This window comes from Collimonas sp. OK307, from assembly GCF_900113705.1.
Lineage (GTDB): Bacteria > Pseudomonadota > Gammaproteobacteria > Burkholderiales > Burkholderiaceae_D > Collimonas.
This window is the reverse complement of the sequence record NZ_FOQI01000011.1, coordinates 55,976-113,067: the sequence shown is the minus strand read 5'-3', so window position 1 is coordinate 113,067 and position 57,092 is coordinate 55,976. Positions and strand designations below refer to the sequence as shown.

56 protein-coding genes and 1 tRNA gene (2 of these 57 running past the window's edge) are annotated in these 57,092 nt (G+C 56.9%); 26 read left to right on the top strand and 31 right to left on the bottom strand.

All coding sequences use genetic code 11. The features are described from left to right. Both BM205_RS15455 and BM205_RS15450 read right to left on the bottom strand, forming a co-directional pair. Window positions 1-434, bottom strand: the start of a protein-coding gene (locus BM205_RS15455) for an ATP-dependent DNA helicase (protein ID WP_254783915.1). Its footprint begins 1,831 nt before the window's first position; the window shows 434 of its 2,265 coding nt (coding positions 1-434); it begins with the start codon at window positions 432-434; the stop codon falls past the left edge of the window. Beyond that, window positions 434-2,107 (bottom strand): VRR-NUC domain-containing protein, encoded by a 1,674-nt coding sequence (locus BM205_RS15450; RefSeq protein WP_092415762.1) that lies wholly within the window; start codon window positions 2,105-2,107, stop codon window positions 434-436. Before BM205_RS15450 ends, BM205_RS15455 begins: the two co-directional genes overlap by 1 nt. A gap of 166 nt (window positions 2,108-2,273) precedes the next feature. Between BM205_RS15450 and BM205_RS15445 the strand changes: the two genes are divergently transcribed. After that, window positions 2,274-2,843, top strand: coding sequence for a YfbU family protein (locus BM205_RS15445; protein ID WP_092415761.1), 570 nt, complete (start codon window positions 2,274-2,276; stop codon window positions 2,841-2,843). A gap of 5 nt (window positions 2,844-2,848) precedes the next feature. On the opposite strand, the gene BM205_RS15440 is transcribed toward BM205_RS15445, so the two are convergent. The 3 genes from BM205_RS15440 to BM205_RS15430 all read right to left on the bottom strand — a co-directional run bounded on the left by BM205_RS15440 (window position 2,849) and on the right by BM205_RS15430 (window position 8,547). Beyond that, window positions 2,849-4,174, bottom strand: a complete 1,326-nt coding sequence (locus tag BM205_RS15440; RefSeq protein WP_092415760.1) for an alpha-amylase family protein — start codon at window positions 4,172-4,174, stop codon at window positions 2,849-2,851. Between the two features lie 299 nt (window positions 4,175-4,473). Then, entirely contained in the window at window positions 4,474-6,783 is a 2,310-nt protein-coding gene (locus BM205_RS15435; protein WP_092415759.1) for an NADP-dependent malic enzyme, read from the bottom strand. Window positions 6,784-7,155: 372 nt separating this feature from the next. Continuing rightward, window positions 7,156-8,547: an L-serine ammonia-lyase gene (locus tag BM205_RS15430; protein ID WP_092415758.1), complete on the bottom strand. Its 1,392-nt coding sequence runs from the start codon at window positions 8,545-8,547 to the stop codon at window positions 7,156-7,158. Between the two features lie 265 nt (window positions 8,548-8,812). Between BM205_RS15430 and BM205_RS15425 the strand changes: the two genes are divergently transcribed. Continuing rightward, window positions 8,813-9,901: a threonine aldolase family protein gene (locus tag BM205_RS15425; protein ID WP_092415757.1), complete on the top strand. Its 1,089-nt coding sequence runs from the start codon at window positions 8,813-8,815 to the stop codon at window positions 9,899-9,901. A 51-nt stretch (window positions 9,902-9,952) separates the two neighbouring features. On the opposite strand, the gene mgrA is transcribed toward BM205_RS15425, so the two are convergent. From mgrA to BM205_RS15395, 6 genes are all read right to left on the bottom strand, one after another. Next, on the bottom strand, window positions 9,953-10,987 hold the full coding sequence (gene mgrA, locus BM205_RS15420) for an L-glyceraldehyde 3-phosphate reductase (protein WP_092415756.1): 1,035 nt from the start codon (window positions 10,985-10,987) through the stop codon (window positions 9,953-9,955). A gap of 63 nt (window positions 10,988-11,050) precedes the next feature. Continuing rightward, window positions 11,051-11,542 (bottom strand): DUF4405 domain-containing protein, encoded by a 492-nt coding sequence (locus BM205_RS15415; protein ID WP_254783909.1) that lies wholly within the window; start codon window positions 11,540-11,542, stop codon window positions 11,051-11,053. 3 nt (window positions 11,543-11,545) lie between these two features. Further along, complete coding sequence (locus BM205_RS15410) at window positions 11,546-12,385, bottom strand: FAD:protein FMN transferase (protein WP_092415755.1); 840 nt, start codon at window positions 12,383-12,385, stop codon at window positions 11,546-11,548. Then, window positions 12,382-12,930 carry an FMN-binding protein gene (locus tag BM205_RS15405; RefSeq protein ID WP_092415754.1) on the bottom strand — a complete coding sequence of 183 codons (549 nt, stop codon included), beginning with the start codon at window positions 12,928-12,930 and terminating at the stop codon, window positions 12,382-12,384. Before BM205_RS15405 ends, BM205_RS15410 begins: the two co-directional genes overlap by 4 nt. A 30-nt stretch (window positions 12,931-12,960) precedes the next feature. Beyond that, on the bottom strand, window positions 12,961-14,337 hold the full coding sequence (locus tag BM205_RS15400; protein ID WP_092415753.1) for a hypothetical protein: 1,377 nt from the start codon (window positions 14,335-14,337) through the stop codon (window positions 12,961-12,963). Window positions 14,338-14,360: 23 nt separating this feature from the next. After that, a complete protein-coding gene (locus BM205_RS15395; RefSeq protein WP_254783908.1) occupies window positions 14,361-15,596 on the bottom strand; it encodes a cytochrome-c peroxidase in 1,236 nt (411 codons plus the stop codon). 316 nt (window positions 15,597-15,912) lie between these two features. Between BM205_RS15395 and BM205_RS15390 the strand changes: the two genes are divergently transcribed. The 3 genes from BM205_RS15390 to recJ all read left to right on the top strand — a co-directional run bounded on the left by BM205_RS15390 (window position 15,913) and on the right by recJ (window position 20,967). Beyond that, window positions 15,913-18,123, top strand: a complete 2,211-nt coding sequence (locus BM205_RS15390) for a TonB-dependent siderophore receptor (protein WP_092415830.1) — start codon at window positions 15,913-15,915, stop codon at window positions 18,121-18,123. 79 nt (window positions 18,124-18,202) lie between these two features. Next, a complete protein-coding gene (locus BM205_RS15385; protein ID WP_092415829.1) occupies window positions 18,203-19,276 on the top strand; it encodes a hypothetical protein in 1,074 nt (357 codons plus the stop codon). Continuing rightward, on the top strand, window positions 19,273-20,967 hold the full coding sequence (recJ, locus tag BM205_RS15380) for a single-stranded-DNA-specific exonuclease RecJ (protein ID WP_092415751.1): 1,695 nt from the start codon (window positions 19,273-19,275) through the stop codon (window positions 20,965-20,967). Before BM205_RS15385 ends, recJ begins: the two co-directional genes overlap by 4 nt. A gap of 47 nt (window positions 20,968-21,014) precedes the next feature. Here recJ and BM205_RS15375 read toward each other — a convergent pair whose 3' ends face one another. From BM205_RS15375 to BM205_RS15365, 3 genes are all read right to left on the bottom strand, one after another. Then, a complete protein-coding gene (locus BM205_RS15375; protein WP_092415750.1) occupies window positions 21,015-22,022 on the bottom strand; it encodes a GlxA family transcriptional regulator in 1,008 nt (335 codons plus the stop codon). Continuing rightward, window positions 22,010-22,612, bottom strand: a complete 603-nt coding sequence (locus BM205_RS15370; protein ID WP_092415749.1) for a DJ-1/PfpI family protein — start codon at window positions 22,610-22,612, stop codon at window positions 22,010-22,012. Before BM205_RS15370 ends, BM205_RS15375 begins: the two co-directional genes overlap by 13 nt. A gap of 135 nt (window positions 22,613-22,747) precedes the next feature. Continuing rightward, the gene (locus tag BM205_RS15365) at window positions 22,748-23,512 is read right to left on the bottom strand and encodes a hypothetical protein (RefSeq protein ID WP_092415748.1); all 765 of its coding nucleotides are present in this window, start codon (window positions 23,510-23,512) and stop codon (window positions 22,748-22,750) included. A gap of 215 nt (window positions 23,513-23,727) precedes the next feature. Between BM205_RS15365 and prfB the strand changes: the two genes are divergently transcribed. From prfB to BM205_RS15350, 3 genes are all read left to right on the top strand, one after another. After that, window positions 23,728-24,832 (top strand): peptide chain release factor 2 gene (gene prfB / locus BM205_RS15360; protein WP_139217348.1). Its coding sequence is split into 2 segments (ribosomal slippage): window positions 23,728-23,808 and window positions 23,810-24,832, totalling 1,104 coding nucleotides; the frame shifts between segments, so codons are not numbered across the junction. Between the two features lie 90 nt (window positions 24,833-24,922). Next, entirely contained in the window at window positions 24,923-26,449 is a 1,527-nt protein-coding gene (gene lysS, locus BM205_RS15355) for a lysine--tRNA ligase (RefSeq protein WP_092415747.1), read from the top strand. 272 nt (window positions 26,450-26,721) lie between these two features. Beyond that, window positions 26,722-27,426, top strand: a complete 705-nt coding sequence (locus tag BM205_RS15350; RefSeq protein ID WP_092415746.1) for an outer membrane lipoprotein — start codon at window positions 26,722-26,724, stop codon at window positions 27,424-27,426. A 99-nt stretch (window positions 27,427-27,525) separates the two neighbouring features. On the opposite strand, the gene iscX is transcribed toward BM205_RS15350, so the two are convergent. The 9 genes from iscX to iscR form a co-directional block, all read right to left on the bottom strand. Beyond that, the gene (gene iscX / locus BM205_RS15345; protein WP_041743587.1) at window positions 27,526-27,720 is read right to left on the bottom strand and encodes a Fe-S cluster assembly protein IscX; all 195 of its coding nucleotides are present in this window, start codon (window positions 27,718-27,720) and stop codon (window positions 27,526-27,528) included. A gap of 45 nt (window positions 27,721-27,765) precedes the next feature. Then, window positions 27,766-28,104: an ISC system 2Fe-2S type ferredoxin gene (fdx, locus tag BM205_RS15340; RefSeq protein ID WP_092415745.1), complete on the bottom strand. Its 339-nt coding sequence runs from the start codon at window positions 28,102-28,104 to the stop codon at window positions 27,766-27,768. 49 nt (window positions 28,105-28,153) lie between these two features. Then, complete coding sequence (gene hscA, locus BM205_RS15335) at window positions 28,154-30,019, bottom strand: Fe-S protein assembly chaperone HscA (protein WP_092415744.1); 1,866 nt, start codon at window positions 30,017-30,019, stop codon at window positions 28,154-28,156. Window positions 30,020-30,046: 27 nt separating this feature from the next. Further along, window positions 30,047-30,661 carry a LysE family translocator gene (locus BM205_RS15330; protein WP_092415743.1) on the bottom strand — a complete coding sequence of 205 codons (615 nt, stop codon included), beginning with the start codon at window positions 30,659-30,661 and terminating at the stop codon, window positions 30,047-30,049. A 34-nt stretch (window positions 30,662-30,695) separates the two neighbouring features. Then, window positions 30,696-31,211, bottom strand: coding sequence for a Fe-S protein assembly co-chaperone HscB (gene hscB, locus BM205_RS15325; protein ID WP_092415742.1), 516 nt, complete (start codon window positions 31,209-31,211; stop codon window positions 30,696-30,698). Window positions 31,212-31,308: 97 nt separating this feature from the next. Beyond that, window positions 31,309-31,632, bottom strand: a complete 324-nt coding sequence (iscA, locus tag BM205_RS15320; RefSeq protein WP_014007106.1) for an iron-sulfur cluster assembly protein IscA — start codon at window positions 31,630-31,632, stop codon at window positions 31,309-31,311. A 42-nt stretch (window positions 31,633-31,674) separates the two neighbouring features. Further along, window positions 31,675-32,073: a Fe-S cluster assembly scaffold IscU gene (gene iscU / locus BM205_RS15315; protein ID WP_092357272.1), complete on the bottom strand. Its 399-nt coding sequence runs from the start codon at window positions 32,071-32,073 to the stop codon at window positions 31,675-31,677. Window positions 32,074-32,143: 70 nt separating this feature from the next. Further along, window positions 32,144-33,397: an IscS subfamily cysteine desulfurase gene (locus BM205_RS15310; protein WP_092415741.1), complete on the bottom strand. Its 1,254-nt coding sequence runs from the start codon at window positions 33,395-33,397 to the stop codon at window positions 32,144-32,146. 17 nt (window positions 33,398-33,414) lie between these two features. Beyond that, the gene (gene iscR / locus BM205_RS15305) at window positions 33,415-33,909 is read right to left on the bottom strand and encodes a Fe-S cluster assembly transcriptional regulator IscR (protein ID WP_092415740.1); all 495 of its coding nucleotides are present in this window, start codon (window positions 33,907-33,909) and stop codon (window positions 33,415-33,417) included. A 342-nt stretch (window positions 33,910-34,251) separates the two neighbouring features. On the opposite strand from iscR, the gene BM205_RS15300 reads away from it, so the two are divergent. Next, window positions 34,252-35,043 carry a TetR/AcrR family transcriptional regulator gene (locus BM205_RS15300; protein WP_092415739.1) on the top strand — a complete coding sequence of 264 codons (792 nt, stop codon included), beginning with the start codon at window positions 34,252-34,254 and terminating at the stop codon, window positions 35,041-35,043. 23 nt (window positions 35,044-35,066) lie between these two features. Here BM205_RS15300 and BM205_RS15295 read toward each other — a convergent pair whose 3' ends face one another. Further along, window positions 35,067-35,858, bottom strand: a complete 792-nt coding sequence (locus tag BM205_RS15295; protein ID WP_092415738.1) for a uracil-DNA glycosylase family protein — start codon at window positions 35,856-35,858, stop codon at window positions 35,067-35,069. 69 nt (window positions 35,859-35,927) lie between these two features. Continuing rightward, a complete protein-coding gene (gene uvrB, locus BM205_RS15290; protein ID WP_092415737.1) occupies window positions 35,928-38,009 on the bottom strand; it encodes an excinuclease ABC subunit UvrB in 2,082 nt (693 codons plus the stop codon). 126 nt (window positions 38,010-38,135) lie between these two features. Between uvrB and BM205_RS15285 the strand changes: the two genes are divergently transcribed. After that, a complete protein-coding gene (locus BM205_RS15285; protein WP_092415736.1) occupies window positions 38,136-39,353 on the top strand; it encodes an amino acid aminotransferase in 1,218 nt (405 codons plus the stop codon). Between the two features lie 108 nt (window positions 39,354-39,461). Beyond that, a tRNA-Asn gene (locus BM205_RS15280) sits at window positions 39,462-39,537 on the top strand. 166 nt (window positions 39,538-39,703) lie between these two features. Here the strand turns inward: BM205_RS15280 and BM205_RS15275 are convergent. Further along, the gene (locus tag BM205_RS15275) at window positions 39,704-41,071 is read right to left on the bottom strand and encodes an alpha/beta hydrolase family protein (RefSeq protein WP_092415735.1); all 1,368 of its coding nucleotides are present in this window, start codon (window positions 41,069-41,071) and stop codon (window positions 39,704-39,706) included. Window positions 41,072-41,266: 195 nt separating this feature from the next. On the opposite strand from BM205_RS15275, the gene BM205_RS15270 reads away from it, so the two are divergent. From BM205_RS15270 to BM205_RS15250, 5 genes are all read left to right on the top strand, one after another. After that, window positions 41,267-42,136: a helix-turn-helix domain-containing protein gene (locus BM205_RS15270; protein WP_092415734.1), complete on the top strand. Its 870-nt coding sequence runs from the start codon at window positions 41,267-41,269 to the stop codon at window positions 42,134-42,136. A 20-nt stretch (window positions 42,137-42,156) separates the two neighbouring features. Then, window positions 42,157-42,516, top strand: coding sequence for a nuclear transport factor 2 family protein (locus BM205_RS15265; protein ID WP_092415733.1), 360 nt, complete (start codon window positions 42,157-42,159; stop codon window positions 42,514-42,516). A gap of 293 nt (window positions 42,517-42,809) precedes the next feature. Then, window positions 42,810-43,412, top strand: a complete 603-nt coding sequence (locus tag BM205_RS15260) for a DUF1326 domain-containing protein (RefSeq protein WP_092415732.1) — start codon at window positions 42,810-42,812, stop codon at window positions 43,410-43,412. Further along, a complete protein-coding gene (locus tag BM205_RS15255) occupies window positions 43,409-44,224 on the top strand; it encodes a DUF2182 domain-containing protein (protein ID WP_092415731.1) in 816 nt (271 codons plus the stop codon). The genes BM205_RS15260 and BM205_RS15255 overlap by 4 nt, the downstream gene beginning before the upstream one ends. Further along, window positions 44,217-45,092, top strand: coding sequence for a DMT family transporter (locus BM205_RS15250; protein ID WP_092415730.1), 876 nt, complete (start codon window positions 44,217-44,219; stop codon window positions 45,090-45,092). The genes BM205_RS15255 and BM205_RS15250 overlap by 8 nt, the downstream gene beginning before the upstream one ends. A gap of 161 nt (window positions 45,093-45,253) precedes the next feature. On the opposite strand, the gene BM205_RS15245 is transcribed toward BM205_RS15250, so the two are convergent. Then, complete coding sequence (locus BM205_RS15245; protein WP_092415729.1) at window positions 45,254-45,718, bottom strand: Lrp/AsnC family transcriptional regulator; 465 nt, start codon at window positions 45,716-45,718, stop codon at window positions 45,254-45,256. A gap of 131 nt (window positions 45,719-45,849) precedes the next feature. Between BM205_RS15245 and BM205_RS15240 the strand changes: the two genes are divergently transcribed. Continuing rightward, complete coding sequence (locus tag BM205_RS15240; protein ID WP_092415728.1) at window positions 45,850-46,479, top strand: LysE family translocator; 630 nt, start codon at window positions 45,850-45,852, stop codon at window positions 46,477-46,479. Between the two features lie 273 nt (window positions 46,480-46,752). Next, entirely contained in the window at window positions 46,753-47,913 is a 1,161-nt protein-coding gene (locus tag BM205_RS15235; protein ID WP_254783914.1) for a GGDEF domain-containing protein, read from the top strand. An 85-nt stretch (window positions 47,914-47,998) separates the two neighbouring features. On the opposite strand, the gene BM205_RS15230 is transcribed toward BM205_RS15235, so the two are convergent. Together BM205_RS15230 and BM205_RS15225 are read right to left on the bottom strand one after the other, a co-directional pair. Next, on the bottom strand, window positions 47,999-48,259 hold the full coding sequence (locus BM205_RS15230; protein WP_092415727.1) for a hypothetical protein: 261 nt from the start codon (window positions 48,257-48,259) through the stop codon (window positions 47,999-48,001). 153 nt (window positions 48,260-48,412) lie between these two features. Further along, window positions 48,413-48,787: a hypothetical protein gene (locus BM205_RS15225; RefSeq protein WP_092415726.1), complete on the bottom strand. Its 375-nt coding sequence runs from the start codon at window positions 48,785-48,787 to the stop codon at window positions 48,413-48,415. Window positions 48,788-49,036: 249 nt separating this feature from the next. On the opposite strand from BM205_RS15225, the gene BM205_RS15220 reads away from it, so the two are divergent. Further along, window positions 49,037-49,648 (top strand): LysE family translocator, encoded by a 612-nt coding sequence (locus tag BM205_RS15220; RefSeq protein ID WP_092415827.1) that lies wholly within the window; start codon window positions 49,037-49,039, stop codon window positions 49,646-49,648. A 55-nt stretch (window positions 49,649-49,703) separates the two neighbouring features. Here the strand turns inward: BM205_RS15220 and BM205_RS15215 are convergent, their stop codons facing one another. Next, entirely contained in the window at window positions 49,704-50,576 is an 873-nt protein-coding gene (locus BM205_RS15215; protein WP_092415725.1) for a LysR family transcriptional regulator, read from the bottom strand. Between the two features lie 91 nt (window positions 50,577-50,667). Between BM205_RS15215 and BM205_RS15210 the strand changes: the two genes are divergently transcribed. From BM205_RS15210 to BM205_RS15180, 7 genes are all read left to right on the top strand, one after another. Beyond that, window positions 50,668-51,453, top strand: a complete 786-nt coding sequence (locus BM205_RS15210) for an SDR family NAD(P)-dependent oxidoreductase (protein WP_092415724.1) — start codon at window positions 50,668-50,670, stop codon at window positions 51,451-51,453. 31 nt (window positions 51,454-51,484) lie between these two features. Next, window positions 51,485-51,868 (top strand): VOC family protein, encoded by a 384-nt coding sequence (locus BM205_RS15205; RefSeq protein ID WP_092415723.1) that lies wholly within the window; start codon window positions 51,485-51,487, stop codon window positions 51,866-51,868. Between the two features lie 316 nt (window positions 51,869-52,184). Next, a complete protein-coding gene (locus BM205_RS15200; protein ID WP_092415722.1) occupies window positions 52,185-53,741 on the top strand; it encodes a phage tail sheath family protein in 1,557 nt (518 codons plus the stop codon). 59 nt (window positions 53,742-53,800) lie between these two features. Next, window positions 53,801-55,591, top strand: a complete 1,791-nt coding sequence (vgrG, locus tag BM205_RS15195; protein ID WP_092415721.1) for a type VI secretion system tip protein VgrG — start codon at window positions 53,801-53,803, stop codon at window positions 55,589-55,591. Between the two features lie 19 nt (window positions 55,592-55,610). Further along, window positions 55,611-55,910 (top strand): PAAR domain-containing protein, encoded by a 300-nt coding sequence (locus BM205_RS15190; RefSeq protein WP_092415720.1) that lies wholly within the window; start codon window positions 55,611-55,613, stop codon window positions 55,908-55,910. A gap of 76 nt (window positions 55,911-55,986) precedes the next feature. Further along, window positions 55,987-56,421 (top strand): YeeE/YedE family protein, encoded by a 435-nt coding sequence (locus BM205_RS15185; RefSeq protein ID WP_092415719.1) that lies wholly within the window; start codon window positions 55,987-55,989, stop codon window positions 56,419-56,421. A 1-nt stretch (window position 56,422) separates the two neighbouring features. Next, window positions 56,423-56,848 (top strand): YeeE/YedE family protein, encoded by a 426-nt coding sequence (locus tag BM205_RS15180; protein WP_092415718.1) that lies wholly within the window; start codon window positions 56,423-56,425, stop codon window positions 56,846-56,848. Here the strand turns inward: BM205_RS15180 and BM205_RS15175 are convergent. Beyond that, window positions 56,843-57,092 carry the 3' portion of a DUF1801 domain-containing protein gene (locus BM205_RS15175; RefSeq protein ID WP_092415717.1) on the bottom strand. The gene runs 155 nt beyond the window's last position, so only the last 250 of its 405 coding nucleotides appear in the window; its start codon lies off the right edge, out of view — the gene reads right to left on this strand; the stop codon is at window positions 56,843-56,845. The two genes, BM205_RS15180 and BM205_RS15175, sit on opposite strands and share 6 nt — an antisense overlap.

Sequence of the window (57,092 nt, the reverse complement as noted above, 5' to 3'; positions counted from 1 at the left end):
TGCTCAGTCAGCAAGGTTTCCTTCTGGCTGCCGATATCGTAGTAGACCAACGCCAGCTGCAATTCATCCAGCTGCCGGCTCTGACATAGCAGGTGGCCATAGATCCGGACCTGCGCCCAGTGCAGATGACGATGGTTGTCCGGCATGCGGCTGAGATCGCCGCGATAAGTCTTGACCTCCTCCAGCCGGTTCAGCTGCGGATCGTAACCGTCGGCGCGCCCGCGCACCAGCAACGGGCCGAAGCTACCGCTCAGGCTGACTTCCGATTCATAAGAAGCGGAGCGGCGCGAGGCCACTACGGCATGGCCGGTGATGCCTTCCTGCGCAGTCGGCGACGGTGTGAAGCGCAGGTCCAGATCGCCCTGCTTTGCGGTGAATTCGCACAGGGCGCGCACCGCGACCACGTAACGAGCAGGGGAAGCATCTGGCGTCATCACGCGCTTTTCTCCGCCCATTGCACGTAATACACTGCTACCGGGATTTCATGGCTGGCGAAGTAATCCAGCCAGCGGATCTGGTTGTCTTGCAAGCGGTCGCCCGGCCCTTTGACTTCAATCATCTGATAGCGTTTTTCTGCCGGCCAGAACTGGATCAGGTCAGGCAAACCGGAACGATTGCTCTTGATGTCCTGCAGGATCCGCTCAAAACACTTTTCCAGATGCAATGGCGGCAGGCATTCCAGCGCCATGGCTAGCAAATCATCGTCGATCGCGCCCCAGAACACGAATGGCGACTGGATATTTTCCTTGATCCGGAAATTCCGCCGGATGGTCTCTCGATAGCCGCCGTTGTGAAGCAAGGCAAAACCGTCTTCAAACTGGCGCGCCCGGCGCAGTCGAAAATCGGCACTGTGCAGGTCTGCCGGACCGCTCTGGAACGGATGGAAAAAAGCGCCCGGCACCGGCGCGAACACGGCGTCCCAGAACAACAGGCCGAACAGCGAATTGATCAATGCATTTTCGACATAGTGTGCAGGTGCATCTGCACAGCCTAGATGCTGGCCGAGCGCGGTCTCGACCGACATGCCGGGATCAGGCCGCGGCAAGGCGATCTCGCGCTGGATAATGCTCGCGGTAGAAGACTTCGGCAACTTTGGGTAGCCTAGCGCGCGCCGCAGACGCGGCATTACGCGCAACAACTGCTGTTGTTCGGCTTCGCTTTCGGCCTGCAGTTCAGCCTGCTGTGCCAACTCAAATGCGACGGCAAGCTGGCCGCAACGCTCCAGCACCCTGATCGCCCGCAAGCGTGCTCCGGGCCGGCTGCTGTCGGCATACAGCCGCAGCGCCTGCGGCAACTCGCCATTGCGCTCATGGTGCCGGGCAATCTGAAATAGCAACTTACTGCGGCGCTCTTCCAGCCAAGGATTCAGATAAGGATCGGCGGCAATATCAGCCACCACCACCTGTGGCGCCTCGCCGCTTAGAAACCGTTCGCGACAGGCATACAGGTGCAGGTAATCGTCAATGTCCCGACGGCTGCTGAAACCTTGGGTATCGGGAGATAAGTCAAACTGTTCATATTTGAAAATGCCCAGTTCGGAAAGCACAAACTCCGACCAGTCCTGATATAAATTACCGAAGAACATCAGGCGCAGGCGATCGCATAACGCGGCAATCGGCCTGGACAACTGCAACAAACTGTCGCCAGCGTCAGGCCACCATTCGGCCAGGCTGCGCATGCACGCTGTATCGTCCCCCGCATCCCCTGCCTCACGCAGGAAGGCCAACTGTTCGCTCTTGCGAGTTACTTTGCTATGTCGCAACAGCGGGAAAGCCGCAGCGATTTCGACTTTGGTGAGCACGCTGAAAAGTTGTTCGATATCCACCAGCGGCTGCTGGCTTATCCAGCCAGCCTTTACCAGCGGCGCCGCCGCATTTTCCGTGCAGCCGATTTCGTCGTAACGCAGCTTGCCAAGCCGAAACAGCTCGCCTTTGCGTATCACCATCCGTACCAGCAATGCCGCGGAGGATTGCGGCAAACTGCCGAAGCCATCGACGAACACCTGTTCTTCGTTGTTCAGCAAATGGCGATAACGGGCGCGTACCGACTCGACAACAGTGACGAAGTTATCCAGATAATAGAAACGGTTTTCCAGCGTTTTGTTCATGGTCGGAGTACAGGGGCGCAACGGAGGCACAATACCTCCGGTATAACTGGCAGTTACCTTAATTGACGATTTTATTTACGATTTCATGTACTAATTAACTGTATAAACGTACAGTTATTCTGTAGTATATACGAATCCTAACGCAGGAGTCTGAACGGGGATTGCAATGGAATTAAGCGATGCTGAAAAATTGATATTGACCATGCTGTGCGAAGTGCATCAGCATCTGGACATTGCGGGCGATGTTGATCCGAAGTTTGTCCAGTCCGCGCTGCATAGCGGCAATACCTGGGGCTTGCGCTGGAAATATGGCGCGCTGTATGACGGCAACGCCAGATCGGATCCGCCTATCGTGAAAGAAGTCGTCCGGATTCTTGACATGTGGTCGGCAATTGAAGACGGTTACGATGCGTTGCGGTCGCTGGATCAGGACCGGGTCGCCGCCAGCATTTCTCCGCGTCAGTGCGAAGTAAAATTCTTGGGGTTCGATAGCGATACCGAATTTGAACACGCCAACATAGCTTCATTCCTGATCAAGGATATGCAGCGCTTTCCAAAATTCGCGGGGCGCGACATCCATTCGCACCTGCCGTCGATTTCCATCTATCGACGCATGGTGCGTGCCTTCGAGCCGCTGCAAAAGCTGATAGGAAAAGGCCGCCTGAATGCGGACCAACTGATCGCGCTTCTCAACGAAAACACCGGACCGCGGTCTAATTTCCTGAAGCTCGTCTGAAGTCCTTATGCCGCTTGCCGGGTATCCCCACTGTTGACACGACCGACACCCGACGGTGTAGCCCGCGCCAGCCATAATTTAATCTCGGCCGCCTCTAGCAACAACGGACCTTGCGGCAGAGAGAACGCAGCCTCCCGGCCCTCGTTCCAATCCGACAAATCGGCCTGGGCAACGTAGCCGTCGACATGGTTAAAGATGTCGTCGACATCGCCTTGCCAGGTTTGATACAGATCTTGATTCACCACAATCAGCAAGGACAAGCGGGCGTTATCGTCACGCTGGCCGCCAAGGCCGGTGCGCGTACTACGCTGAAGCAAGGCCAATCCGCTGCCAGGACTGCGCAGCAATGCAACGGGTGCACCTAAAAAATAACGGCCGATGTCGACAATGAAACGATTCGCCTGTTGAATTTCATCGCGCAAATCGATCTCTGCCTCTTCGCACAGACTGGCGTATTGTGCTGACGTCAGCACAGTATCGAACGGCACGGTCAGCCCTAGTTCAAAGCCCATCGGTATCAAGATGCCGTTGCCGCTGGCCGCCGCAAAGCGCAGCGCACGCAGGCTGGCGCGGCGGCGCGAGGGGGCATCGGTCAAGCTAAGCAGACCCGCCAGGCGAGGACCGAAAGGCGTTTCCGGAAAAGCGATGATGGTGGCGTCGCCGATCAGATTATCTTGTTCTCGCACATAACGCGTAGCTTGATAATCCCACCATGCTCCCGAGCAGAATACCGCGTCGAAACCGGCGTCAGTCAGCGGATCAAGCTGTGGCGCCGAACTGCCGGGAGTCCAGGCGAGGAAACTAACCGAATTGCGGTAGCTGCGTGTTGCTGTCATCAAAGCTTGCCACAGCGTGACAGGCACCGCCGCAGGCGCGCTGCAGACAAACCCGGCGACGCCGATATCAAGCAAACCCCGCAAGCGTCGACACCAGAGTGCGTATAGACCACGCTGTACGGCAGAATCAGCCATGCGCAGATGGATAACGCTGTCGCTCGTTACGGGCGGGCCGCCAGCAGATGACATGCTGTCAGGTGAAGGCTTGTTTTCGAACCAGGATGGGTAAGCATCGATCAGCGGATCGTCAGACGAGACTCTGTCGAGCACGATATCAAGCAACAGGTGCAAGCCGCGGTCAGAACAGGCTGCTGTCAACTCATTCAATGGAAGGCCTTCTTCAGCATCGGAGGGCTGGCCCAGATTGAGCGTATTGGCCAGCAACACGTGATCAAAGCCCAGCGTGACGCAATGGTCGAGCAAAGCCGGCCAGCCTCGGCGCGAGACAAGTACCGGATTGATGCAATAAATGCGAGGTGCAGTTGCGAAGCTCATGTTAGCAATCCTTGATAACGTTGCAGTTTCTCGCCACCTGCCAGAGCGGCAATTGGCAGGCGCAGCCTCGGACTCATACGAGAGTGCCGATTTGCACATATCCGAACTCTATCGCGCTGCACCGCGGAAACATATCGGCGTTCACCGCAAAGGGTTGTAGGAATCCACCTACATCGATAGCCGACCAGATTCACATCGGATAAAAAATGATGGCATCAATATAAAAAAATCCCCGTCGCTGCGAATGCAGATACGGGGATTTCCTACCGGCTGGCTGATTGGGCAACTTTACCGGCCGATCAGACTTTCTGTTTTGCGGAGATCGCGTTTGCCACCACCAGCGCAGTCATGTTGACTACGCGACGCACCGTCGCCGACGGGTTCAGGATATGCACCGGAGCCGCAGCGCCGAGCAATACCGGTCCGACCGTAACACCTTGGCCACCCGTCATTTTCAACACGTTGAACAGGATATTCGCGGCATCCAGATTCGGCGTCACCAATACATTGGCATCACCGCTCAGGGTCGATTTCGGCAGGAACTGTGCCCTCACCTCTGCGCTCAGGGCCGCATCGCCATGCATCTCGCCATCGGCTTCGACATCCGGCATGCGCTTGACGAACAAATCGCGTGCGGCGCGCATCTTCTTGGCCGAAGGTCGGGTGCTGGAACCGAACATCGAATGCGACAGGAACGCTACTTTAGGCGGCACCCCGAAGCGCCTGACCTCTTCCACCGCCATGGCGGCGATGTCGGACAGTTGCTCCGCATCCGGATCGTCGTTGACGAAAGTATCGGCGATGAACAAGGTGTGCTTGTCGAGCACCAGGCCGTTCATGGTGGCGAAACACTTGGCGCCGTCACGCAGGCCGATGATGTCGCTCACGTGTTCCAGATGGTTATCGAAACGTCCAACCAGGCCGCACAGCATGCCGTCGGCGTCGCCGAGCTTGACCAGCAGCGCGGCGATGGTGGTGTTCGAACGGCGCAATGTTGATTTCGCCATCTCGGGCGTGACGCCGTCGCGCGCCTTGATCTCGTGATAGGTCTCCCAGTATTGGCGGAAACGCACGTCGTCTTCCGGATTGATCAGCTCGAAATCACGTCCGGCCTGCAAGCGTAAGCCAGCGCGTTTGATACGTGCCTCGATCACCGCCGGGCGGCCGATCAGGATCGGCCGCACCAGTTTTTCTTCAAGCGCGATCTGCACCGCACGCAATACCCGCTCATCCTCGCCCTCGGCGTAGACGATACGTTGCGGCTCCCCGCGCGCCGCCAGGAAAACCGGGCGCATGAACATGCCGGTGTGGCTGACAAAACGCATCAGCGACTGGCGATACGCGTCCATGTCCTTGATCGGACGCGTCGCCACGCCCGACTCTTCGGCAGCACGGGCAACCGCAGGGGCGATGCGCAAGATCAGGCGCGAATCGAAAGGTTTCGGAATGATATATTCCGGGCCGAAATGCAGTTCCTGGCCAGCATAGGCGGATGCCACTTCTTCGCTGATCTCGGCCTTGGTCAAGTCGGCAATCTCGCGCACGCAAGCGACCTTCATCGCTTCCGTGATGCTGGTGGCGCCGCAATCCAGCGCGCCGCGGAAAATGTAGGGGAAGCACAGCACATTGTTAACCTGGTTCGGATAATCCGAACGTCCGGTAGCGATAATGCAATCCGGCCGCGCTTCCAGCGCCAGCTCAGGGCGAATCTCCGGTTCCGGATTGGCCAGCGCCAGGATGATAGGCTGCGAGCCCATGGCCTTGACCATATCTTGCGTCAGCACGCCAGGCGCCGAGCAGCCGAGGAACACGTCGGCATTGACAATCGCATCCGCAAGGGTGCGCGCATCGGTAGTTTGCTGATAGCGTTGCTTGGAAACATCCAGTTTGTCTTCGCGCTTATCGTGAATCACGCCGCGCGAATCGCAGACGAATATGTTTTCGCGCTTGACGCCCAGCTCAACCATCAGGTCGAGGCAGGCAATCGCCGCAGCGCCGGCGCCAGAGGCTACTAGCTTGACTTCGCCGATCTTCTTGTTGACCAGTTCCAGGCCGTTCAGCAAGGCTGCCGAAGAAATGATGGCGGTGCCGTGCTGGTCGTCGTGAAAGACCGGGATCTTCATACGCTCGCGCAGCTTCTTTTCGATATAGAAGCATTCCGGCGCCTTGATGTCTTCCAGGTTGATGCCGCCCAGCGTCGGCTCCAGCGCGGCGATGATCTCGACCAGCTTATCCGGATCGCGCTCGGCCAATTCGATGTCGAATACATCGATACCGGCAAAATTATGGAACAGGCAGCCCTTGCCTTCCATCACCGGCTTGCCGGCCAGCGGGCCGATATCGCCCAGTCCAAGCACGGCAGTGCCGTTGGTGACTACGCCGACCAGGTTGGCGCGCGAGGTGTATTCCACCGCCATTTCCGGATCTTCATGGATCGCCAGACAGGCATAGGCGACACCCGGCGAGTAAGCCAGCGATAGATCGCGCTGGTTCGACAAAGGCTTGGTCGGCACCACGGCGATCTTGCCGCGCGTCGGGCTGCGATGATATTCGAGCGCAGCGTCGCGCAGGGCCTGCTCGGCCGCAGAAAGAGTGGTTGGGGTGCTCATTGATGGTCTCCTGGATACGCGAGTGAAAATAAAATAGCAGCGTTAAATAGCAGTGTTAAGCGGCAGCGACATTATCACAATGTCTGTCGATTCTATTTCTAGGTAATCAATATCTCTGCTATTGAAGATGCTTTTGGGAAAGGGAAATTATTCTGTGGAGTCGTGGTTTTTATGGTGTGCCTTATGGCAAATGGTAGACGAATCTGGCGCAGTTTGCAGCGTTGCAGTTAAAAAAACAAAAACCAAAACTCTTCCGCGGCGCCACATAAAACAAAAAGCCCGCAAATGCGGGCTTTTTGTCGGCAGATAGCTGCCACATTTCGAATTTACCTCAAAAAGAAACCGTGGCGTGTTGTCATTACAGACAACAACTCAGCACTCAATGACATTTACCGCCAGACCGCCACGCGATGTTTCTTTATATTTGGTCTTCATGTCGGCCCCGGTTTGCATCATGGTCTTGATCACATTATCCAGCGACACATAATGCTTGCCGGTGCCACGCAATGCCATGCGGGCAGCGTTGATCGCCTTCACCGCGCCCATCGCATTGCGTTCTATGCAAGGAATCTGCACCAGACCGCCGACCGGATCGCAGGTCATGCCGAGGTTATGTTCCATGCCGATTTCAGCGGCGTTCTCGATCTGCTCGGTGCTGCCGCCCAAGACTGCCGCCAGCGCTCCCGCCGCCATCGAACAGGCGACCCCGACTTCACCCTGGCAGCCGACTTCGGCGCCGGAAATGGAAGCGGTTTCCTTGTAGATCAAACCGATCGCAGCTGCCGTCAGCATAAAGGTCATGACGCCATCCAGATTAGCGCCGGGGATGAACCTGGTGTAGTAATGCAGCACCGCCGGCAACACGCCCGCCGCACCGTTAGTCGGCGCAGTCACTATGCGTCCGCCCGCGGCATTTTCTTCATTCACCGCCATCGCGTACAGGTTGACCCAGTCGAGCATGGACAAAGGATCCACCAGCGACTCGTCCGAATGCTCCGTCAGTTGCCGATACAATTCAGCAGCACGGCGCTTGACACGCATCGGGCCGGGCAATTCGCCGCCAATCGAACAACCGCGCTTTACCGCCGCCGCCATCACATCCCAAATCCCCAGCAACTTGGTGCGCACCTCTTCTGCCGAGCGCCAGTGCTTTTCGTTTTCCATCATCAAGGCGGCAACGGTGAGGCCGCTTTCAGCGCACATTCGCAGCAGATCGTCGCCGGAATGGAAGGGATACGGTAAATCGCCTTCCGTTTGCACACTGCCCGCCTGCACCAGGTTGACGCGCTGCCCCTCCTTGCTCACCACAAACCCGCCCCCCACCGAGTAGTATTCTTTTTCCGCAATCACGCTGCCGCTCGCATCCATGGCGATAAAGCGCATGCCGTTCGGATGTTGCGGCAACGCTTCGCGACGGAAAAACAGTACATGTTCTTTTTCTACGCAGCCTATCGGATGCGTGCCGTTCAACAATAATTTTTTGGAACTGCGAATTTCCGCCAGGCGCGGCTCGACATGGTCCGGGTCGATGTTGTCGGGCAGGTTTCCTTCCAGTCCCAGCAATACCGCCTTGTCGCTGCCATGGCCTTTGCCGGTGGCGCCGAGCGAGCCATACAATTCGACGCGAACCGCGTGCACCGCATCCAGCAGATCGACGTCATGCAAATGGGCAGCGAATCGATTGGCGGCAATCATCGGGCCGACTGTGTGCGAACTGGATGGACCGATACCAACCTTGAATAAATCGAATGTGCTGATATTCATATGGAACTCGATATAAGACTCGATATAAAACCCGACTGGATACCCTGGTGAGACAATGCATAGCCGTTCATGACAACTCCTGGATAGGTTGAGGTATCTTTAAGCGCTTGTCCTTTTGAGATAAACACTACAGTCTTCAATTTTACGGCCAAGTCGCCGCCGGAATGTGATGACATTTTCTTGTGGGGCATAAGTAAAACGCTAGAATATTATCAATTGAACATTTTGTAATTAAAGCGACAAATTCATCTTGTAGAAACACTTTATGCCAAACGCCAATCTACGTAATCAATGCCATACCTTCTTCTCCACCTCCTTGCCGCGCTCCGCCGCCCAGGATTTTGCCGAGATGGCCGCCTGGTGCCAGGCACATGACATCCGTCACGACATCTATGGCGAGGGCGAACTGGTTCAAACTTTCGAAAACAAGATAGCCGAGCTGCTGGGCTTCGAGGCTGGCCATTTCGTCATTACCGGAACGCTAGCCCAGACGGTGGCGCTTCGGCTCGCCTGCCAGGACAGGAACAACCCGCTGACGGCTCTCCATCCGACAGCGCACATACTGGTGCACGAACGTAGCAATTACCAGCTGCTTGACCACTTCACCTCACTCAATGTCGGCAATCCTTATCGACCATGGACAGCGGACGATCTCAAAGCGTTGCCTGACCGCCTGGGAGCCGCGCTGTATGAATTGCCTATGCGTGAAATTGGTGGCCAGTTGCCGACATGGGAAGAATTGAATGCGGTCAAAGAATACTGTCATGAAAGGGATATTCATTTGCATCTGGATGGCGCACGCCTGTGGGAGGCTGCTACCGGATATGACAAGCCGCTGAGCACCGTGGCAGCTGGTTTTGATAGTGCGTATGTCTCGTTTTACAAGGGCATCGGTGGTTTGGGCGGCGCAATGCTGCTGGGCAAGCGCGATTTCATTACCCGCGCGTCAGAATGGATGAAACGCATGGGCGGCAATGTCTATCAGCGCTCGCCCTACGTGGTGGCAGCAGCGATGCGGTTCGACGAGAAGCTGGCGCGGATGCCGGCATATCTGCAGCGCACACGGGATTTGTATCAGCTGCTGAGCCGCTACCCGCTCTGGCAAGTCAATCCGCAGCAACCGCATTGCAATATGCTGCATGTGTATTTTCCAGTCGGCCGTGACGTGGCGAATGCCGCACGTGACCAATTGGCCAAGGAACACGGCATCTGGCTGTTTGGCGAAGCCAGGCACACAGCGTTGCCGCAGCAAAGCTATATCGAGTGGTATGTGGGAGAGGGACTGCTGTCCTTGTCAGACGACAAGGTCATTACGATTCTGGATCAGTTCCAAGCGTTGCTTGCGCCCGTATAAAACACCAGCTTTCGTGTAGGGTAGGCACATCGTGCCCACCCTACATATGTTTTAACCGTTTGACGACCGTTCCCACAGATTGATCCCGCCCTCTTTTGCCTGCGCATCGATCGCAGCCAACTCTTCCGCCGAAAAATCCAGCCGCTGCAACGCCGCCACGTTCTCGCGGATCTGGGCCGGACTGCTGGCGCCGATCAAAGTCGTGGTCACGCGCGGATCGCGCAGTACCCAGGCCAGCGCCATCTGCGCCAGGCTCTGGCCACGTGTCTTGGCAATTTCGTTGAGGGCTCGCACCCGCGCCAGGTTTTCCGGACTCAGGTGGGCCTTCTGCAGCGAACCGCCGCCTTCGCGATTAATGCGCGAATCTTCCGGCACGCCGTTCAGGTACTTGTCGCTCAACAATCCCTGCGCCAGGGCGGTAAAAGTAATGCAACCCATGCCTTCCTGTTCCAGCGTATCCAGCAAGCCTTGTTCAATCCAGCGGTTGAACATGTTGTAGGACGGCTGATGAATCAGGCAAGGTACTTTCCAGTCGCGCAACAGCTTGGCCGCTTCTGCGGTTTTGGCTGGCGAATAGGACGAAACGCCGACATACAGCGCTTTACCTTGCTGCACCGCCGTCGCCAGCGCACTCATGGTTTCTTCCAGCGGCGTTTCCGGATCAAAGCGGTGCGAATAAAAGATATCGACATAATCCAGACCCATGCGCTGCAGGCTCTGGTCGAGGCTGGCCAGTACATATTTGCGTGAACCGCCGCCCTGCCCATACGGCCCCGGCCACATGTCCCAGCCAGCCTTGGTCGAAATGATCAGCTCGTCGCGGTAGGGACGCAAGTCTTCTTTCAGAATGCGGCCGAAATTGGTTTCAGCACTGCCATATGGCGGCCCGTAATTGTTTGCCAGGTCGAAATGGGTAATCCCGAGATCGAACGCGGTATGCACCATTTCGCGTTGACGCGCCAGCGAGGTTGTGTCGCCGAAATTGTGCCAGAGTCCCATCGACAACAACGGCAACTTGAGGCCGCTGCGGCCGCAGAACCGGTACTGCATGTTGTCGTAGCGCTTGCTTGATGCGTGATAACTCATGGTCGAAACTCCTCTTGCACTGTGTTTGAAAAATCCTGCCTCGGCAGAAAAAATGATGGCAACCTATCTGGCTGCACGTCGTCCCAGAAAAATATGCAGTACCAGCAAAAGCGGAAACAGCAAGCCCAGGATCCAGTGTCCTGCCGACCAGAGCGGCCTGCTGGATTCGCTGGCGATGTAGTACAGAGCATAGCCGCTGATCGTCAACAAGGCTGACAAAGCCGTCATGCTCCAGCCGGAATAGCGATTGCGGCGCGCAACGTGAGCGCGCCGGATATGGGTGATCAGCAAGCTGCCAACGAAGAAGAGCATCGCCATGGCGGCCGCACCATGCAGCTTCATCGACCATGGCTCGACCGGATTGACGGTTTCACCAAACTCTCCCGCTACCCGCAGGAAAAAATGGACGATCAACCACAAAATGCCGCTGGCCGTCAGCAGGCCGGAAACGCCATAGAGGCTGAATCGATGCCAGCGCTCAAGGCGAAACCGGATGATTTGCGGGCGAACTCTTGGGTGATGAAGACTTTGTTTAGGATGTTTGGGGGAGCGCATCCCTCAGATTATAAAAGCAGTTGCGCCAAACTGCTGTAATAACGGATGTCGGGGATCGGCGCTTAGCAGCACCAGCTTGGTCAGCGCATCCGCCGTCATGCAATCGGCAGCTTGCACCGTGGCGCTGACACTGTCGACCAGCGCGTTGCCCCTTCCACAGTTAACCAGTGCCGAACGTTCGTGGCCCAGCACCGTCTTTTGCGAAAAATAACTGCCGGAAGTCGCCAATGCAGCATTTTTCAATTCGATTCGAGCCGCAATTTGCGTGGGTGCGCGGGGATCGCGAATCATGACCGGATAGGCGTTTTCGCCGAAAACCCGTAAATCGCCACCCGCATTGACGCACGCCGAAGCGATGCCCAATGCTTGCAAGGCGTTGATGGCAGCGTCTATCGCGTAACCCTTGGCGATACCTCCCAAATCGATCAGCACCGGCGCAATTTTTCGAACATTACCCGCGTCATCGATATGCAAGCTGATCCGATTAGCCGCGTTGCCCGAGCTGGTTTCTGCAATTTTTTCAGTTGATCCTGGCAAATAACCCCATTCGACCAGCTTCGACGCACAGCCGATATCAAACAGGCCATCCGTTACCGCATTCAAATGGAGCGCCATGTGAATTACATTCGCCGTGTGCGCATCAACCCGGATTACGCTGCCGACCGCCATGCGATTGATCTGCGCGACATCGCTGGCGGCGTCGTGATAGCTCATCAGGCGATGCACTTCGGCGACAGCGCCAAAAGCAGCATCGAAAGCGCATGCCGTGGCGGCATCGCCGAGGGCATCGGCTAGCGTCACCTCGACCAGGGTTCCCAGCCAGGGTTGTGCCCGCCGTTTCATTTTTTCAGCATGACCTGAGCGATGGCGGCAATCCGCCGTACGCCATCGGTGACATGCGTGCACGACAGCGTAGCGCCGCTGATGCTGGCGATACCGTCGCCGATGGTCAAGCCGGAAGTGGCCGTCTTGCCGACGAATTGCTTGCGCCATGCCGGGCTTTTGATTTCAAAACCGTGGCTTTCCCGATAGGTGAGAATTTCAATCTGCTTGATGCTGGCATCGGGATTGACCGCTACCGCATACGAGATCAATTCAAACTTGCCGACTACGTCATCCAGCACGACATAACCCAACAGCGAACCTAACTGGGCGTCACCTTTATACGCCGCAAACACACGCCAGCCGACCGACCGCGCAGGCAGGCCGGAAAGTTTCTCGACCTGCTTCATCTGCTCGCCGGACAACTGCAAACTGGCGTCCCTGAAGCCGGTCGCATCAGGAAACATCACTTGTTGCGCCTGCTCCACCGTCAGGTACTGGGTGGCGAAGGCGCTCGAAGTGGCGCCGGTCGCGAATGCCAGGACAGCCAGGTTGATCTGTTTCATTGTCGATGCCAATAAGTAAATAGTTGGAAATTAGAACGCGTAACCCAGGCCAAGGTCGAAGCGATCGCGCGTCGTATCCACCTTGAATTTCTGATAATCCGCCTTCAAGACCACGCCTTCACCGATATTGAAGTTGGCGCCGACCGTCCAGACACCTTCGTTCGGGCCGGTGGCAACTCCCAGGCCGGGCGGCATCGCCGCATAGCTGTTGGCAGTATTGAATCGCTCATAGCGGGCGAACGGTGTCAAAGTATAGTCCGAACTTTTCCATAACTGATAGGCGGCCTGCGTGTACCAGCCGTAGAACGATGACGGCACCGGTGTCGGCTGGCCGGCAAACGTCTGGTTCAGCGCCTCTGTATTACTGATGGCGCCGCGCGCATAAAGTGCCGACAGATCCCATTTACCCGGTGTATAGCGTGCATGCAGATCCCACACGGTAAGGCGTGCATCCTGCGCAGGGAAATCCGGTGTTTTTTGGCCGATTTTCCCGGTAAACACGGAACCGCCCAGCAGCAAGCCTGGCACGCCGCGCCAGTTCAATGCGCCGAACACGCTCAGATCATGCGACTTCGCAAACTGGCCTTCCTGATGGATACTGCCCAGCGGCGACGTGCGGCCTTCGGTCGACGCAGCATCCCATTTACCCAAATCGAAACCGGTGGTCAGGCCGGTATCCCAGGTCAAGCCGTTGTCGAGCGACTGCGACAAACCGAGCCCTGCTTCGCGCCAGGTGGATGGAATGATCGCGGTTTCGACGAAGTTACGATACACGCCGTAGTAAGCAGTCGGTTCGTGATTGGTATTGAGCAAACCTGCCGGGATCAGGAACAAGCCGCCTTTGGCACGCAGGCCGTTGTTGAATTCGCGCTCGACATACAACTGCTCAACTTCCGATTCGCCCTGGTCGCTGGCGGAAGTGACCGCATGCTCCCATTCGAATTCAGCCACCATCTTGGTCTTTTCATCAAAACGATGAGTGATGCCGATCACTGCGCGAGCGACGTCGGCTTGCGACTTGCTGCTGTCATTGCGAGGACGGGTGTAATTGACTTCACCGTAACTCGACAGCACGGTATTTGGTCCCAGCATTGTCGCCGGCGACGCAGTCGCGACTGCCGACACCGGTGCTGCAGCTGGAGTTGCGCCTGATGGTGCTGTCGCTGTCGCTGCGGTCATCACGACGGCCGATGTTGCAGGTGCCGCCGGCGCCGCTGCCAGCGCATCCTGACGCTTCTCGACCGTATCGGTTTTCTGCCTGGTGGCAGCCAGCTCGACCTTGAGCTGCTCGACTTCAGCAGCCAGTTTATTGAGTCGTTTCAACAACTCTGCCTCACTGGCGGATGCCGCTAACGGACTCGCCATCAAGGCGATTGCAATGGCTTGCGCCAGAATATTTTTTTTCATGGTGTTGTGTTCCCCTTAATGTTTTATTGTGCTTTGTAGCCGTCTGTCAAAGTACCGAGAAACTGCACGACGTCGTCGACTTCACTGTCGGACAATGCCGGCGGCATATTCGGTTGCCGGTTATACGGCACTTCGGTGACATTCACGTTCTTGCGATATTGCTCCGGCAGATCGTTGAATTTCTGAACGACGCCACTGGCGTCGATCGGATACCACAGCTCCGGATTGGTATCGCGCTTGACGTAGAAACTGACCGCCTCGCGCAGGGTCTTGAAGTAACCGTTATGGAAAAACACTTTGCGGGTTGCGACATTGCGCAGAGTCGGCACTTTGAATGCGCCGCACAATTCGCTACGGTTACTCAGATCGGTGCGATCCGGTCCGCACAGGCCGAGATCGAAATATGCGGCATCCGCGGTCGCGGCAATTGCCGGATTGCGCGGAACGCCAAGATTATCAAAGGTGAAATCGGTAAATAGCGGCGATGACCCGTCGCTGCCCTTGGCGCTCAGGTGGCAGGCGACGCAGTTGCCCTTGGTCGGATTGTTGAACAACGCCAGTCCGCGCAATTCAGCCGCATTCAACGGCACTTTGCCGCTCAGGAATTGGTCGTATTTGGAATCGTAGGGATGGAAATCGCCGTCTTCCTTCTGGTACTGCTGCAACGCCAGCTGAACGCGGTTGAAAGCATCGTCGCTGTTATCGAGAATGGCTGCGCCGAATACCTTACGGAATTCTTCGACATACGCTGCCAGCTTTAATCTGGCAATCACATCCGCCTTGCTGGCATTGGCCATTTCATGCGGTGCCAGGAACGGCCGCTCCGACTGATCGGCCAGGGTATTGACGCGGCCGTCGCGATTGAAGCCGCCGGTCGGCGTGCCGTCGCTGGCAAAAAAGAAAGCTGGAGTCAGATTAAGATAGCGCAAGGACGGCACGGCGCGGAAGCCAGGCACATCGAGATTAGGTCCGCCCAACTGCACTGCCAGGTCGTTACTTTGTGCGTGCGCATTGTCGGGATTGTGGCAGGTGGCGCAAGACTGTTTGCCCGAAGCTGACAGACTTTGATCGCTGAAGATTTTTTTGCCGAGGCTGGCGACCTGGCTTAGCCCGCCGTCTGCCACTGGCGTAATCGGGGTACTGGCACTGTCGCCACCACCGCCACCGCAAGCAGCCAGCAAAAAGGCCGCCGCCAGCATCAACGACCACTTCATCCCCCCCGGAAAGCGCTTCACCGTCTTTACATCATATTGAGACATTTGCATTATTTTTTTATTGATTTGAATTCACGCGGGTTTTCTCAAAAGCTTGATTCCGACCTCGCCCTGGCGTCTGTTTAATCGTTATTTTTCGTTGAAGCAACAGAATAAGAATGGTATTGAGAATGATTGCAATTAGCAATTACTATCGATTCGCCTACAGAGTTTCTGTGAAACGTGTCTTTTTCTTCCAACAGTCGAGCCCGTGAATTTGCCAAAAAAAACATTCCTTCCCCCACCTTTAATTGCGAATGATTCTTATTTATATATAATGCCGCCTGTTAGCAAAAATGAATAACCAGGCGAGGATAAAGTGTTGAAAAAGCAGATAGCGGGAATATGTTCAATCATGCTGACGCATGGCGTAATGGCGGCAGACGTGCAATCCGGAGAATCTTCGAGGCTATCGAACAGCCAGACCACAGTCGTAGGGGAGTTTCAGAAAAATGCCGACGCAAGGAACAGCGAAAATGTGCTGCCTACGGTATCCGTCAAGGCTAGCCTGGATGATGCCAACCCGGCGGAAAACGGCTACCAGGCTAAGCGCGCTGCCGTCGGTAGCCGCAGCGACGCCGACCTGATCGACGTGCCCCAAGCGGTAAGCGTCGTGACCTCCCAATTCCTGCAAGACCGCCAACCGGGTAGCCTGGCAGAATCGCTGGATACGGTATCCGGCGTCCGCATGGGCAATACGCTAGGCGGCACCTTGGATGCGATTATCAAGCGCGGCTTCGGCGACAACCGCGACAACTCCATGCTGCGCGACGGCATGCTGTCGGTGCAGCCGCGCAATTTCACACCGACTACAGAGCGCATCGAAGTACTGAAAGGACCGTCCTCCATGCTGTACGGCAGCATGGACCCGGGCGGCGTCATCAACGTCATCAGCAAGAAACCGCTGCTGGAAGACCAACGCTCGGTAACGCTCAACACCACCAGCTACGGCGGCATCGGCGAACAGATCGACCTGACCGGGCCAATCGGCGATTCCGGGCTGGCTTACCGCTTGATCGCAGATCACCAACGCGCCAACTACTGGCGCAACTTCGGTGAAATCACACAATCCGTGGTGGCGCCGTCGCTAGCCTGGTACGGCCGCGATACGACCGTTTCGTTCGCCTACGAACACATGAACTATTCGGTGCCGATCGACCGCGGCACCGTCATCGATCCCCGCACCGGCAATCCGGTAGCGGTGCCCAAGGATCGCCGTTTCGACGAAGCCTTCAATGTGTCGGCGGGCCGTTCCGATGCCGTCAACCTGCGCTTCGACCGCCAGCTCAACGCTGACTGGACCCTGCACGGCGGCTACGGCTTCAGCCGCAGCTACTACAATGACTGGCAGGCACGCGTGCTATCGATCAACTATGCTACCGGCATCGCCACCCGGCGTGTCGATGCTACCCAGAACGGCGTGCAGTCGGCACATACCCTGACTTTGAACCTGGAAGGCAAATTCAACTGGGGTGGAATCCGCAACGATATCGTCGGCGGCGTCGACTACATGCGTAACTACCGGGTTCTGGGTGATCTGTACCGCGGCCCGAGCAATACCCAGTTCAATATCTACGACCCGGTGTACGGGCAGCTGACGCAAGCCGGCAGCAAAATCAGCCCTACAGATAGCGACCAGACCGACAAGCTGATCTCACGCGGCGTATTCATCCAGGATTCGATGCATCTGGATGAGCGCTGGATCCTGCTGGCCGGTGCGCGCTATGAATATGTCAATGAACTGACCGGCAAGGGCCGCCCATTCATTGTCGGCAGCAAGGTCGCTGCAGGCAGAGTGACGCCGCGTGCCGGCGTGGTCTACAAGCTGGCGCCCGACTGGTCCATGTATGCCAGCTACAGCGAGTCATTCAAACCGAATACTTCGATTGCCACGCCAATAGGCGAGTTGCCGCCGGAACTGGCCAAGGGTTATGAGATCGGCTCGAAGCTGGAAACCGACAACCTGACGGCGACGCTGGCGATATTCGACATTCAAAAGCGCAACATCCAGACCACCGAAACCATCAACGGCATCAATTACACCCGCAACGCCGGCAAAGCCAGGTCGCGCGGCCTGGAGTTCGACGCCAGCGGCCGCATCAGCCAGAACCTGAGCCTGGTCGGCAGCTATACCTACACCGACGCGCGCTACACCGACGATCCGAAACTGGCAGGAAATCCCCTGCCGAACACCCCGAAACATGCCGCATCTCTGTACCTCACACGCGATTTCGGCATATCGCGGGTTGGCCCGATTGAAGGCCGCGTCAGGGCTGGCGCAGGAGCCCGCGTATTCAGCAGCCTGCCGGCAGGCGACGGCACCGGCAAGGTCTACCACTTGCCGTATGGTCGCGTGATGGATGCTTTCGTGTCCTGGAACACGTTAATCGGCGGTCAATCGATAGACTGGCAGTTCAACATCAAAAACATCTTCGATTCCACTTATTACACCGCCAGTTGCTGCAGCGGCACGCCGTTCGTCAATATCGGCGCCGCCCGCGAGTTTACGCTCAACGCCAAGCTGAATTTCTGAGCATGCCAGACTTGCTTGTAGAAAGAGTGTGAACAAAGGCAATTCGACTCATGTCGCGGCTATGCCCTACAATCGCGCCATGAGTCATTTAACTATCCTATTGCCATTCGGCCTGCCGCCGCCGGAATTGGCGCGTGATTTATTGCGCGAATTGAAACTGCCCGCCTTTGCCACCTTGATGGCGCGCGCCCAAAAGGAACATTCCCGTCAAGTATTTGACGATTTTGCACGCGCCTTGCCGCACGAAATGTGGTTAAGCTCGCAATTTCATCTTCCTTCGTTTATTCCGGCCAGCGCAGCGCCTGCCCAGGACGCGCACAACAGTCCTGCCCTGGCCTGCGCCGCCATGCGTGCGCTGGGCCTGAGCGTTGATGAAGGTGTCTGGTTCATGCTCCATCCGGCGCATATCCATATCGCCCGCGACCATCTGGTATTGACCGATATCCGTCAGATCGGCTTGTCCGAAACGGATTCACGCGAGTTGTTCGACGCCGCCGCGCCCTTGTTTGCCGAAGTGGGCAGGCCACTGGTCTACGGCAACGCCAACACCTGGTTCATGCGTGCTGACGACTGGCAGGGTCTGCTTACTTCCACGCCGGACGCCACTTGCGGGCACAACATCGATATCTGGATGCCGCAAGGCGACGGCGCCCGAGCCTGGCGCAAGTTGCAGAATGAAGTACAGATGCTGTGGTTTGCACATCCTCTGAACGAGCGTCGCGAGATGCAGGGAAAGCAGAGCGTCAACTCCCTTTGGCTGTGGGGCGGCGCCGCCGCAACGGTGCCAACCGTCGGCCAGCACGAGGTATTCAACCTGCCTGCCGGCTTCGTCGGCCTCGGCCAGTACGCCAAGGCTGCGCATGCGAATGCCAGCGTCGCCGGCATCATCGCCGCCAAACCCGGACGTGGCCTGCTGATATTGGATCAGTTGATCCAGCCGGCCCTCACCGGTGAATGGTCAAGCTGGCTGCAAGAGTTGCAAACCCTGGAAAGCACCTGCTTCGCGCCTGTGCTGCAAGCGATGCAACAAGGACAGCTGGATAGTCTTTCCCTGATTATCACTGACAGTACCCACGTGCTTGAACTGGCCACCAGCCGGCTCTCGCTGAAGAAATTCTGGCTGAAGCCAGCCCTGACCAGATTGCTGCCATGACGCGTATAACCACCCGCCCCTACTCTTTCCGCGATTCTGAACGGCTGCACCAGAGTGGCGTTCATCCGGTGCTGGCACGCGTGTACAGCGCGCGCGGGCTGCTTGATGTCAAGGAACTGGAAAGTGAATTGACTGCGCTGATTCCACCTGCGGGATTGCTGCATATAGATGCCGCCGCCAGCTTCCTGGCCGACGCTATCGGCGCGCAAAAGAAAATGGTGATCGTCGCCGATTACGATTGCGACGGCGCCACCGCCTGCGCCGTCGGCCTGCGCGGCCTGCGGCTGCTGGGCGCGAATATCGATTTCATCGTACCGAACCGGTTTGAGTACGGCTACGGCCTGACGCCGGAAATCGTCGAACTGACGGCGCGCGAGAAATCACCCGACATCATCGTCACGGTCGACAACGGCATCGCCAGCATCGACGGCGTGGCGGAGGCCAACCGGCGCGGCATCGAAGTGGTCGTCACCGACCATCACTTGCCTGCAGACACGCTGCCAGACGCACGCGTCATCGTCAATCCGAACCAGCCGGAATGCGGCTTTCCCAGCAAGAACCTGGCAGGTGTCGGTGTGATGTTCTATGTCTTGCTGGCGCTGCGCGCCGAAATGCGCAAGCGCGGCGTGTTTGACGCCAAGAGCCAGCCGAAACTGGATGTACTGCTCGACCTGGTGGCGCTCGGCACCGTTGCCGACGTCGTCAAGCTGGATGTCAACAACCGCATCCTGGTCGCGCAAGGTTTGAAGCGTATGCGCGCCGGCCGCATGCATGCCGGCATTGCCGCCCTGTTTCGCGCCGCCGGCCGTGAAGCGCGCCGCGCCACACCGTTCGACCTTGGCTTTGCGTTGGGCCCGCGCCTGAACGCCGCCGGTCGCCTGGCCGACATGGCGCTGGGTATCGAATGCCTGACCACCGATGACGAAGGCCGGGCCTGGGCCATCGCCCAGCAGCTCGACACCATCAACCGCGAACGACGCGATATCGAAGCCGGCATGCAAGATACCGCACTGGCGTTGCTGGACGATTTCAAGCCGCAAGACAGCACCACCATCAGCGTGTTCGACGCTTCCTGGCATCAAGGCGTGATCGGCATTGTTGCTTCTCGCCTGAAGGATAAATTCTATCGGCCTACGATTACTTTTGCGCCGGGCGGTGAAGGCTTGATCAAAGGTTCGGGGCGTTCGATTCCGGGCTTTCATTTGCGCGATGCGCTGGATCTGGTGTCCAAGCATGCTCCTAGCCTGATCCAGAAATTCGGTGGCCATGCGATGGCGGCAGGATTGACGATCCGTGCGGATGCGTTTGACGCTTTTGCCGAGGCTTTTGAAAAAGTCGGGCGTGAATGGCTGGGGCAGAGCCAGCTGGAACGTGTGGTTGAGACCGACGGGCCGTTGGAGGATGCTTATTACACTACGCAATTCATTGAGTTAATGGAGGGCCAGGTGTGGGGCCAGGGCTTTGCACCGCCGCTGTTTTGCGATGAGTTCCGGGTGGTTAGCCAGCGTATCTTGAAGGAGAAGCATTTGAAGTTGCTGCTGGAGCGGAATGGCACGCGCTACGATGCGATCTGGTTCGGGCATACCGATGAGTTGGGGAGTAAGGCTAAGGTGGCGTTTCGGTTGGATGCTAATGAATATAATGGGGTTACCAAGGTGCAGTTGATGGTTGAGCATGCCGAGCCGGCGTAAAAAATTTTGAATGCTTAGTGTTGTACTCCATGACCCTATTTAACTATTTAGCTGTTGGTTTGGCGTTGCCGGCTTGGCGGGAGGCTTTCGAATTTACTCCAGACGCGGCGTAATTGGCGGGTTGAATTGAAACCGGCCTGTTGCGCTACCTGCTCCATGTCTAGCTTGGACTGGGTCAGCAGTTCGCGTACCAGGGCGACGCGGATGCGCTGGATGTAGTCGACCAGGCTGCTGCCGGTGTGTTCTCGGAACAGGCGCGTCAGGTGGCGCTCGCTGGTGCAGGCAATCTCTGCCAGCTGCTGTAAATCCCAATCGTTGGCGGGATTGCCGATCACGGCATCTTGTACCCGATGTATCGCTGGATGCAGGTGATTGCGGCAAGCCAGCCATGGCGACAATTGCGGATCGCTGCCGGCACGCCGCATATACACAACCAGCGATCGGGCAATCGAGGCGCTGCGAGCGTGGCCGCAAATTTGCGCCACCACGTGCAGGGCCAGATCGATACCGGTGGTAACGCCTGCGCTGGTATACACATTGCGGTCTTCGACAAAAATCCGGTTTTCCAAGACATGGGCACGCGGCGCGATGCGGCGCAGGTCATCGCAATGGCTGTGATGCGTGGTGCATTGGCGATCGTCGAGCAAACCGGCGTACCCGGCCAGCAAGGCGCCGGTGCAAATGCATAATAATTTGTGCGACGCGCCCCAATGGGTGTGCAGCCAGCTCACCGCGCGTTGATCGGCAATGCTGCTGAAATCGTCGTCGCTGCCGGTGCAGCCGTTGAGCACCAGGATGGCATCGGCGGGCAGGCTGTCCGGCAATGGACCAAAGCCGGTCAGGCCAAGTCCGATGGAAGTGCTGATGTTATCTGCCGCGCTGATATAACGCACGTCGAAGAAATTCGGCCGCCCTTCACGCCCGGCGATCCGGTTGGCATAGCGCAGGACTTCCGCCGGACCAATCAGGTCAAGCGCCATGGTGGCGTCACGCAGCAGGAAATAGACCGGAATGGTGATTTCCCCGGCTCGCATGTTGTCGGCTATTGCAGCCATCGGTACTCCATTTGTCTGGCGGTAGCGGCGGCCAGTTCTGGCCCGGCCAATCGTTCGACCAGATGCAGGCTCATGTCGACGCCCGCTGAAATGCCGCCGGAAGTAACCACTTTACCGCAATCTACCCACGCTACATCACGCTTGACGCTCAGTGCCGGAAAACCAGCCTGCAAATCGTCCTGATCCTCCCAGTGCGTGGTGACATCCAATCCATCCAGCAAGCCCGCCTTGGCCAGCAGGAAGGCGCCAGTGCAGACCGAAGCGGTAATAACCGCACCCAGCGACTGCGCAGCGATCCAGTCGATCACCGCGTCGTCATTGAGGATGGCCGAGACATCGCCGCCCGGCACCAGCAGCACATCCAGTTCCGCAGATGGCAGCAAGACACAGTCAGGCAGCACCTTCAAACCGCCGCGAGCGCGCACCGGACGCATGCTGGGCGCCACCAAAAAACATTGGAACAGGTTTGCGGCGGCATGGTTGCCGTTGCTGCGGCCATGCACCCGGGCCGCAGTGGAAAACACTTCGTAGGGGCCGGAAAAATCCAGAATCTCAACATCGTCAAAAACCAGTATTCCCACACTCAACATGCTTAGGCCTCATTCAACTCACGGAAAGTCCGGGGCCGGACTTCTATCGTTGATATCAGGTTAAGCCTGACGCGCATATCGCGAAATGCTCTCTGTAGACATAATGCGGACAAAATCGGACATATTGGAACAATGTCACCGCACAGGCAAAAACTGCAAGAACGTACCGCCCACCATATTCTGGAAATAGCTGATCCCCGCACGTTTGTATTTCTCCGTCGTCATTTCAGCCAGCAAATCGATGCGGCCGATGATCTTGCCGAACTCTCTTTCGAAACTGAAGTTGCGCTCACTCTCGTTGATGTCGTTGGACAGCAGCAAAGGCTGGCCTGCGGGATTTTTCCGGCTGTTCAAGATCCACGACGCTATCTCCATGTTGCGGGCTGCGTTGTACAGATACTGGGCGTCAAAACCGTCAATCAGGTAAAACTTTGTTTTACCGCCATGCGCGACGACGATCATGTCGGCGGCACCGTAGATAAATGCCGCGACCCGGTCGCCGCTGAAATCGAGGGATAGCGCCAGCGACAACGCCTGGATATCATGCTTTCCTTGCAACTCCGGCCATGGCTGGCGCGCTTCGATAGCATCACGCACACGCTTGATCGCCAGCTCGCGGCTGGTGGCGGTCTTTTTCCATTCGGCAGGATTGCGTCGGTACAATTTATCCAGCAAGCGATAAAGGCTCTCGAGATTGTCGCGCATGGCCAGGGTAGCGAAACGATTGACATCGGACTGCGCCAGTTCCGCACCGCTGGTGGAAGCGCCCTGGACTTCGCCATGCGGTGCCGGTGTCGGCGCCAACAGGCCGCAAGCGCCAAGCGCCAGACACAATGGAACCACCAATAAAAACGATGACAAACCGACATTGCAACGATTGGTATTTGCCTTAATCGACATGTGCGGCCCGGTCCGGTAGGTAAATTAGCACGCTCTTATCACGATCGCGATCCATTGTAGAGAGTTGCAGGTTCGATGCCAGCCTTGTTGCAATGGTTCACATTTGTGCATATTCATCTAAAAAAAATCACCGAAAATGGGCAAAATACAAACCATGGAGCCATCTGCCATGCCGCTGGCGTATAATTTAGGGTTTGATTGCAAAAGAGCCGAAAATGGAAGCCGAACGCTTAAATTCCCTACAAAACCTGCTTGCGGACCTGACCAGCCGCGAAGCCGAACTTCGGAGGTATCTTTGACTTCGATACGAAGTTAGAGAAACTCGACCAGGTCAATGGCGAACTGGAAGATCCTGAAGTCTGGAATGACCAGAAACGCGCCCAAGACCTGGGCAAGGAAAAGAAATCCCTGGAAGCTATCGTCCTGACGCTGACCAAGATCGAAGCCGATCTGCGCGACACCAGCGACCTGTTCCAGATGGCCCGCGAAGAGCAGGACGAAGAAACCATTGAGGCAGTCGAAGCCGATACCGAAGGCCTGCGCAAGCTGGTCGAAGGCATGGAATTCCGCCGCATGTTCAGCAATCCGATGGATCCCAACAACTGCTTCATCGATATCCAGGCAGGCGCCGGCGGTACCGAAGCGCAGGATTGGGCATCGATGCTGCTGCGCCAGTATTTGCGCTATTGCGAACGCAAGGGTTTCAAGGTCGATATCCTGGAGCAGTCGGACGGTGAAATCGCCGGCATCAAAACCGCCACGCTCAAGGTCGAGGGCGATTACGCCTACGGCTTCCTGCGCACCGAAACCGGCGTGCATCGGTTGGTGCGTAAATCGCCGTTCGACTCCGCTAACGGACGCCACACTTCGTTTTCCAGTCTGTTCGTGTACCCGGAAGTGGATGATTCGATCGATATCGATGTCAACCCGGCCGATGTCCGCGTCGATACTTACCGCGCGTCCGGCGCCGGTGGCCAGCACATCAACAAGACCGACTCCGCAGTGCGCCTGACGCATATGCCGTCCGGCATTGTCGTGCAGTGCCAGAACGATCGCAGTCAGCACCGCAACCGCGCCGAAGCGTGGGACATGCTGAAAGCAAAACTGTACGAGCTGGAATTGCGCAAGCGCATGAGCGAACAGCAAAAGCTGGAAGACTCCAAGACCGATGTCGGCTGGGGCCACCAGATCCGCTCTTATGTGCTGGATCAATCGCGCATCAAGGATCTACGTACCAACTTTGAGAGCGGCAATACCAAGGCCATCCTCGACGGCGACCTTGACGACTTCATCGCAGCCTCGCTCAAGCAAGGCGTGTAAGTTGCAAACCATGCCACGGACCAGGTCCGTGGCAATACCTTTCTCGCCGCACCACAGACGTTTCACCGCATCACTTTAAAAGATACTGACATGACGACAGACAATCAGCAGCAACCTGTCCCGCAAGACGAAAATAAAATCATCGCGGAACGCCGCAGCAAGCTGACAGCCCTGCGCACGCACGGCGTGGCTTTCCCTAACGACTTCCGGCCGACGCACAAAGCCGCCAGCATCCAGGCTGAGTATGCCGAACAGGAAAACGAAACGCTGGACGCTGCGGCGGTCAAGGTTGTGGTTGCCGGTCGCATGATGTTGAAACGGGTGATGGGCAAGGCTTCCTTTGCCACTCTGCAAGACGCCTCCGGCAGCAATGCCGACGGCCGCATCCAGCTGTTCATCACCAAAGAAAATATCGGCGAAGAAAATTACGATAGCTTCAAGCATTACGATTTGGGCGACATCCTTGGCGCCGAGGGTACGCTGTTCAAGACCAAGACCGGCGAACTGTCGATCAAGGTGACTACCCTGCGCCTGCTGACCAAATCGCTGCGCCCGCTGCCGGACAAATTCCACGGCCTGGCCGATCAGGAAACCAAATACCGCCAGCGTTACGTCGACCTGATCATGAACGAAGATACGCGCCGCACCTTCAAAGTGCGCACCGCTGCGATGTCGTCGATCCGCCGCTTCATGGAAAAGAACGACTTCATGGAAGTCGAAACGCCGATGCTGCACGCCATTCCCGGCGGCGCCGCGGCCAAACCGTTCATCACTCACCACAATGCGCTGGACATGCAAATGTTCCTGCGTATCGCGCCTGAGCTGTATCTGAAACGCCTGGTGGTTGGCGGTTTCGAACGCGTGTTTGAAGTTAATCGTAACTTCCGTAATGAGGGTGTGTCACCGCGCCACAATCCGGAATTCACGATGATGGAATTCTATGCGGCATACGTCGACTATCAATGGCTGATGAACTTCACGGAGCAAGTGATCCGTCAGGCTGCTATCGATGCCCACGGCACTGCGACCCTGACATATCAAGGCCGCGAACTGGATCTGAGCAAGCCGTTCCAGCGCTTGACGATTGTCGGCGCCATCAACAAATATGCGCCGCAATACCAAGACGCACAACTGCAAGATGCCGAGTTCATCAAAGCTGAATTGAAAAAATTCGGCGTCAAGCCTCACGCCCACGCCGGCCTCGGCGCGCTGCAACTGGCCTTGTTTGAAGAGACGGCAGAAGCGCAGTTGTGGGATCCGACCTACATCGTCGATTACCCGGTCGAAGTATCGCCGCTGGCGCGCGCCTCCGATACAGTGCCAGGCATCACCGAGCGCTTCGAACTGTTCGTCACCGGCCGCGAAATCGCCAACGGTTTCTCCGAGTTGAACGACTCGGAAGACCAGGCCGCCCGCTTCCAGGCGCAGGTCGCAGCCAAAGATGCCGGCGACGAAGAAGCCATGTACTTCGATGCCGACTACATCCGCGCGCTGGAATACGGCATGCCCCCGACCGGCGGCTGCGGCATCGGCATCGATCGCCTGATGATGCTGATAACCGACTCGCCAAACATCCGCGACGTACTGTTGTTCCCACACCTGCGCCGCGAAGACTGATCAACCCGCGGCAACTTAGTCAAATGGGGCCAGAGTAATTTACTCTGGCCCCATTTGCCGTTCCACGGAGTAAAAAAGTTAGTAATCATGAAAAACAATTCGACTCTGACCCCAATTGTTTTAAAAAGAATTGGGGTCAGAGTCGAATTGTTTTGCTGACGCGGGAACTCGTTACATAAGGATACATCTGACACATTATCAGCATAGCGTTCGGTATCTGAACCTTTGATAATTACATTAACCAACAAACAAAAATTCTCCTGGAGGTAATAATGGATAACCCGAAACCGAATAATCGCATTCATCCGCTGGTTGCCGGCGCGGCTGTGGCAGTGATGCTGGCCAGCCTGGTCGGCGTGGCCGCAATGACTGGCCTGTTCCCTAGCTCGCAAGGCTCGAATCCGGCGCAAGTCGCCGCTATGTCGACTGCACCTGCGGACTATAACAATCAGCAACAACAGAACGGCCAACCGATGCAAAATGGCGCACCGACTGCCTACCAGAACGGCTACTCCCAGCAACAACAGCCGCAGCAACAAACACAACAGCAAATGCAGCAGGCACAGGATCCAAGGCAAGCGTCGCGTCCTGAGTATGCCGCTGCCCCGCGTCAGCAAGAGCAAGCGCCTCAACAACCAGCTATTTGCCGCAGCTGCGGCCGGGTTGAATCGATACAGGCAATCCAGCATGCAGCCCCGCCTAGCGGCGTAGGTATTGCAGCAGGTGCGTTGCTGGGCGGCGTCCTGGGCCATCAGGTCGGCCATGGCAACGGTAATACGCTGGCGACTGTCGCCGGTGCTGTTGGCGGCGGTTTTGCGGGTAATGAAGTGGAAAAACGCACTCGCACCAACACTACCTATCAAGTCATGGTGCGGATGGAAGACGGCAAGGTCCGCAGCTTCCCGCAATCCAGCCAGGGATGGCGTGTCGGCGATCCGGTCCGTGTAGTCAACGGCCACCTGGAAGGACGCGGCTAAACCGCATCAGCCTGATTGATTCAGGCTGAAAAAGAAAAACCCGCTGTCGCTACGATTGTAGCGACAGCGGGTTTTTCTTTATTGCGACACTTCTTTTTCTTAGCGGGCTTCTTCTATCCAGGCTGCTTGTATCGCTTCCAGGATTTTCTCGCCGGAGCGATTCGGCTCATCGTCAAAGCCGTCCAGTTCAAGCACCCATTTGTGCAGATCGGTAAAGCGGATTTTCTCCGGATCGGTATCCGGGAATTTATCGTACAAGGCTTCTGCAACGCGCAATGTATCGGTCCATTTCATGGTTCTGATCCTCTCCGTATAGTGGCGCTTAGGCGACGCTTAGTCTTAGTGATTTTCGCTGGCGTGGTTGATCGTATACTTCGGAATCTCGACTACCAGGTCTTCCTTGCCGACCAAGGCCTGGCATGACAGGCGCGAAGTCGCTTCCAGGCCCCAGGCCATGTCCAGTAAATCTTCTTCTTTGTCATCCAGCTCGTTCAGGGATGCATAACCTTCACGCACCACCACGTGACACGTAGTGCAGGCACAGGATTTTTCACAGGCGTGTTCGATCTCGATATCATGCGCGAGCAATGCATCGCAAACGGATTGGCCGCTCGGAGCGTCAATCACGACGCCTTCCGGGCAGAAAGTAGGATGGGGCAATACGACGATTTGGGGCACTTGGTTTACCTCGGGAATAGGTTGAGTCTTTATGAATTTATATGATTTCTTATGACACTTGGTCCAGTGTCTTGCCGGTCAGCGCATCATGTACGCTGCGATCCATGCGACGGGCGGCGAACTCTTCGGTACCGTGCGCCAATGCGTCAACCGCGGCCTTGATAGCCACGTGATCCGTGCCCTGCGCCTGCACGCGGACGGCATCGATCAAACCGGCTATGTCGACCCGCTCCTGCTCGGATAACAAGGCAGCGTCCGCTTGCAAAGCCGATTCAGTAGCCAGCACGATACGCTCAGCTTCCACCTGCTCTTCTCTCAAGGCACGCGCTTGCATGTCGACATCCGCCGAGGCAAACGATTCCTGCAGCATCCTGGCGATGTCGTCATCCGCCAATCCATAAGACGGCTTGACGCTGATCGACGCTTCCACGCCGGAACGCAATTCGCGCGCCGAGACCGACAACAATCCGTCGGCATCGACCTGATAGGTCACGCGGATTCTTGCCGCGCCTGCCGCCATCGGCGGAATCCCGCGCAACTCGAATTTCGCCAGTGAACGGCAATCGCTGACCAGCTCGCGCTCACCTTGCAAGACCTGGATCGCCATCGCTGTCTGGCCATCCTTGAAGGTGGTGAACTCTTGTGCACGGGCGCAAGGAATGGTCGAATTGCGTGGAATAACCTTCTCCACCAGGCCGCCCATGGTTTCTATGCCGAGCGACAACGGGATCACATCCAGCAGCAGCCAGTCATCGCCGGGAGCGCGGTTACCGGCAAGCAGATTGGCCTGGATCGCAGCGCCCAACGCGACCACCTTATCAGGATCGATATTCGCCAGCGGCGTAGTTTGAAAATAGGCGCCGACCGCCTTGCGAATACTCGGCATGCGGGTAGCACCGCCGACCAGCACCACGCCATCGACATCATCGACACTCAATTCAGCGTCGCGCAGCGCTTTGCGCGTCGGCGTCAAAGTCTTGGCGACCAGATGCTGGGTAATCTCGTCAAAAATTTCCGACGTCAGCAGCAAATGCACTTGTTCACCTGAACCCAGGGCAGCATCGATGGTGACCTCGGTTTTGGTGGAGAGCAGTTCCTTCGCTTCGCGCGCCTTGACCATCAACACCCGCGCATCTTCATCAGACAACGGCGCCAGCCCGGCTTCCTGGCTGATCCAGCAAATTACCCGGTGGTCGAAATCGTCGCCGCCCAATGCAGAATCGCCACCGGTTGCCAACACTTCGAACACGCCCTTGGTCAGTTTCAGGATCGAGATATCGAAAGTGCCGCCGCCCAGGTCATAGACTACGTACACGCCTTCAGATGCATTATCCAGGCCGTAGGCAATCGCCGCAGCGGTAGGCTCGTTGAGCAAACGCAGCACATTGAGGCCGGCCAGTTTGGCGGCATCCTTGGTCGCCTGGCGTTGCGCATCGTCGAAATAAGCCGGCACCGTTATCACCGCGCCGACAAGATCGTCACCCAGCGCATCTTCCGCTTGCTGGCGCAGCGTGGCCAGGATTTCCGCGGAAATTTCAACCGGGCTCTTGATCCCAGCGGCTGTCTTCAGTTGCACCATACCCGGCACATCGAGGAAATCGTAAGGCAGGTTTTCTGCGTAGGCGATGTCCTTCAGGCCGCGTCCCATGAAACGCTTGACCGACAGGATGGTATTCTTCGGATCGGTGGTCTGCGCGGCCTGCGCCTTATAGCCGATATGCGCGTTGCCGTTAGGCAGATAACGCACGATGGATGGCATCAAAGGCCGCCCCGCTTCATCGTTGAGTACTTCAGGAATGCTGTTGCGTACCGTCGCGACCAGGGAATTGGTGGTACCCAGGTCGATCCCTACCGCCAGCCGATGCTGATGCGGCGCGGTGGACATGCCTGGTTCGGAAATTTGTAAAAGTGCCATATGGTGACTTGCTTTTCGTTTATTGCTTTATTGGGGCAGAGCGATGCGAATACCGAGTCCGATAAACGCACAGCCCGCCAAGCGGTTCATGGTGGTGGCAGCCGATTTCTTGCGTTGGAAGAACGCTCCGACCATGCCGGAAAAAAGGGCCACCAGGCTGAAAATTGCCAATGCTTGCGCGATGAATACTGCCGCCAGCAGCAACATCTGCGCTGGAATATGACCGGCGCCTGCATTCACGAACTGTGGCAGGAATGCGATAAAGAACAAGGTCACTTTCGGATTCAGCATGTTGGCGATTACGCTCTGCCAGTAGATGCGCGACAGCTTCATCGGCTCGGCATTGCCTTGCAAATGGATCGCTGAGTGAGAGCGCAAAGTACGCACGCCGATGTAGATCAGATAACCGGCGCCGGCATAGCGCAACAAGGAATACGCCAGCGGCGAAGCCTTGATCAGCGCAGCGAATCCCAGTACCGCCAGCGTGGTATGGAAAATCAAACCCGAGCTGAAACCCAGTGCAGAGACCAGGCCGGCTTTGCGGCCCTGCGTTATCCCGCGCGTCAGCACATAGATATTGTCCGGCCCCGGGGCCAGGGTCAACGTCATTGCGGCAATCAAGAATAACCAGACTTCAGGCATGCTCGTACTCGGCTAATAATTTTTTAATTTAATTCTACGATTCAAGAACGGCGAACGCATTGCCGATCTCTTCCCCAAATTTATCCAGGAACATCAGCTGCCGCACGTATTGCGCGGCCTGCTGGAATTCCTGTGCATCCAGCAAAGTACCTATGCGCTCCAAATCGGCCTTGCGTGCAGCGCGCAGCTCGCTGTCCAGCTGTTCCAGTGCCGGCATGCTCTTCGCAGCGCGCGCATCGTCCAGCGTTTCGCGCCATTCCATCTGCTGCATCAGGAACGCCGCCGGCATCGCCGTATTGGACTCAGCCTGCAACTCAACGCCGTTCAGCTCACACAGATAGGCGGCGCGCTTGAAGGGGCTCTTGAGTGTCTGATAGGCTTCGTTGGCACGCGTCGTCCATTGCATCGCCACGCGCTTTTCAGCACTGCTGGCGCTGGCGAAGCGGTCCGGATGCGTCTGGTTCTGCACCTCGTGATAAGCGCGCTCCAGCGCTGGCGTATCCAGCGTGTAGCGCTGCGGCAGGTGAAATAGTTCGAAGTGGTTTTGCATAGCTCTTAAAACAAAAGCCTGTTGGAGTACAACAGGCTTGGTCATCCATCTAATCCAACGTGATGCACGGGTCAACCGGACCGTCTGGAATCCAGTGTCAGATCCGGAAACTCTCGCCGCAACCGCACTCATCCTTGACGTTCGGGTTGTAGAACTTGAAGCCTTCGTTCAAACCTTCACGCGCAAAATCAAGCTCGGTGCCATCGATATAAGGCAAGCTCTTGGGATCGACAAACACCTGGATCCCGTGCGATTCGAACACTGCATCTTCGTCAGTCTTCTCATCTACATATTCCAGCTTGTAAGCCAGCCCGGAGCAACCCGTCGTGCGCACGCCGAAGCGCAGGCCGATGCCTTTGCCGCGCCGCTCGATATAGCGGTTGATATGCTTCGCCGCTTTTTCAGTAAGTGTGATTGCCATATGCCGTCGATCTCTTTTTTGCCAGATTACCTAGATTAGCCTTTACGCTGCCTGCTTCTGCTCGCCGTGCTTGGCTTTGTAATCCTCAACCGCAGCCTTGATCGCATCTTCAGCCAGGATAGAGCAGTGAATCTTGACCGGCGGCAGCGCCAGTTCTTCGGCGATCTGGGTATTCTTGATCGACATTGCTTGATCCAGCGTCTTACCCTTGACCCATTCGGTTACCAGCGACGACGAAGCAATCGCCGAACCGCAGCCGTAGGTCTTGAACTTGGCGTCCTGGATGATGCCGTCGGCGCCGACCTTGATCTGCAACTTCATGACGTCGCCGCATGCAGGCGCGCCGACCATGCCGGTACCCACGGTTTCGTCGCCCTTTTCAAAAGCGCCGACGTTGCGTGGATTTTCGTAGTGGTCCAAAACTTTTGCTGAATAAGACATTTTGCTACTCCTTGTTTGATGCCGCGGCGGTGAGTGTCATTAAAATTCACCAGGCCGCAACGAAATTCTTTTAGTGTGCCGCCCATTGGATCGAGCTGATATCAATCCCATCCTTGTACATATCCCACAGCGGCGACAACTCACGCAGTTTGGCCACTTTGCTCTTGATCAGGTCGATCGTGAAGTCGATGTCTTCTTCGGTAGTGAAGCGGCCGATGGTGAAGCGGATCGAGCTATGCGCCAACTCGTCGTTGCGGCCCAGCGCGCGCAACACATACGAAGGCTCCAGGCTGGCCGAAGTACATGCCGAGCCGGACGATACCGCAATATCCTTGATCGCCATGATCAGCGATTCGCCTTCAACGTAGTTGAAACTGACGTTGAGGTTATGCGGTACACGGTGATCCATGTCACCGTTGATATACACTTCCTCCATGCTTTGCAGGCCGTTCGCCAGACGATCGCGCAGCGCCTTGATACGGATGCCTTCGGCTTCCATTTCTTCGCGCGCGATTTCGAAAGCGGCACCCATGCCGACGATCTGGTGGGTCGGCAACGTACCGGAACGCAGGCCGCGCTCATGACCGCCGCCATGCATCTGGGCTTCCAGACGGACACGCGGTTTGCGGCGTACATACAGAGCACCGACGCCTTTAGGACCATAAGTCTTGTGGGCCGTGAAAGTCATCAGGTCGACCTTCCATTTTTCCAGGTCGATTTCCACCTTGCCGGTAGCTTGCGCCGCGTCGCAATGGAAAATGATGCCCTTTTGGCGGCACAGCTCGCCGATTTCCTGGATCGGCTGGATCACGCCGATTTCATTATTGACCAGCATCACAGATATCAGGATGGTGTCGGGACGGATCGCAGCTTCCAGCTGTTCCAGCGTGATCAGGCCATTATCTTGCGGTTGCAGGTAAGTCGCTTCGAAGCCCTGACGTTCCAGCTCGCGCACCACGTCCAGCACCGCTTTGTGTTCGGTCTTGACGGTGATGATGTGCTTGCCCTTGGTCTTGTAGAAATTGGCCGCGCCCTTGATTGCCAGGTTGTTGCCTTCGGTAGCGCCCGAAGTCCAGATGATCTCGCGTGAATCGGCGTTGACCAGCCTGGCGACCTGCTCGCGTGCATCTTCGACAGCTTTTTCAGCGGACCAGCCATACATATGGCTGCGCGACGCCGGATTGCCGAACTGCTCGCGCAGGTAAGGAATCATCTTGTCGGCAACACGTGGATCGATCGGCGTAGTGGCCGAATAATCCATGTAAATCGGGAAGTGAGGCGCCTTCAATGTGTCTATCAGGCTTTTTTCCAAGGGTGCGTTCATACTTTTTCTAGCTCCAATCAAGCAACCAGGTGGGACCGATGCATCACCACCACATTTTGTTCCAGGGTCTTCTTCTGATGCGCTTGTTGCTGCGCATGTTGTTGGTCTACCAAATCCTTCAGCGACACCGAATCCAGATACTCGACCATTTTTGCATTCAAGGTCGACCACAGGTCGTGCGTCATGCAACGGCCGCCGCCCTCGTGGTCCGGGCTGTGGCAGTTTTCCTTGCCGCCGCACTGGGTCGCATCCAGCGGTTCATCGACCGCGATGATGATGTCCGCCACCGTGACGTCTTCGGCCTTGCGCGCCAGGTTGTATCCGCCGCCTGGCCCGCGCACGGATTCAACAATCTGGTGACGACGCAATTTACCGAACAATTGTTCCAGATATGACAGGGAAATCTCTTGACGCTCGCTAATTGCGGACAAAGTAACTGGACCTTTGCCCTGCCGCAATGCCAAATCGATCATCGCAGTTACCGCAAACCGGCCTTTTGTAGTCAGACGCATGTAATCTCCGCTCTCAAACCTATCCTATCCGCGTATCCTTTTTTCGGGATTACGTAGTGTTACGTCAGTATACCAAACTTGAGTGAATCCGTCAGGTATTGCCCAATTCCCCGAATCCCGCGCCGGACGGGGATTTGACGGCAATTGTCATTTATACAAACACAACAAATAAGGGCATTATCCGGCCCCGGGCCAGCGCAGGAAAATTGCCTTATATACACAAACTGCTATAACAAGAGCAGCGCAGAAACAGTGATAACAGCAAAAAATTTATTCTAGGAGGTCGCGCTTAAACCTATAATGTCGACCCTCCGCACAGTCCTCTTTTGAGCAGCACTCAGTATGGCCATCCGCAAATCCAAGACACCGCAATCACCGACGCAGAGAGCTGACCAGAAGCGCGTCGACATCCTGAAATCCGCAGGAAAGTGCTTCCGCAAGACCGGTTTTCACCAGACGTCCATGCAGGAAATCTGCACCGAAGTAGGTCTGGGGCCAGGTGCTGTGTACCGCTATTTCACCAGCAAGGATGCGATTATTGCCGCCATGGCAGAGGATGAACGGCGCCAGGCACGCACTTTATTGTCAGAATTTCATGATACGGACGATCTGCCGCAAGCCTTGTCAGCCATCACCCGTGCTTTCGCCCAGCGTTACGCCGCCATCAGCGATGCCGGCCTGATGACAGAAATCTACGCCGAGGGCTTGCGCAACAAGCGCGTCGGCGCAGTGATCAAGAAAGCGGAGACGGAATGGGTAGACGGCCTGGCAGACATGCTGCGCACTGCCCAGGAACGCGGCCAGATCGATCAGGCTCTGGACGCGCACGCGGCGGCGTTGCTGTTGACCGCCATGTGGGACGGCATCGTGATCCGGCAAGCCTACACACCGGAATTGCCGGCAGCGATGCTGGCGCTGTTTGACGACATGCTCAAGCGCTGGCTGGCGGCCGCCACTCCAGCCACACCCACCGCTACTGTCGTCGCCAGCAGCAAACGCGCCAAACCCGCACCGGCGCCAAAAGCTGCAGTGCCTGCCGCTGAGCCGGAACTGGATCTTCTCAGTCCACCGCCAGCAGCCGACAAGCCGTTGACCCAGGCGGAAATCGATTTACGGCAAATGAGCTTGATCTAAAACCAAGATCAAGCGTCTTGCGGTCAGCTTGCGCGCCGTAACAACTGCATCGGCCCGAACAAGGCCTGCATACCGGCGTTACCGATAAAACTGAGATTGTAAGGATGCTCGGCCACTGCCTTCGGGAAGCGCGCGGTCACCGGGTAAGCATTCAACTGCTCGGCAATTTTCCCCCACAAGACCAGCGTCGGCAGACTCTCGCCACGCTTGTCCGCGGCATCGGCCAACCCTTGCAATACGGCTTGCATGAACGGCTGCCAGGCCTTGGCATCTTTCACCGGCGGCACATCGGGGCGAAACACCAGCGAAGCGTTTAACAACAAGAACCCCTGCCCCACCATATTGGCCTGCAAATCGGCCAGCAACCGGATCGCCGTCGAGCCGCCCGTTTGCGCTCGCTGCGCCACTTCCAGCATGGCGTCGCCGGTAGTGCTTTCAATTGCCAGCTGGCCGTCCGCCACCAGCAGCATCTTCATGAAATTACGCAAGGAGGTGGCGCGATTAACCTGCTTCGACAAACCCTTCTCCGACCACAGGGAACCAACGGCGCCATCCATGAAACACACACCGGTAGCGCTTGCAGCACGTGGATAAGGTCCCTCGCCCACCAGCACATAGCGCACTGCATCCAATGGCTGGGTGAAGGCGGCAAACATGCGACCTTCAGTCGGCAAATAATCGGCTACCGCCAGATCCTGCAAATAGGCCGGATTGGCCTGCGCCACGGCGCGCAAGCCATCCTCCAGAATAGTCAGCCAGGAAGCATGCACACCATCTAGCGCAGCACGAATTGAAACAGGAAGAAAGTCAGTCATCGTTCTTGGTAAAAAACAGGTCGGTCAATATAAATAAACAGCACAAACAGGGTTGCAGGAACCCTGCACTCAGAACGCAATATTGTCGGCCCCGGGCGCACCGAACAACTGCGTCTTCAACACATGCAACTGGTCGCGCACCTGCGCGGCTTTTTCGAACTCCAGGTTCTTCGCGTGATCGATCATCAGCTTCTCCAGGCGCTTGATTTCCTTGCTCACCTGCTTTTCGCTCATCGCTTCATACTTGGCCTGATCCTGCGCCGCATGCAGCTCTTCGCGCGCCTCTTGCGGGCTGTAGACGCCGTCGATCAATTCCTTGATTTGCTTTCTGATACCGACCGGCGTAATGCCGTTCGCCGTATTGAAAGCAATCTGCTTGTTGCGACGGCGCTCGGTTTCGTCGATCGCACGGCGCATGGAATCGGTCATCCGATCCGCATACAGGATCGCGGTGCCGTTCAGGTTCCGTGCGGCGCGGCCTATGGTCTGGATCAGGCTGCGCTCGGAACGCAGGAAACCTTCCTTGTCCGCATCCAGGATCGCCACCAGCGACACCTCAGGAATATCCAAACCTTCGCGCAGCAGGTTAATCCCGACCAATACGTCGAAGGTACCCAGGCGCAGATCACGGATAATCTCGACTCGCTCGACAGTCTCGATATCGCTATGCAGATAGCGCACCTTGATGCCGTTATCGCTGAGGAATTCGGTGAGCTGTTCCGCCATGCGCTTGGTCAGCGTCGTCACCAGCACGCGCTCGTTTTTCTTGATGCGAGCATTGGCTTCGGTCATCAGGTCATCAACCTGGCTCAGGGCCGGCCGCACCTCGATAGCAGGATCGATCAAGCCGGTCGGTCGCACCACCTGCTCCACTACCTGGCCGGCGCGCTGGTTTTCATAATCGGCCGGCGTCGCCGATACGAAAACCGTCTGCCGCATCTTGCCTTCGAATTCATCGAAGCGCAACGGCCGGTTATCTAGCGCCGACGGCAGCCGGAAGCCGTAATCCACCAGATTGGTTTTACGTGCGCGGTCGCCGTTGTACATACCGTTCAGCTGGCCGATCAGCACATGCGATTCATCCAGGAACATCAGTGCATCCGGCGGCAGGTAATCGACCAGGGTCGGCGGCGGCTCGCCTGGCAAGGCGCCGCTCAAATGACGCGAATAGTTTTCGATACCCTTGGTGAATCCGATTTCCTGCATCATTTCCAGATCGAAACGCGTGCGCTGCTCTATGCGTTGCTCCTCGATCAATTTATTTTCCTTGCGGAAAAATTCGAGCCGTTCACGCAACTCATCCTTGATGGTTTCTATGGCGCGCAGCACAGTAGCGCGCGGCGTCACATAGTGGGAACCCGGATACACGGTAAAGCGCGGAATTTTTTGCCGCACGCGACCGGTCAGCGGATCAAACAATTGCAGGCTATCGATTTCATCGTCGAACATCTCGATGCGCACGGCCAGTTCGGCATGTTCCGCAGGAAAGACGTCGATCGTATCGCCGCGCACACGGAAAGTGCCGCGGCCGAAATCGATTTCATTGCGGTTGTATTGCATCTGGATCAAGCGTGCGATCAGGTCGCGCTGGCTGACCTTGTCCTTGGCGCGCAAGGTCAGGATCATCTGGTGGTATTCGTTAGGATTACCGATGCCGTAAATCGCCGACACCGTTGCCACAATAACCACATCGCGCCGCTCCATCAGCGATTTGGTGCAGGACAGGCGCATCTGTTCTATATGCTCATTGATCGACGAATCTTTCTCAATGAACAAGTCGCGCTGCGGCACATACGCTTCCGGCTGGTAATAATCGTAATAACTAACGAAATATTCCACCGCGTTATGCGGAAAAAACTCGCGAAACTCGCTATATAGCTGGGCCGCCAGCGTCTTGTTGGGCGCAAAAACGATGGCAGGCCGCCCCATGCGGGCGATCACGTTAGCCATCGTATACGTCTTGCCAGAGCCGGTAACGCCCAGCAACGTCTGGTAAAACAAACCGTCTTCCACCCCTTCCACCAGCTTGGCGATCGCCGCCGGCTGGTCACCTGCGGGCAGGAACGGCTGGAACAATTTGTACGGCGAATTGGGAAAAGTGACGATTTTAGACTCGTCAACGCTACTGGAAACCTGTGATATGTCAGCCATGGGCCTCGACCTTTGGTAGAATAAGCGGTAGTAAATCCGCGCCGATCAGCGAAGTATTCGTGACCCGGCACAGCATTCAACCCGGCTACAAGATTCAATCTGCAGCCAACTTTTTATGTTATCACGATGAACGCACCTCTTTCAGCCTCCCTCTTCACCGCCATCGAAATGGCGCCACGCGATCCTATCCTCGGCATCACCGAAGGTTTCAATGCGGATCAAAATCCAGGCAAGACCAACCTCGGCGTCGGCGTCTATTACGACGACAACGGCAAGGTGCCGTTGCTGGATTGCGTGCAAAAGGCTGAAGCGCTGCTGATCGAAAAACTGTCGCCGCGCACCTACCTGCCGATCGAAGGCCTGGCTGCTTACGACAAGGCTGTGCAAGAACTGGTATTTGGGGCCGACAGCGCCGTAGTTCAAGAGAAACGTGCGATCACCGTGCAAGCCATCGGCGGCACCGGCGCATTGAAACTGGGCGCCGATTTCCTCAAGCGCTTCGCCGCAGCCGACGCGCAAGTCTGGATCAGCGATCCAAGCTGGGAAAACCACCGCGCGCTATTTGAATCGGCCGGCTTCACCGTCAACAACTATCCTTACTACGACCCAGCCACCCGCGGCGTCAACTTCAGCGGCATGCTGAACGCGCTCAAGACCATGGCCAGCGGCTCGATCGTTGTCCTGCACGCCTGCTGCCACAACCCGACCGGCGCCGATCTGACCGATGCCGAATGGACCCAGGTCATCGAAGTAGTGACACAGCGCGGCCTGATTCCGTTCCTCGACATGGCCTACCAAGGTTTTGGCGACGGCATCGAAGCCGACGGCCAGGTAGTACGCCGCTTCGCCGAAGCCGGCGGCCCGCTGTTCGTATCGAACTCGTTCTCGAAATCGTTCTCGCTATACGGCGAACGCGTTGGCGCGCTGAGCATCGTCGCTGCCAGCAAAGAAGAAGCCGGCCGCGTGCTGTCGCAATTGAAGCGCGTGGTACGCACCAACTACTCCAACCCGCCAATCCACGGCGGCCAGGTAGTCGCCACCGCCCTGTCGTCGCCAGAGCTGCGCAAACTGTGGGAAGAAGAACTGGCCGGCATGCGCGTACGTATTCGCGAAATGCGTCACCTGCTGGTCAAGAAGTTGAAAGAACAGGCGCCAGGCCACGACTTCGATTTCGTCACCAAGCAACGCGGCATGTTCTCTTACTCCGGTTTGACCAAAGCCCAGGTCGATCGCCTGCGCGATGAGTTCTCGATTTACGCGGTCGACACCGGCCGTATCTGCGTGGCAGCACTCAATACGAAAAATATTGATAATGTTGTCGCCGCAATCGCAAAAGTCCTGTAATATTCGGGTCCCGGAGAAGTTGTAAAGACTACTCCGGGGATGTAGAAAAGTTTAGAAAAAGCTTTGACAACTCAGCGAATTCAAGACTATAATTCTGCTTCTTTCAATTCCCTGATAGCTCAGTTGGTAGAGCGACGGACTGTTAATCCGCAGGTCCCTGGTTCGAGTCCAGGTCGGGGAGCCAAGATATATAAGGGGTTGCATGCAAATGCAGCCCCTTTTCTTTTGTCCGAAAAAATCGGCGTGCATCCCTACGGCAGCCACCAATATCCACTACATCACAGAGGTCGACCTCGGCGCGATCAGCATCATCAACTACGACGACCGCTCGCACCGAGGTAAGCCGAAATTCACCTGCCTGGCGGTGCCAACATCCTCTCCTGCACCTCCGGCGACAAGGGCCTCTGCCTCATCCAGTCGGCCAAGAGTCGATCATAGCCGGCCGCGTAAGCCAGGTATTTACGGCTGCCGTCAGGCCGCACGGAAAACGAACGGATGCCGTGATCCGACTGCGGAAAAACCGCAATCTCGATATCCTTGCCGCTGCCGCGCAAGGCATTCAGGCGAGCGATGGTCGGCGCGCTGGGCGCCACCGAATCGTCTTGCGCAAACACCCACAGCTGCGGGATGGCGAGCTGCCGCAGCACCGCCAGCGAATCGTAATGCCAGATCACTTGCGGGCTTTCGCTGCGCGCCCGTTCCACCTCGCCGCGCAGCAGTGCACCGCTGTACTGGCCATCAACTTTCGCCAGCCAAGGCTCGCCCGCGTATTTATCCTTAGCGTGCAGCAATCGCGGCATGCCGCTACGGAAATCCGATGCCGCAACGTTGCCGGCCAGGGCAGTCAGTGTACGCGCCTTGCCGATCACGTCTTCGCCGTAGCCGAGCTGGCGCAACTGGTAGTCAACCTGCCACTGGTCCTGCTCGATCGGCGTGCCGATCACGCCATAACCGACCACCAGGAAATCCGCCTGCGCCTTGAGCGCCGCCAGCGGCGCGACCCAGCCGCCCTGGCTGAAGCCGGCGACGCCGACGCGGCCGACACGGTCAGCGCTCAACCGGCGCGCCTCCCCTACCGCTGCGGCGGCGTCGTCCGCCAGCTGCACGAAATCCTGGGTATAAACCCCGCCTGAGGCGCCGGTGCCGCGCTTGTCGAATACGAAGGCGGCGATGCCTTGGCTCGCCATCAGGAACGCATGGTTGCTGGAATCAACCGTGGCACTCGATTCGGAGCCGTGCACCAGCACGAACAGCGGCGGCTTGTCGCCGCCAGCAATCGGTTCGATCAGTTCGCCATTCAGTTGCACTGCGCCGGACATGAAACGGGTGCGGGTAATCCGCAGCGGCATGCGCGACCAGTGTTGCGCATCAGCGCCGGAAAACTGCAAGTCGAGCGAAGTTGCCTGGCATCCGGCATAAGTCAGGCGCCCCGCCAGCCTGGCCGGATTATCGGCATCCTGCGCTGCGTTCAGTACGCCGTCGCCGGCCACCTCAAAGACGCCGCTGCGGCCGTTGAAATCAGTCGCCAGCAGTGTCTGCGGAAAGCCTGGGCGCTGGGTCAGGGTGACGATCTCGCCCGCCGGTGAACGGTAGGCGCCGGTAAGACAAGCCGGCGCCGCCGTCGGCAGGGACTGGGCAAAAGCCGCGACTGAAAAGCAGGCAAGCGCAAATACTGAATAGCGGAGAATAGTAGAGGTTGGATCTTTGGTGGATGGCATTTAAATTCCTTGGCGTAGGTGCCAAATCCTACCGATATACTTACCGCAAAGCAACTATACTATCTGAGCCAAACCGGCAGCGCTAACGCAAGCTAATCGCTCATGAAACGTGAGGTCTACTCCGTCAGATTCGAGCACAAAATATCAAAACCCCGGATTTAAATCCTTTTATCATTCCCCCACAAAGGAGAACTGATGAATTACCTCGATCAAATCCAACGCGGCGTCGATTACATCGAAGCCAATCTTGACCAGCCAATTTCCATCAATGCAGTGGCGAGCGGAGCCGGGCTGAGCCAATGGCATTTTCAGCGCATCTTTAAAGGACTGACCGGCGACACAGTAAAGGACTACATCCGCTCGAGAAGACTCGGAAAAGCACTTGATCAGTTACTGAACAGCGACAAAAAAATCATCGACATCGCAATGGAAGCGGATTTTGAAAGCCAGGAAAGCTTTACACGGGCGTTTAAATCCGCGTTTGATACTACGCCGGCTGAATATCGCAAAATTGGGAAGAGGCGCCCATTCCCGCAAAAGGTAAAGTTCGACCAAGACTACCTTGAACATATCAACAAGAGGATGAATACCGTCCCCGAAATTTATGTGCAAAAGGAAATGCAGCTTGTGGGATTAAGGACAAGCTTCTTTGGCACCGATTCGGAGAAAAACAATATCGGCGAAAAGCTGCCGCCGCTGTGGCAGCAATTCCTTCCACGGCTATCCGAAATCAAGAACACGGTTGGCGGCACTTGTTACGGCGTCGTCAGGCAGATAACAGAGAACAGCGATGAACTGGAATATTTTTGTGCGATTGAAGTGACTGCACTCGCGGATATTCCGGTGGGAATGCTGGCGATTCAAATCCCGGCATGCACCTACGCCAAATTTGCGCACAACGGCGCCGTCAGTTTGATCGACAACACCATCAACTATATTTACTCGACCTGGCTGCCGCGCAGCGGAAGAAGACACGCCAATACGACCGATCTGGAATTCTATGGCGCGGACTATAACCCCAGCTCGAATGAATCGGTCATGCACTATGCCATTCCAATAAATTGATCACGAGAGGAGCAGCAAACATGAATGCAGATCTTGAGAAGACGTGGGAAAAATATACCTCTGCCTGGAAAATGACAAGCAAGGCGGAAAGGCTGGCGATATTTTCAGAGGTGCTCGCGGATAACGCCGTTTACACAGACCCACTGACGCAAGCGGCATCATGGGACGAGCTCATCAATTACATGGAGCATTTGCATCAACAGATTCCCGGCGCCCATTTCGTCACGACATATTTCATGTCGCACCATCAAAAAAGCATCGCTAACTGGGAAATGAAAACCCAGGAAAACATAACGGTGGGAACCGGGATCAGTTACGGCGAGTATGACGATCAAGGCAGGCTGGTCAGCATGAATGGATTTTTTGAGAATAACTCTTGAAATGCAAACATGTGCGGCGTCCGGCAGGTCGCGCCGCATTCCCCTGCCACCAATGGTCGGCAGCGAGTTTTTCAACACTATCGCCCACAAACCGCCTTTCGATGAAGTTGCCCCATAGAAAATCGACGCCCCTCTAGACTTCAGGTTAAATGCCCGCGACAACCGCGCACGACGATCTGTCGGGCCGTCATCCAACTTGAATTGACCCACCACGCAACCTAGAATAATTTATCTCTTGCCGCTGCGAGCTGCGGCGACAAGTCCCTGTTCGTATAGTCACAAGGGAGGTTCGTATGAGCTATCACCTGGAAGGTCGCCTGCTCGAGGTTTGTAATTGCAACGTCCTGTGCCCCTGCTGGATCGGCGAAGACCCCGACAACGGCACCTGCGACACCATCGTCGCGTGGCGTATAGACAAGGGAACGGTCGACGGCGTCGATGTGGGCGGCAACACCATCGCTGCCGTGGCGCATGTACCCGGTAATATTCTGCTAGGCAACTGGACCGCCGCGATCTACGTCGACGACCAGGCTACCAAGGCGCAGGAAGATGCATTGCTGAAGGTCTACACAGGCCAGGCCGGCGGGCCGGTCGCCGAACTTGCCAAGCTGATCGGCGAGGTCGTATCGGTAGAGCGGGCACCGATACGGTTTACCGTGATCGCGGGTAAGGGTGAACTCGAGATCGGCAAGAACTACTATGCTGAACTCGAACCTTATCTTGGTGCGACCGGCGGCCAGACTACACTCTCCGACACTGTGTTCTCGACGGTGCCGGGCGCTCCGGTGTTTGTCGGCAAGGCGCCGACTTATCGATCCAAGAACGCCGCCCTGGGCATCGATCTCGACATCAAGAACCACAACGCTTTGCAGAGTACGTTTGTCTTCGACGCATGAAACCTTCGGCAGGTCTGTTGCCGCCCGGCAGCTCGCGCCGCCATCGCGTATTCTTGCCGGTCCTGGCCGCATTGATTGCGCTCGCGTGGCTGTCGCTATGGGCATGGGCGCGCAGTCCATATGGGCGCTATCTCGATCACGGCGACTGGACCGCATCAGGACCGGCGGCGTTTCTGTGTCGTGTCGTTCCCGGTGGCACCGTGATCGTGCCCATGGCGCTTTACGCCGCCGCGTGGATACTCATGACGGCAGCCATGATGCTGCCGACCACCCTGCCGTTGTTTAACACCTTCGACCGGCTGACGTCGCAGCGCCCGGACCATGGGCGCCTGCTCATGCTACTCGGCCTGGGCTACATGACGGTGTGGGGCGCATTCGGACTCCTGGCGCACGCACTCCATGGCGCCGTGCTGTCCCTGCTCGCCAGCGTACCTGCGTTGGCCTGGGATAGCTGGCTGATCGGCGCGGCAATAATTGCGTTGGCCGGCGCCTTTCAGTTCAGCCGGCTAAAGTACCGATGCCTGGAGAAATGCCGAACGCCGTTGAGTTTCGTTATCCAGCGCTGGCGTGGGCAGGCGCAAGCGCGGCACGCATTTATGCTGGGCGTGCAGCACGGCCTGTTCTGCGTCGGCTGCTGCTGGGCGTTGATGCTGTTGATGTTCGCACTCGGCACCGGCAGCCTCGGCTGGATGCTGTTGCTTGCGGCCGCAATGGCAATCGAAAAGAATGTTCGCTGGGGGCAGCGTCTCAGCACGCCGCTCGGTGTCGCACTGCTGTCTTGGGCTGTGGTCCTGGTGGCGACCCATGCATAACGAGCGCAATGGCCGGCCCACCTTGCAGGCAATCGTCCTCACTGCGGTGGCCATGTTCGCCTTCGCGGCAAATTCCCTGTTGTGCCGGCTCGCACTACAACAACGAGGCATCGATCCTGCCAGCTTTGCCAGCATCAGGCTGGTTTCGGGAGCGATCACGCTCGCGGTCATCGTGCGCTTCAGGGCGGCACGGCTTTCGCCCGGCCATGCCGACTGGCTGGCTGCGACCATGCTGTTTGCTTATGTCGCGTTCTTCTCGTTCGCGTATCTCACCTTGCCCGCAGGTACCGGCGCATTGATACTGTTCGGTGCGGTTCAATTGACGATGTTGATCATGGGCCTGCGCTCGGGCGAAATGTTCGGACCTGTCGCATGGCTCGGTCTCGCAATGGCTGTCGCAGGGCTGGTCTACCTTGTATCGCCGGGAGTCGCTGCACCGCCGCTCCTTGGTGCGGCGTTGATGGCCATTGCTGGCGTGGCGTGGGGTGTGTATTCGCTGCGCGGTCGCGGAGTGGCCGACCCGCTCGCCGCCACAGCAGGCAATTTTACGCGGGCAGTGCCGCTCGCCCTCTTGTTGAGCTTGCTTTTCGTCGCCAACGCATACGCGGATGCGGCCGGGGTCGCCCTGGCCATTGCCTCAGGCGCACTCACGTCCGGCATCGGGTACGTCATCTGGTATGCCGCGTTGAGCAAACTTTCCGCCATGCGAGCCGCCACAGTACAGTTGTCGGTACCGCTCATCGCAGCATTTGGCGGTGTGGCATTCCTGTCGGAGGCGGTCACGCCGCGCCTGGTCGCTGCCTCCGTGGCGATCCTTGGTGGCATTGCATTGGTGCTAAGCAACAGGTCGCGGAAGCCGCGCCCGTAGCGTCCATTGTGAATCTGGCGCCGCAGTGTCCGGCCCAATAAAATTGCCTCAGCCTTGCAACAATTAGCTTTTTCGACATCTGCTGATCGCTATGGACCGGCCCGATTTGCGTTATGCCATGCCGTGTTGGTCAACTGCCCCCATCGCCTCTTCGTTCCGTTTCAGAACAAAGGGAACCCGCTATCGCGCTTGATTTCGCGCAGCGATAACATCGACTCTACCGAAGTCACCCCTGGCAGCGTACGCATCACGTCGCGCATGAACGTACCGTACTCGTCGAGATCGCGGACTGCTATCTGCACCAGGTAATCTGCGCTGCCCGAGATATTGTGGCAAGACACGATACGCTCGATTCCCTGGATTTCGCGCTCGAAACGGTCCGACAGCCCCCGGTCGTGGATATTGAAACGAATCTGCGCGAACCCGATAACGCCGATATCCAGCGCTTTGCGTGACAGCACAGCCCGATAGCCTTCTATGTAGCCGTCATTTTCCAACTGCTTCAGGCGCCGTGCACAAGGCGTTTCACTCAGGCCGATCCGCTCTGCCAATTTGGCAATTGGGATACGGCCATCCTGCCGCACTGCGGCAAGAATTGCGCGATCGACTTTATCCAGATCTTTCATATATTGTTTCCACTAAAATATTAAACAATATTAGCGGATTCCATCAATAATTACCAAATACATAGGCCTATTTGCTAGAAAACACTCTTCGATCTGCTGCATCATGGTGACCTTTCGATATGGAGGTCATGATGGTTTCTCTTCACCTGCTCACGGTCTTCATCGGCGCGCTGGTGGTTGTCTATGCGTTGCCCGGACCGGACATGGCCCTGGTCCTGCAAACCAGCACGACGCGGGGAGTCCGGCATGGACTGGCAACGGCCGGCGGTCTTGCCATCGCACGTGCGGGGCACGTGATGCTTTCCGCCTGCGGCGTAGCCGCGTTGCTGCGAGGCGCGCCTTGGCTCTACAGTGCAGTACGGATACTGGGCGCCATGTACCTGGCATATGTCGCAATACAGATTTTTCGCTCACCCGGGTTCGGCCTGACAGACACGACGGAAGCCACGCAACCGCACGCCACATTGCGCTCATCGTTGAGCAAAGGCATGCTGAGCAGCCTGTTGAATCCCAAGGCGTTACTGTTCTGCTCCGTGCTTTTGCCGCAATTCGTCCATCCGGAAAACGGCCCGGTATGGTCGCAAGTACTTGAGCTCGGCGTCGTACTGGTCGCGATCGGCCTGGCGTTTGACCTGACTCTCACTGCGGGCGCGGCGCGAATCGCAGGCTGGCTGCGTAATAGCCCTCGCGCGCAGACCATGCAACGCTGGACCTTCTCGGCCGCATTGATGGCGTTCGCGCTGCGGCTTTCCATGGAATAACGAAGAAGCGGAGGATCGTAGTTACCCTGCTCGGGTTTTTATTCCCAAACCCCGCATACACCAACTCAAGCCAGCATTTCGGTTGCTGCGACGCCACATAGTTGTGTGAACACATCCACAACAAGATTTTACTGATGTTACCATTTGGCAAGTCGTTTTAGCACTTGCTCAACTGAAGGAAGTGAAGACGGAGCTGCTAAACGGTCACATTGCGGACGTTGTCTGCCCATGTCGTCAGGATGATCACGAAACACTTATTGAAAGTTATTGAACGTGGAAATCGCCTATCAAGATCCCCGTGCATTTGACATTCTTCCGTATTATGGAGAGTTCCGGAATAAAGCGGTCGAGGAAAAATTTCTCACCCACAATCTTGATCAGGGAAAATCGCAACTACGCCTTTCGCTAATTTTTTGTTCTAGCTTCTATGTCGCTTTTGCATTGAGCGATATATCGGCACTTGGATATACGAGCGAAGTTCTGACTCTCTTCCTGGCTCGCTCTTTGGTTGCGGTAGCTGCCGCATTGGCGATCTATTTGAGTTATCGGCGACCTTCGTCGCTCAAATTTCCAGCACTGGCTGGTACAGCGGTTGAAGTTGTCGGCATGGGCGCATTTATGTTGATTGCCTTTTACCGTCATACCGAAATGACTTTGCATGGTATGTCCATAGCCATCATGCTCATCGTCGTCTACCTTTTCATTCCCAACAGGCTGATTTATTCTTTTGGGGTAGCGCTCTGCACCACGGCAATTTTTTTACTGGTTGCACTCAAGGTTGGCAATCTAAAGACCTCCGACATATTTACCATGTCTATGCTGCTTGTGTTGACGAACACCTTTGGATGGGTTGCCAGCCGACGCCACCATATCCTCAGACGTGATGAATTCCGGGCGCAATACATCCTCAAGCAACAGGCTGTCCTGGATCATCTGACTGGCTGCTACAACCGGCGGCACTTGCACGACCATTTGTTGCAGCAGGAAATCGCACGTGCACAAAGGAAAAAATTGTGGCTGACAGTCATTTTGTGCGATCTCGACAATTTCAAGTTGATTAACGATACCTACGGCCACCAGGTTGGCGATGCAGTATTGTGCAATTTTTCAACATTGCTCCATAAATTGACACGACGCCACATTGACTGCGTGGTTCGCTACGGTGGTGAGGAGTTTTTGCTTGTCATACCCGAGACAGACCAGATCGGCGGCGTGGACGTGGCAGAACGTTTGCGTGTGGCGTTCGCTGCAAGCTCGGCGAGCGGCGCCATCGGCCAAACGATTAGCATGACGGCAAGCTTTGGCGTGGTGGCTGTCAATTTTGCCGGGGTAGAGAAAATAATTACGCAATCCGAATTGATTTCCTCGGCAGATGGCCTACTTTATGAAGCAAAAAAAGCGGGGCGAAATTACATTAAATCAGGTCAGTTGTGAGGGTAGTCTGGCTTATTCAAGGTTTCGTTCTGAATGGATGGAGCGAGGGTAATCCGTTTCGTTATTACCCCCGCACCGCTACAGCCTACTGCCAGCCTGGGTGGCGTGCCCGGTAGTACTCCAAGGCGGCGTTGCGCTCTTGCTCAGCTTGTTCGGCCAGTGAAACGGCTCTGGCCAGGTGGCCGCCGAACTCACTGCCGTGCTCTTGATGGATGATGCGCATTTCAGTAATGGCATTTTGCAAATCGTGAGTTGCAGCCATGGCTTTATTATGAAGCTCGTCAGCAAAAACGACAGTAGTGACTAAAAGGGTGCACAAGAGCACCGGGAGTGTTTTGATCTTCATGATTTTACATTCTCCGAAAGAAGGGATTATTCCCTGAGAGGCTTACCTGCCTTGACGCCAGACTGTTCTCCAGCACTGGCACACCGTAACGGAATACTTCATCGAAAAAAAGAGACAGGCTCCGGCCCGCCTCTTTCGATGAGATTGATTTGATTACTTAGGTGCGACTGCCTTGGCATCCACCTTCGCATCTACCTTGGCCTCCGTCTTGGTATCGGCCTTAGCACCCACCTTCGCATCTACCTTCGATTCGGCGGAAGCTGCTTTCGTCTCGGCTTTTGCTACCTTGTGGTGGTGCTTCACTTTCTTGCTCTTCGTTTTGGCTTTGGTATCCGCTATCTTCGTATCAGTCTTGGCGTCGGCTTTGGCCTCAACCTTGCTTGCTTTCACGTCAGCTTTTGCAGCTTGAGTGGTCGTTGCAGTTACTGCGGCTGGCGCCACTGCCGGTGTGGCCGGAGCAGCTGGGGTTTGTGCAAAAACAGAAGTTGCGAACAAGCCTGCGATCAGAGTAGCAAGTAATTTATTCATTTTGGTACCTTTACGTTATCTTGGATTCCTCAGGTAATTCCTGAGGGCTTGAGCAATAAACGACTGGTACGATTGGTGTGTTGACCGCCTTTACAATCCATTACAATTTGTCAGGCACGTGAGATCGGGGGGATGATCTGACTGATCAATTGGGCATCTCGGGCGTGCCTGATTGTCCTCACGATTTCAATGATAGAGTTCGAAATCAGGATCAGCTTCTGCACAAATCAAACCTTTGAGGGCGAACCCATGACACTCGGATTTTTGCTAACCACCTTGATCATTGTCGCATCGCCGGGCACCGGGGTGATCTACACCTTGTCCGCCGGCCTTTCACGCGGAACAAAAGCCAGCATCCTGGCTGCATTCAGTTGTACCCTGGGTATCCTGCCGCATCTCGGCGCCGCCATGTTCGGACTAGCCGCAATTTTGCATGCCAGTGCGCTAGCCTTCAACGCCATCAAATATGCAGGTATCGCCTATCTCCTGTTCATGGCCTGGAATTCCTTGCGAGAAAAAGGCGCATTGCGGATAGATAGAGTCGAAGACAGGCGGACTGATTTTCGCGTGATCGTCGATGGCATCCTCATCAACATCCTCAATCCGAAGTTGTCCATCTTCTTCGTCGCTTTTTTGCCGCAGTTTGTCAGCCCTCAGGAAGCGCACCCGCTGCTGCGCATGCTGGAGTTGTCCGGCACGTTCATGCTGGCTACCTTCGTCATTTTTTCAGGCTATGGCGTGTTTGCGGCCTTCATGCGCGATCGCGTGATATCGCGGCCGAACGTGGTGACCTGGATGCGCCGCAGCTTCGCCGCGGCATTTGGCGCCTTGGCGGTTAAGCTGGCGCTGACTGAAAGGTGATTCATTTTCCGTTACCCCACCAGCACAAGCCGTGAACTTGCCGCCATCTCTCTTGTTACCAGTTGCGCGCGGCATCGGCCAACTGCCGGCAGCAAAGGTCAACTCGCTCGACGGAGCTGCCTCCCTTGCCGCGTGCAAGATAGAGCGAAAACTGCGGTGCGCGTTTTGGCAGCGGCAGCGCGATCAGCTGGCCTGCATGAAGCAGCGGCCGGCACAGGCATTCCGGCATGACGGCCAGGCCGCCGCCCGCCGCCGCCGCCTCTAGCGCCGTTTGATAGTCAGGTACGATGGCAGACGGTAGCTCAGCGTTAGAGCCGAACACCTCGCGCCAAAAACTCGCCAATGGCGGTACCGGCCCCTGTAAATCGATCAGCGGCAGACCCTTCGGTGCAGCCGACTTGGGCAGGCGGTCGCGAAAGGTTGGAGCGCATACCATTTGCAGACGCCCTTCATATAGCAATGCATAGTCAACACCTTTGTGCGGTATGCGCGCTAGCGTAACAGCCACATCGAGTTCGCGGTCGACAAGCGATTTCACTAAGGCCGGCGGCGGCATCGCGCGCAGGTCAAGTCGAATGGCATGGCGCGACAGGATGCTCAATGCGGACAGCAACAGCCTCGAAAAACCGCTGGTCGCACCCACATGGACGACCCCGGCGAGGGCGTCGCGCTGGCCTGCGCCGCTGCCGATGACGGCCTCGAGCGCGTCCAGATGCGGTCCGGCCTGCCGCTCCAGTTCGATGGCGGCTGGCGTCGGCGCCAATCCACGCGGCAAACGTGTGAACAGCTGAGACTGCAGATGCGCTTCCAATATCTTGATGTGGCGAGACACGGCAGGTTGGGTCAGTTGCAGGGCTAGCGCCGCGCGAGAGATCGAATTGTGCCGGTAGACGCTGATGAAGCTGCGCAGATGAAGTAAGTAAGACATCTTATTTTTGATGGGTTGTCCAATAATCGATGATTTGATTTTAGCCTAATCAGTTTGTAATCTGGCGTCAAGCATTCACTGGAGACCTGTCATGACCGAACCAAACAGCCTCGTTCCGACCTACCCCGATCTCCGCGGCAAGGTGGCCCTTGTTACCGGCGGTTCGCGCGGAATCGGGGCCGCAACCTGCCTGGCGCTGGCCCGTTGCGGCGTACGGGTCGCAGTTAACGGCCGCAACCGCGATGCCGTCGACGCTACCGTGGCCACGATCCGCTCGCATGGCGGCGAAGCTGTCGCGGCGATAGGCGACTGTGCCGACCTGGCCTCTGTCGAACGCATGCGCGCCGCCATCGAGGCCGATTTCGACGCGCCGGAGCTGCTGCTGGCATTTGCCGGCGGCGGCAGCGGACGCCCGGTCGCATTGGCCGACATCACTGAACAAGATTGGCGCTCGAGTATCGACAACAACCTGACTTCAACATTCTTCACGCTCAAGTCCTTCCTGCCAGCGATGATAGCGCGTGGTGGTGGCAGCATCGTCACCATGGCATCGGCAGGCGGACGGGTAGCTTCGGGAGCGCCGGCCGGCTATGGAGCGGCCAAGGCAGGCGTGATCATGCTGACACGTCACGCCGCTAACGAGCTCGGGCGGCACGGCGTGCGTGTGAACTGCATTTCGCCATCGGCTGTGCTGACCGAACGCACGGCTCAGCGTATACCATTCGAGCAACAGCAACGTATGCTGGAGGCGTTTCCGCTGGGCCGGCTTGGCCAACCCGCCGACATTGCATCGGCCGCGCTATTTTTACTGTCAGCGTCGGCGTCATGGATCACCGGCGTCACGCTGGATGTAGCGGGTGGCCGCGTCATGACGTGAGCGATCCTGTCAAAACATTGAAAGGTACATCATGGTAATTCTCGACCATATCATCCTGCGGGTAAGCGATCCAACCGCGTCAGCATGTTTTTATCAGGAAGTGCTCGGTTTCCGCCACGAAGGACGCATGGGGCCGTTCGAACTCGTGCGCGTGAACGAAAGCTTCACGCTCGATCTGATGGGCGAGACGCCGAGCGACCTGATGCACCTGGCATTTAGTCTTGACCGCATCAGCTTCGATGCGGTGCACCGCAATCTTGGTGAGCGATCGATAGCGTTCGGCAGCACGCCATTCGACCGCAAAGGTGGCCCGTTGGCGAAGTCTCAGGGCGCGCGTGGCATGGCTGACGCCTGGTACTTCTACGACCCCGATGGACACAATCTCGAAGTGCGCTGCTATGAGCCAGGGCACTGATGAGGATGACGCTCACGGGCCCGACCTGGCGCTTTTGTTAGCATGGAGCCGACACCGGTGCGGCGCTATGTCGGCTAATACCGCGTCGGCAATGTCGAAACTTCAAGCGACAGAAACCAGGTCTTGGTCAGACAGTGCCTGACAAAATAGACAACTATTCGCTTGACGATCAATAATCAAGTGTTGTCTACTCACTACGCTGCAAATTCCACAAGATGTTGATCTTATCAATAGCGTAAGAATGAAATTGCGCCGGGCGAGGTCGACCGCGTTCGTTAATTGTAGTGATGGCTTTCAGGCATGGGAGGCGTTCGATATGGTGGTCTTTAACCCCCCCGGGGTTTATGTTAAAGAAATAAATGCTTTTCCGAATGCGGTCGTTGAAGTCGCAACCGCCGTGCCGGCATTTATCGGCTGTACGCAAAAAGCGGTGTACGGCAACCAATCGCTGGCAAACAAGCCGACCCGGATTGCTTCATTTACGGAATACGTCAATTTGTTTGGCGGTCCTCCCGACACCAGGTTTTCCTATACTGCAGCGGCGGCGGCCACCGGCTTCGCGATCACCATCGATCCAGCCACCCAGTATTATTTTTACGCCAGCATGCGCCTGTTTTTCGACAATGGCGGTGGTGAGTGCTATATCGTTTCGGTCGGCCAGTTCGACCAGGTCACGCGCGCCGGCGGCATGCCGGCAATGAGCACGGCCGACCTGTGCGACACGCCCCTGAAAATGCTGTTGACGGAACAAGAGCCGACCATGCTGGTGGTCCCCGACGCGGTGTTGTTAAGTCTGCCGCGCTGGCAGTACACGTATCAGCAAATGCTGATGCATTGCGCAGAAATACAAAGCCGTATTGCGATTTTCGACATCTATGACGGTTACAAGGCGCGCGATTACGATAGCACCAACGACGTCATTTCTGGCACGAACGGTTTCCGCGGCCAGATCAACGCCGATAGCGGCCTCAATTATGGCGTCGCCTATTATCCATGGCTTGATACCAGCGTCACTGACGACAGCGAGGTCGACTACGGCTTCCTCAGCGAAGATTCCAAACCTGCGTTCGTCGCTGCCCTGAAGGCGGAAGCGGCCGTTAATTTCCCGGCCGGCGCCGACGGCACCCCTGATCCGAAACTGGCAATACTGTTCGCCGCAATCGACAAGATCGCCTTGCCGGCAACCTCGACCGACCCGGTGCAGGCAAAGAAAGACCGGGCGTCGACACACCTGACCTTGAAGACCGTCTCGCCGCTGTACCAGAATGTGATGACGGAAATCCTGCGCCAACTCAACATCGTGCCGCCTAGCGGCGCCATGGCCGGCGTCTATACGCAGGTCGACACCACATTCGGCGTCTTCCAGGCGCCGGCCAACGTCGGCATAAATTCCGCCATCAAGCCGACTGTCAGCGTGACCGACAACGACCAGGCAGACCTGAACCTGTCGCCGGACGGCAAGGCGATCAATGCGATCCGCGACTTCCCCGGTCGTGGCTTGCTCGTATGGGGTGCGCGTACGCTGGACGGCAATAGCCCGGACTGGAAGTACATCAACGTGCGTCGCACCATGATCATGCTCGAGCAATCGATCAAGAGCGCGGCGCAGGCCTATGTCTTCGAACCGAACACTCAATCGATCTGGGTCGCGCTCCGGAGCATGATCAGCAGTTTCCTGACGAACCAGTGGAAAATCGGCGCGCTGGTCGGCGCCACGCCTTCGGATGCGTTCAGCGTCGATATCGGACTAGGCACGACCATGACTGGCGAAGATATCCTGAACGGCTATATGAGAATCACGGTTAAGGTCGCGCTCACACACCCGGCCGAGTTCATCGTGATTACCTTCCAACAAAAAATGCAAACATCCTGATTACATCAGCGAGGAGATCGGCTCATGGCTGGCAATGCACAAAATTCGGGGCGCACATAATGAACGCGGCCTCCCCAATGGCAGGAAACACCGACCTGGTAACGATGACGATATTCGTCGACGGCAAACCAATCCCCGGCACCTATCAAATGGCGCAGATGCGCGTCGACAAGCAAGTCAACCGGATTCCGAGCGCGAAAATCACGTTTTTCGACGGCGGTGCATCGTCCGAGGGATTCCCGATCAGCGAATCCGCGAACCTGATTCCCGGAAAAGAGGTTGAAATTACCGCCGGCTATCACGGCGTCGAAACCAGCATTTTCAAAGGCATCATCGTCAAGCACGGCATCAGGGTCGAGGACGGCGGCAAATCCTATCTCGTCATTTCCTGCTACAGCAAGGCGATCAAGATGACGCAGGGGCGCAAGAGCGGCTACCTTGGCAAGACCGACAGCGATATTTTCCAGACGCTCATCAACGGCGCCGGCCTGAACGCCGCCGTTACGGCCACGACCGCCGCGCACGACGGCATCATCCGCTATTACGCGACAGATTGGGATTTCCTGGTCTGCCGCGCGGAAATCAATGGCCAGATCGTTATCGCCGACGATACCTCCGTGTCAGTCTGCAAGCCGCAACTAGATGCCGCGCCCGACCTGTTGATCGGTTACGGCGACGCGATCAAGCAGTTCGATGGCGAAATCGACGCCAGCACACAGCTTGCCTCGGTCACCTGCAGTGCCTGGGATTTTACGGAGCAAGCTTTGGAGACCGGTACGTCGACCGAGCCATCGGTGAATGCGCAAGGCAATTTGAGTGGCGTCGCATTATCCGGCGTGCTCGACCTGCCGGCTTTCCAGTTGCAAAGCACCGCGCCGCTGCCCGCGACTCAGCTCGGCGCCTGGGCCGACGCCCAGCTATTGAAATCGCGCCTCGCACGGCTGCGCGGCAATGTCACGTTTCGCGGCAACGCAATGCCGCTGCCAGGAAAAATGATCGAACTGGCCGGACTTGGCGCGCGTTTCAACGGCACCGCGTTCGTCTCCAGCGTCAGCCACACGATTGAAAACGGCGACTGGGTGACCGAGGTCGGCTTCGGCTTATCGCCACAATGGTTCGTCGAAGAGCGCAACGATATTTCGGCGCCGCCGGCGTCCGGCCGGACACCAGGCGTGCCCGGTTTGCAGATCGGCAAAGTCAGGCAGATCGACCAGGATCCGGACGGGCAAACCCGCGTGCTGGTCGACGTGCCAGTTATCGGCATGGAAGGCAACGGCATCTGGGCGCGGCTCGCGAGCGGTTATGCGACCAGGAACGGCGGCATCTTTTTTGTGCCCGAAATCGGCGACGAAGTGATACTCGGCTTTCTCAACGACGACCCCGGTTTTCCGATTGTGCTCGGCAGTTTGTACAGCGGCATGCAAACGCCGCCGTACACGGCCGATGCACCGAACACGCACAAGGCGATCGTGACCAAGGCGCAAATAAAAATCAGCATGGACGACGTCAAGAAGAAATTGCAAATCGAGACGCCGGGCGGCCACATCATCACCATGAACGACGAAGACCAGACGATCACGATCGTCGATTCGAATCGCAACAAAATGAAATTTTCATCCGGCGGCCTTGAGCTGCAAAGCGTGGCCGACATCAGCATCAAGGCTAACGGCGCGATTAACATGGAAGCGGGCAACGGCATTATCCTCAAGAGCGACACTGATCTGAACATGCAGGCGATCAATGTCAACGCCAAGGCGTTGTCGACGTTCACGGCACAGGGACTAGCCAGCGCCGAATTGAGTGCATCGGGCCAGGTCACGGTGCGCGGCGCGATGGTCATGATCAATTAACCAGGACAATACAGATACCATGCCAGCCGCCGCCCGTATCACCGACATGCATGTTTGCCCGATGTTCTCGCCGGACCCGGTGTCGATTCCACACGTAGGCGGACCGGTGGTCGGACCAGGTGTGCCGACGGTCCTGATCGGCCAAATGCCGGCCGCCGTGCTCGGCGACATGCTCGTCTGCGCCGGTCCGCCGGACACGATCGTCACAGGATCGGCGACCGTCATGATAGGCGGCAGGCCAGCGGCGCGACTGGGCGACAAGACCTCGCATGGCGGCACGATCGTACTGGGTCTGCCGACCGTGATGATAGGCGGCTGATTATCGCCCAAGGAACGCTTGCCGCAGTGGAGGGTCTATACAAGCAGTTTTGCGTCAATCTCAAACAGGAGACAACATGTTGATGGACCTAGGGAACTTCACACCAGGCTTATCGCTGGCCGGCGGGCTGGTTGTCGGCGTGGCGGCAGCCGTGCTCGTTCTGTTCAACGGCCGTATCGCCGGAATTAGCGGCATCCTCGGGGGATTGCTGGGTCTGCCGCGCAATGACATGACATGGCGTATAGCTTTCCTGGCGGGATTGGTCGGCGCCCCGATCCTCGCGAGCGCACTGGGCAACCCGGTGACTCCCGATATTCAGGCGGGCTGGGGCGAAATCCTGATCGCAGGTTTTGTCGTTGGTGTCGGGACCCGTTATGCCGGTGGATGCACCAGTGGCCATGGCGTCTGCGGTATCTCACGCGGCGCCACCCGGTCGCTGATCGCGACGGCGACCTTCATGGCGACGGGCTTCGTGACCGTCTTCGTGCAACGACACCTGATTGGAGGCTGAGATGGCCGCACTCACTGCTTTGCTGGCCGGCCTGCTCTTCGGTATCGGCCTGACGGTTTCCGGCATGGCCAACCCGGCCAAGGTCCTTGGCTTTCTCGACCTGGCAGGACGCTGGGATCCGTCGCTAGCGTTCGTGATGCTCGGTGCGATAGCCATCGGCTCGCTTGCGTTCTTCATCGCCAAACGTCGCAAGCACTCGCTCCTGGGATTGCCGCTCCAACTCCCAGCCAATGCGAAGGTAACCCCAAGATTGATTTTGGGAAGCGCGGCATTCGGCATCGGCTGGGGCCTTGCGGGCTTCTGTCCCGGCCCTGCGCTAGTTGCCCTGGGTGCGGGTTACCCGAAGGCGTGGGGTTTTGTTGGCGCCATGGTGGCCGGCATGCTCGTCTTCGATGTTATCGAACGGGTGAAAAAATCAAGGCTATGATCCGTTCAGCGTTACAGCGGCGCCTATGAGCGCCTTGAAGGCATCCTCATCTATTTCATCATCTTCATGAAAATCGATAGCACGCCTGGTATTGCCGTCAAGGCTGGAGTTGAATAGTCCTGAAGGGTCCTTGAGCGAAGCGCCCTTGGCAAAAGTCACCTTCACGGCGCTCTTGTATGTCTCTCCGGTGCAGATCATTCCATCGTGATACCAAACCGGAACGCCTCTCCACTTCCACTCCTCG

Excerpts from the sequence above, each read along its gene's own strand:
- BM205_RS15310 (WP_092415741.1), bottom strand. The coding sequence starts at position 33,397 with ATGAACGCACCCTTGGAAAAAAGCCTGATAGACACATTGAAGGCGCCT.
- BM205_RS15375 (WP_092415750.1), bottom strand. The coding sequence starts at position 22,022 with ATGGCTGCAATAGCCGACAACATGCGAGCCGGGGAAATCACCATTCCG.
- iscU (WP_092357272.1), bottom strand. The coding sequence starts at position 32,073 with ATGTCTTATTCAGCAAAAGTTTTGGACCACTACGAAAATCCACGCAAC.
- BM205_RS15365 (WP_092415748.1), bottom strand. The coding sequence starts at position 23,512 with ATGTCGATTAAGGCAAATACCAATCGTTGCAATGTCGGTTTGTCATCG.
- iscX (WP_041743587.1), bottom strand. The coding sequence starts at position 27,720 with ATGAAATGGACCGATACATTGCGCGTTGCAGAAGCCTTGTACGATAAA.
- BM205_RS15255 (WP_092415731.1), top strand. The coding sequence starts at position 43,409 with ATGAAACCTTCGGCAGGTCTGTTGCCGCCCGGCAGCTCGCGCCGCCAT.
- BM205_RS15275 (WP_092415735.1), bottom strand. The coding sequence starts at position 41,071 with ATGCCATCCACCAAAGATCCAACCTCTACTATTCTCCGCTATTCAGTA.
- BM205_RS15240 (WP_092415728.1), top strand. The coding sequence starts at position 45,850 with ATGGTTTCTCTTCACCTGCTCACGGTCTTCATCGGCGCGCTGGTGGTT.
- BM205_RS15385 (WP_092415829.1), top strand. The coding sequence starts at position 18,203 with ATGAGTCATTTAACTATCCTATTGCCATTCGGCCTGCCGCCGCCGGAA.
- BM205_RS15445 (WP_092415761.1), top strand. The coding sequence starts at position 2,274 with ATGGAATTAAGCGATGCTGAAAAATTGATATTGACCATGCTGTGCGAA.
- BM205_RS15265 (WP_092415733.1), top strand. The coding sequence starts at position 42,157 with ATGAATGCAGATCTTGAGAAGACGTGGGAAAAATATACCTCTGCCTGG.
- BM205_RS15230 (WP_092415727.1), bottom strand. The coding sequence starts at position 48,259 with ATGAAGATCAAAACACTCCCGGTGCTCTTGTGCACCCTTTTAGTCACT.
- BM205_RS15190 (WP_092415720.1), top strand. The coding sequence starts at position 55,611 with ATGCCAGCCGCCGCCCGTATCACCGACATGCATGTTTGCCCGATGTTC.
- BM205_RS15180 (WP_092415718.1), top strand. The coding sequence starts at position 56,423 with ATGGCCGCACTCACTGCTTTGCTGGCCGGCCTGCTCTTCGGTATCGGC.
- mgrA (WP_092415756.1), bottom strand. The coding sequence starts at position 10,987 with ATGAGTTATCACGCATCAAGCAAGCGCTACGACAACATGCAGTACCGG.
- BM205_RS15330 (WP_092415743.1), bottom strand. The coding sequence starts at position 30,661 with ATGCCTGAAGTCTGGTTATTCTTGATTGCCGCAATGACGTTGACCCTG.
- BM205_RS15245 (WP_092415729.1), bottom strand. The coding sequence starts at position 45,718 with ATGAAAGATCTGGATAAAGTCGATCGCGCAATTCTTGCCGCAGTGCGG.
- BM205_RS15295 (WP_092415738.1), bottom strand. The coding sequence starts at position 35,858 with ATGACTGACTTTCTTCCTGTTTCAATTCGTGCTGCGCTAGATGGTGTG.
- BM205_RS15300 (WP_092415739.1), top strand. The coding sequence starts at position 34,252 with ATGGCCATCCGCAAATCCAAGACACCGCAATCACCGACGCAGAGAGCT.
- BM205_RS15250 (WP_092415730.1), top strand. The coding sequence starts at position 44,217 with ATGCATAACGAGCGCAATGGCCGGCCCACCTTGCAGGCAATCGTCCTC.
- BM205_RS15215 (WP_092415725.1), bottom strand. The coding sequence starts at position 50,576 with ATGTCTTACTTACTTCATCTGCGCAGCTTCATCAGCGTCTACCGGCAC.
- BM205_RS15400 (WP_092415753.1), bottom strand. The coding sequence starts at position 14,337 with ATGAAAAAAAATATTCTGGCGCAAGCCATTGCAATCGCCTTGATGGCG.
- BM205_RS15425 (WP_092415757.1), top strand. The coding sequence starts at position 8,813 with ATGCCAAACGCCAATCTACGTAATCAATGCCATACCTTCTTCTCCACC.
- vgrG (WP_092415721.1), top strand. The coding sequence starts at position 53,801 with ATGAACGCGGCCTCCCCAATGGCAGGAAACACCGACCTGGTAACGATG.
- BM205_RS15415 (WP_254783909.1), bottom strand. The coding sequence starts at position 11,542 with ATGCGCTCCCCCAAACATCCTAAACAAAGTCTTCATCACCCAAGAGTT.
- BM205_RS15410 (WP_092415755.1), bottom strand. The coding sequence starts at position 12,385 with ATGAAACGGCGGGCACAACCCTGGCTGGGAACCCTGGTCGAGGTGACG.
- BM205_RS15210 (WP_092415724.1), top strand. The coding sequence starts at position 50,668 with ATGACCGAACCAAACAGCCTCGTTCCGACCTACCCCGATCTCCGCGGC.
- BM205_RS15270 (WP_092415734.1), top strand. The coding sequence starts at position 41,267 with ATGAATTACCTCGATCAAATCCAACGCGGCGTCGATTACATCGAAGCC.
- BM205_RS15285 (WP_092415736.1), top strand. The coding sequence starts at position 38,136 with ATGAACGCACCTCTTTCAGCCTCCCTCTTCACCGCCATCGAAATGGCG.
- BM205_RS15220 (WP_092415827.1), top strand. The coding sequence starts at position 49,037 with ATGACACTCGGATTTTTGCTAACCACCTTGATCATTGTCGCATCGCCG.
- BM205_RS15350 (WP_092415746.1), top strand. The coding sequence starts at position 26,722 with ATGGATAACCCGAAACCGAATAATCGCATTCATCCGCTGGTTGCCGGC.
- BM205_RS15225 (WP_092415726.1), bottom strand. The coding sequence starts at position 48,787 with ATGAATAAATTACTTGCTACTCTGATCGCAGGCTTGTTCGCAACTTCT.
- recJ (WP_092415751.1), top strand. The coding sequence starts at position 19,273 with ATGACGCGTATAACCACCCGCCCCTACTCTTTCCGCGATTCTGAACGG.
- iscR (WP_092415740.1), bottom strand. The coding sequence starts at position 33,909 with ATGCGTCTGACTACAAAAGGCCGGTTTGCGGTAACTGCGATGATCGAT.
- BM205_RS15435 (WP_092415759.1), bottom strand. The coding sequence starts at position 6,783 with ATGAGCACCCCAACCACTCTTTCTGCGGCCGAGCAGGCCCTGCGCGAC.
- uvrB (WP_092415737.1), bottom strand. The coding sequence starts at position 38,009 with ATGGCTGACATATCACAGGTTTCCAGTAGCGTTGACGAGTCTAAAATC.
- iscA (WP_014007106.1), bottom strand. The coding sequence starts at position 31,632 with ATGGCAATCACACTTACTGAAAAAGCGGCGAAGCATATCAACCGCTAT.
- BM205_RS15260 (WP_092415732.1), top strand. The coding sequence starts at position 42,810 with ATGAGCTATCACCTGGAAGGTCGCCTGCTCGAGGTTTGTAATTGCAAC.
- BM205_RS15450 (WP_092415762.1), bottom strand. The coding sequence starts at position 2,107 with ATGAACAAAACGCTGGAAAACCGTTTCTATTATCTGGATAACTTCGTC.
- BM205_RS15185 (WP_092415719.1), top strand. The coding sequence starts at position 55,987 with ATGTTGATGGACCTAGGGAACTTCACACCAGGCTTATCGCTGGCCGGC.
- hscB (WP_092415742.1), bottom strand. The coding sequence starts at position 31,211 with ATGCAAAACCACTTCGAACTATTTCACCTGCCGCAGCGCTACACGCTG.
- BM205_RS15405 (WP_092415754.1), bottom strand. The coding sequence starts at position 12,930 with ATGAAACAGATCAACCTGGCTGTCCTGGCATTCGCGACCGGCGCCACT.
- BM205_RS15430 (WP_092415758.1), bottom strand. The coding sequence starts at position 8,547 with ATGAATATCAGCACATTCGATTTATTCAAGGTTGGTATCGGTCCATCC.
- BM205_RS15205 (WP_092415723.1), top strand. The coding sequence starts at position 51,485 with ATGGTAATTCTCGACCATATCATCCTGCGGGTAAGCGATCCAACCGCG.
- BM205_RS15370 (WP_092415749.1), bottom strand. The coding sequence starts at position 22,612 with ATGTTGAGTGTGGGAATACTGGTTTTTGACGATGTTGAGATTCTGGAT.
- lysS (WP_092415747.1), top strand. The coding sequence starts at position 24,923 with ATGACGACAGACAATCAGCAGCAACCTGTCCCGCAAGACGAAAATAAA.
- BM205_RS15440 (WP_092415760.1), bottom strand. The coding sequence starts at position 4,174 with ATGAGCTTCGCAACTGCACCTCGCATTTATTGCATCAATCCGGTACTT.
- BM205_RS15200 (WP_092415722.1), top strand. The coding sequence starts at position 52,185 with ATGGTGGTCTTTAACCCCCCCGGGGTTTATGTTAAAGAAATAAATGCT.
- hscA (WP_092415744.1), bottom strand. The coding sequence starts at position 30,019 with ATGGCACTTTTACAAATTTCCGAACCAGGCATGTCCACCGCGCCGCAT.
- BM205_RS15395 (WP_254783908.1), bottom strand. The coding sequence starts at position 15,596 with ATGTCTCAATATGATGTAAAGACGGTGAAGCGCTTTCCGGGGGGGATG.